The 57,671-nt window shown below is 55.5% G+C and carries 52 protein-coding genes, 1 tRNA gene and 1 pseudogene (1 of these 54 running past the window's edge); 38 read left to right on the top strand and 16 right to left on the bottom strand.

The window, feature by feature from the left end:
• The first annotated feature begins 605 nt into the window (after positions 1 to 605).
• The 12 genes from H6G52_RS05290 (at position 606) to H6G52_RS05235 (ending at position 17,290) form a co-directional block, all read left to right on the top strand.
• Entirely contained in the window at positions 606 to 2,309 is a 1,704-nt protein-coding gene (locus H6G52_RS05290; protein WP_190526903.1) for a glycosyltransferase family 61 protein, read from the top strand.
• A 236-nt stretch (positions 2,310 to 2,545) separates the two neighbouring features.
• On the top strand, positions 2,546 to 3,181 hold the full coding sequence (locus tag H6G52_RS05285; RefSeq protein ID WP_190526901.1) for an AraC family transcriptional regulator: 636 nt from the start codon (positions 2,546 to 2,548) through the stop codon (positions 3,179 to 3,181).
• A gap of 559 nt (positions 3,182 to 3,740) precedes the next feature.
• Positions 3,741 to 4,415: a MotA/TolQ/ExbB proton channel family protein gene (locus H6G52_RS05280; protein WP_190526898.1), complete on the top strand. Its 675-nt coding sequence runs from the start codon at positions 3,741 to 3,743 to the stop codon at positions 4,413 to 4,415.
• Positions 4,396 to 4,812 carry a biopolymer transporter ExbD gene (locus H6G52_RS05275; protein WP_190526896.1) on the top strand — a complete coding sequence of 139 codons (417 nt, stop codon included), beginning with the start codon at positions 4,396 to 4,398 and terminating at the stop codon, positions 4,810 to 4,812. Before H6G52_RS05280 ends, H6G52_RS05275 begins: the two co-directional genes overlap by 20 nt.
• 50 nt (positions 4,813 to 4,862) lie before the next feature.
• The gene (locus H6G52_RS18900) at positions 4,863 to 6,272 is read left to right on the top strand and encodes an energy transducer TonB (protein ID WP_190526895.1); all 1,410 of its coding nucleotides are present in this window, start codon (positions 4,863 to 4,865) and stop codon (positions 6,270 to 6,272) included.
• Between the two features lie 168 nt (positions 6,273 to 6,440).
• Entirely contained in the window at positions 6,441 to 8,963 is a 2,523-nt protein-coding gene (locus H6G52_RS05265) for a TonB-dependent siderophore receptor (protein WP_190526893.1), read from the top strand.
• A gap of 113 nt (positions 8,964 to 9,076) precedes the next feature.
• On the top strand, positions 9,077 to 11,602 hold the full coding sequence (locus H6G52_RS05260) for a TonB-dependent siderophore receptor (RefSeq protein ID WP_190526891.1): 2,526 nt from the start codon (positions 9,077 to 9,079) through the stop codon (positions 11,600 to 11,602).
• Positions 11,603 to 11,723: 121 nt separating this feature from the next.
• Positions 11,724 to 12,467 (top strand): hypothetical protein, encoded by a 744-nt coding sequence (locus H6G52_RS05255; protein ID WP_190526889.1) that lies wholly within the window; start codon positions 11,724 to 11,726, stop codon positions 12,465 to 12,467.
• A gap of 45 nt (positions 12,468 to 12,512) precedes the next feature.
• Positions 12,513 to 13,643, top strand: a complete 1,131-nt coding sequence (locus tag H6G52_RS05250) for a PepSY domain-containing protein (protein ID WP_190526887.1) — start codon at positions 12,513 to 12,515, stop codon at positions 13,641 to 13,643.
• Between the two features lie 122 nt (positions 13,644 to 13,765).
• Complete coding sequence (locus H6G52_RS05245) at positions 13,766 to 14,953, top strand: AI-2E family transporter (RefSeq protein WP_190526885.1); 1,188 nt, start codon at positions 13,766 to 13,768, stop codon at positions 14,951 to 14,953.
• Between the two features lie 179 nt (positions 14,954 to 15,132).
• A complete protein-coding gene (locus tag H6G52_RS05240) occupies positions 15,133 to 15,735 on the top strand; it encodes a cysteine hydrolase family protein (protein WP_190526883.1) in 603 nt (200 codons plus the stop codon).
• A gap of 133 nt (positions 15,736 to 15,868) precedes the next feature.
• Entirely contained in the window at positions 15,869 to 17,290 is a 1,422-nt protein-coding gene (locus H6G52_RS05235; protein ID WP_190526881.1) for an ATP-binding protein, read from the top strand.
• Between the two features lie 10 nt (positions 17,291 to 17,300).
• On the opposite strand, the gene H6G52_RS05230 is transcribed toward H6G52_RS05235, so the two are convergent.
• Positions 17,301 to 18,098, bottom strand: coding sequence for a carbonic anhydrase (locus tag H6G52_RS05230; RefSeq protein WP_190526879.1), 798 nt, complete (start codon positions 18,096 to 18,098; stop codon positions 17,301 to 17,303).
• A 137-nt stretch (positions 18,099 to 18,235) separates the two neighbouring features.
• Positions 18,236 to 20,647, bottom strand: coding sequence for a ribonuclease R family protein (locus H6G52_RS05225; protein ID WP_190526877.1), 2,412 nt, complete (start codon positions 20,645 to 20,647; stop codon positions 18,236 to 18,238).
• A gap of 491 nt (positions 20,648 to 21,138) precedes the next feature.
• Between H6G52_RS05225 and H6G52_RS18895 the strand changes: the two genes are divergently transcribed.
• From H6G52_RS18895 to H6G52_RS05190, 7 genes are all read left to right on the top strand, one after another.
• On the top strand, positions 21,139 to 21,969 hold the full coding sequence (locus tag H6G52_RS18895; RefSeq protein ID WP_190526875.1) for a hypothetical protein: 831 nt from the start codon (positions 21,139 to 21,141) through the stop codon (positions 21,967 to 21,969).
• Between the two features lie 102 nt (positions 21,970 to 22,071).
• On the top strand, positions 22,072 to 23,748 hold the full coding sequence (locus H6G52_RS05215) for a glycosyltransferase family 39 protein (protein WP_190526873.1): 1,677 nt from the start codon (positions 22,072 to 22,074) through the stop codon (positions 23,746 to 23,748).
• 185 nt (positions 23,749 to 23,933) lie between these two features.
• On the top strand, positions 23,934 to 24,398 hold the full coding sequence (locus H6G52_RS05210; RefSeq protein WP_190526871.1) for a cupin domain-containing protein: 465 nt from the start codon (positions 23,934 to 23,936) through the stop codon (positions 24,396 to 24,398).
• A gap of 143 nt (positions 24,399 to 24,541) precedes the next feature.
• A complete protein-coding gene (gene ccmA / locus H6G52_RS05205; RefSeq protein ID WP_190355889.1) occupies positions 24,542 to 25,393 on the top strand; it encodes a heme ABC exporter ATP-binding protein CcmA in 852 nt (283 codons plus the stop codon).
• Positions 25,394 to 25,508: 115 nt separating this feature from the next.
• Complete coding sequence (locus H6G52_RS05200; protein WP_370567673.1) at positions 25,509 to 26,273, top strand: carbohydrate ABC transporter permease; 765 nt, start codon at positions 25,509 to 25,511, stop codon at positions 26,271 to 26,273.
• A gap of 223 nt (positions 26,274 to 26,496) precedes the next feature.
• Positions 26,497 to 27,399, top strand: a complete 903-nt coding sequence (locus H6G52_RS05195; RefSeq protein ID WP_099531654.1) for a Tab2/Atab2 family RNA-binding protein — start codon at positions 26,497 to 26,499, stop codon at positions 27,397 to 27,399.
• A gap of 657 nt (positions 27,400 to 28,056) precedes the next feature.
• Positions 28,057 to 28,827 (top strand): response regulator transcription factor, encoded by a 771-nt coding sequence (locus H6G52_RS05190; protein WP_234406456.1) that lies wholly within the window; start codon positions 28,057 to 28,059, stop codon positions 28,825 to 28,827.
• A gap of 308 nt (positions 28,828 to 29,135) precedes the next feature.
• Here H6G52_RS05190 and H6G52_RS05185 read toward each other — a convergent pair whose 3' ends face one another.
• Entirely contained in the window at positions 29,136 to 29,588 is a 453-nt protein-coding gene (locus H6G52_RS05185) for a hypothetical protein (protein WP_099531653.1), read from the bottom strand.
• Between the two features lie 542 nt (positions 29,589 to 30,130).
• On the opposite strand from H6G52_RS05185, the gene cobS reads away from it, so the two are divergent.
• The gene (cobS, locus tag H6G52_RS05180; protein WP_190526867.1) at positions 30,131 to 31,051 is read left to right on the top strand and encodes an adenosylcobinamide-GDP ribazoletransferase; all 921 of its coding nucleotides are present in this window, start codon (positions 30,131 to 30,133) and stop codon (positions 31,049 to 31,051) included.
• A gap of 91 nt (positions 31,052 to 31,142) precedes the next feature.
• Here cobS and H6G52_RS05175 read toward each other — a convergent pair whose 3' ends face one another.
• Entirely contained in the window at positions 31,143 to 31,598 is a 456-nt protein-coding gene (locus H6G52_RS05175; protein ID WP_190526865.1) for a DUF4359 domain-containing protein, read from the bottom strand.
• 145 nt (positions 31,599 to 31,743) lie between these two features.
• Here H6G52_RS05175 and H6G52_RS05170 point away from each other — a divergent pair.
• Positions 31,744 to 31,816, top strand: a tRNA-His gene (locus H6G52_RS05170).
• Between the two features lie 184 nt (positions 31,817 to 32,000).
• On the opposite strand, the gene H6G52_RS05165 is transcribed toward H6G52_RS05170, so the two are convergent.
• Positions 32,001 to 33,059, bottom strand: coding sequence for an N-acetylmuramoyl-L-alanine amidase (locus H6G52_RS05165; RefSeq protein ID WP_242026216.1), 1,059 nt, complete (start codon positions 33,057 to 33,059; stop codon positions 32,001 to 32,003).
• A gap of 628 nt (positions 33,060 to 33,687) precedes the next feature.
• Positions 33,688 to 33,831, bottom strand: coding sequence for a chlorophyll a/b-binding protein (locus tag H6G52_RS05160; protein ID WP_099531648.1), 144 nt, complete (start codon positions 33,829 to 33,831; stop codon positions 33,688 to 33,690).
• 324 nt (positions 33,832 to 34,155) lie between these two features.
• Here H6G52_RS05160 and H6G52_RS05155 point away from each other — a divergent pair, with 324 nt between their 5' ends.
• Positions 34,156 to 34,977 (top strand): HEAT repeat domain-containing protein, encoded by an 822-nt coding sequence (locus tag H6G52_RS05155; RefSeq protein WP_190526860.1) that lies wholly within the window; start codon positions 34,156 to 34,158, stop codon positions 34,975 to 34,977.
• Positions 34,978 to 35,013: 36 nt separating this feature from the next.
• On the opposite strand, the pseudogene H6G52_RS05150 reads toward H6G52_RS05155, so the two are convergent.
• The 3 genes and pseudogenes from H6G52_RS05150 to H6G52_RS05140 all read right to left on the bottom strand — a co-directional run.
• A pseudogene (locus tag H6G52_RS05150) lies at positions 35,014 to 35,311 on the bottom strand (TSUP family transporter); the annotation flags it as partial.
• 234 nt (positions 35,312 to 35,545) lie between these two features.
• Positions 35,546 to 36,085, bottom strand: a complete 540-nt coding sequence (locus tag H6G52_RS05145) for a rhodanese-like domain-containing protein (RefSeq protein WP_099531677.1) — start codon at positions 36,083 to 36,085, stop codon at positions 35,546 to 35,548.
• Positions 36,086 to 36,292: 207 nt separating this feature from the next.
• Positions 36,293 to 36,451, bottom strand: a complete 159-nt coding sequence (locus H6G52_RS05140; protein WP_190526856.1) for a hypothetical protein — start codon at positions 36,449 to 36,451, stop codon at positions 36,293 to 36,295.
• 345 nt (positions 36,452 to 36,796) lie between these two features.
• Between H6G52_RS05140 and H6G52_RS05135 the strand changes: the two genes are divergently transcribed.
• A complete protein-coding gene (locus H6G52_RS05135; RefSeq protein WP_099531646.1) occupies positions 36,797 to 37,141 on the top strand; it encodes a metalloregulator ArsR/SmtB family transcription factor in 345 nt (114 codons plus the stop codon).
• A 152-nt stretch (positions 37,142 to 37,293) separates the two neighbouring features.
• A complete protein-coding gene (locus H6G52_RS05130) occupies positions 37,294 to 37,986 on the top strand; it encodes an HAD-IA family hydrolase (protein WP_190526854.1) in 693 nt (230 codons plus the stop codon).
• A 44-nt stretch (positions 37,987 to 38,030) separates the two neighbouring features.
• Here the strand turns inward: H6G52_RS05130 and H6G52_RS05125 are convergent, their stop codons facing one another.
• A complete protein-coding gene (locus H6G52_RS05125; RefSeq protein WP_190355867.1) occupies positions 38,031 to 38,612 on the bottom strand; it encodes a pyridoxamine 5'-phosphate oxidase family protein in 582 nt (193 codons plus the stop codon).
• 152 nt (positions 38,613 to 38,764) lie between these two features.
• On the opposite strand from H6G52_RS05125, the gene H6G52_RS05120 reads away from it, so the two are divergent.
• Together H6G52_RS05120 and H6G52_RS05115 are read left to right on the top strand one after the other, a co-directional pair.
• Positions 38,765 to 40,333: a DASH family cryptochrome gene (locus H6G52_RS05120; RefSeq protein WP_190526852.1), complete on the top strand. Its 1,569-nt coding sequence runs from the start codon at positions 38,765 to 38,767 to the stop codon at positions 40,331 to 40,333.
• A gap of 285 nt (positions 40,334 to 40,618) precedes the next feature.
• Positions 40,619 to 42,385 carry an alpha/beta hydrolase gene (locus tag H6G52_RS05115; RefSeq protein WP_190526850.1) on the top strand — a complete coding sequence of 589 codons (1,767 nt, stop codon included), beginning with the start codon at positions 40,619 to 40,621 and terminating at the stop codon, positions 42,383 to 42,385.
• Positions 42,386 to 42,479: 94 nt separating this feature from the next.
• Here the strand turns inward: H6G52_RS05115 and psbN are convergent, their stop codons facing one another.
• Entirely contained in the window at positions 42,480 to 42,620 is a 141-nt protein-coding gene (gene psbN, locus H6G52_RS05110) for a photosystem II reaction center protein PsbN (RefSeq protein ID WP_099531641.1), read from the bottom strand.
• A gap of 332 nt (positions 42,621 to 42,952) precedes the next feature.
• On the opposite strand from psbN, the gene psbH reads away from it, so the two are divergent.
• From psbH to sbcD, 5 genes are all read left to right on the top strand, one after another.
• A complete protein-coding gene (gene psbH / locus H6G52_RS05105; protein ID WP_099531676.1) occupies positions 42,953 to 43,156 on the top strand; it encodes a photosystem II reaction center phosphoprotein PsbH in 204 nt (67 codons plus the stop codon).
• Between the two features lie 490 nt (positions 43,157 to 43,646).
• Complete coding sequence (locus tag H6G52_RS05100) at positions 43,647 to 43,979, top strand: TatA/E family twin arginine-targeting protein translocase (protein ID WP_099531640.1); 333 nt, start codon at positions 43,647 to 43,649, stop codon at positions 43,977 to 43,979.
• Between the two features lie 157 nt (positions 43,980 to 44,136).
• Positions 44,137 to 44,838 (top strand): aminoacyl-tRNA hydrolase, encoded by a 702-nt coding sequence (gene pth / locus H6G52_RS05095; RefSeq protein WP_099531639.1) that lies wholly within the window; start codon positions 44,137 to 44,139, stop codon positions 44,836 to 44,838.
• Positions 44,839 to 44,944: 106 nt separating this feature from the next.
• Positions 44,945 to 45,214 (top strand): DUF3146 family protein, encoded by a 270-nt coding sequence (locus H6G52_RS05090; protein ID WP_099531638.1) that lies wholly within the window; start codon positions 44,945 to 44,947, stop codon positions 45,212 to 45,214.
• An 84-nt stretch (positions 45,215 to 45,298) separates the two neighbouring features.
• Positions 45,299 to 46,756, top strand: a complete 1,458-nt coding sequence (gene sbcD / locus H6G52_RS05085) for an exonuclease subunit SbcD (protein WP_190526848.1) — start codon at positions 45,299 to 45,301, stop codon at positions 46,754 to 46,756.
• Here sbcD and H6G52_RS05080 read toward each other — a convergent pair.
• On the bottom strand, positions 46,753 to 47,250 hold the full coding sequence (locus H6G52_RS05080) for an HNH endonuclease (RefSeq protein WP_099531636.1): 498 nt from the start codon (positions 47,248 to 47,250) through the stop codon (positions 46,753 to 46,755). The genes sbcD and H6G52_RS05080 overlap by 4 nt on opposite strands.
• 118 nt (positions 47,251 to 47,368) lie before the next feature.
• On the opposite strand from H6G52_RS05080, the gene H6G52_RS05075 reads away from it, so the two are divergent.
• The 5 genes from H6G52_RS05075 (at position 47,369) to H6G52_RS05055 (ending at position 51,352) form a co-directional block, all read left to right on the top strand.
• The gene (locus tag H6G52_RS05075; protein ID WP_190526847.1) at positions 47,369 to 48,052 is read left to right on the top strand and encodes a hypothetical protein; all 684 of its coding nucleotides are present in this window, start codon (positions 47,369 to 47,371) and stop codon (positions 48,050 to 48,052) included.
• Between the two features lie 182 nt (positions 48,053 to 48,234).
• On the top strand, positions 48,235 to 48,981 hold the full coding sequence (psb29, locus tag H6G52_RS05070; protein WP_190355871.1) for a photosystem II biogenesis protein Psp29: 747 nt from the start codon (positions 48,235 to 48,237) through the stop codon (positions 48,979 to 48,981).
• A gap of 187 nt (positions 48,982 to 49,168) precedes the next feature.
• On the top strand, positions 49,169 to 49,357 hold the full coding sequence (locus tag H6G52_RS05065; protein WP_190526845.1) for a hypothetical protein: 189 nt from the start codon (positions 49,169 to 49,171) through the stop codon (positions 49,355 to 49,357).
• Between the two features lie 121 nt (positions 49,358 to 49,478).
• Positions 49,479 to 50,303: a DUF3800 domain-containing protein gene (locus H6G52_RS05060; RefSeq protein WP_190526844.1), complete on the top strand. Its 825-nt coding sequence runs from the start codon at positions 49,479 to 49,481 to the stop codon at positions 50,301 to 50,303.
• 170 nt (positions 50,304 to 50,473) lie between these two features.
• A complete protein-coding gene (locus tag H6G52_RS05055; protein ID WP_190526842.1) occupies positions 50,474 to 51,352 on the top strand; it encodes a bifunctional 2-polyprenyl-6-hydroxyphenol methylase/3-demethylubiquinol 3-O-methyltransferase UbiG in 879 nt (292 codons plus the stop codon).
• Positions 51,353 to 51,409: 57 nt separating this feature from the next.
• On the opposite strand, the gene H6G52_RS05050 is transcribed toward H6G52_RS05055, so the two are convergent.
• From H6G52_RS05050 to H6G52_RS05035, 4 genes are all read right to left on the bottom strand, one after another.
• A complete protein-coding gene (locus H6G52_RS05050; RefSeq protein WP_190526840.1) occupies positions 51,410 to 52,048 on the bottom strand; it encodes a response regulator transcription factor in 639 nt (212 codons plus the stop codon).
• Between the two features lie 6 nt (positions 52,049 to 52,054).
• Positions 52,055 to 53,275 carry a sensor histidine kinase gene (locus H6G52_RS05045; RefSeq protein WP_190526838.1) on the bottom strand — a complete coding sequence of 407 codons (1,221 nt, stop codon included), beginning with the start codon at positions 53,273 to 53,275 and terminating at the stop codon, positions 52,055 to 52,057.
• Positions 53,276 to 53,606: 331 nt separating this feature from the next.
• Positions 53,607 to 54,812 (bottom strand): ABC transporter permease, encoded by a 1,206-nt coding sequence (locus H6G52_RS05040; protein ID WP_190526836.1) that lies wholly within the window; start codon positions 54,810 to 54,812, stop codon positions 53,607 to 53,609.
• On the bottom strand, positions 54,812 to 56,158 hold the full coding sequence (locus tag H6G52_RS05035) for an efflux RND transporter periplasmic adaptor subunit (RefSeq protein ID WP_190526834.1): 1,347 nt from the start codon (positions 56,156 to 56,158) through the stop codon (positions 54,812 to 54,814). Before H6G52_RS05035 ends, H6G52_RS05040 begins: the two co-directional genes overlap by 1 nt.
• 218 nt (positions 56,159 to 56,376) lie before the next feature.
• Between H6G52_RS05035 and fabD the strand changes: the two genes are divergently transcribed.
• The gene (gene fabD, locus H6G52_RS05030; protein ID WP_190526832.1) at positions 56,377 to 57,255 is read left to right on the top strand and encodes an ACP S-malonyltransferase; all 879 of its coding nucleotides are present in this window, start codon (positions 56,377 to 56,379) and stop codon (positions 57,253 to 57,255) included.
• A 243-nt stretch (positions 57,256 to 57,498) separates the two neighbouring features.
• Positions 57,499 to 57,671 carry the 5' portion of a hypothetical protein gene (locus H6G52_RS05025; RefSeq protein ID WP_099531626.1) on the top strand. Its footprint extends 109 nt past the window's final position, so only the first 173 of its 282 coding nucleotides appear in the window; its start codon is at positions 57,499 to 57,501; its stop codon lies off the right edge, out of view.

Genomic DNA, 57,671 nt, shown 5'->3' with positions numbered 1-57,671 from the left:
CCGGCAAAGTTGTCTAGCCTCGTAACCATTATCGCTTTCCAAACCCTATGATTCGAGGCGAGATCTCAACGCTCCCTAGTCACTTCCCAAATAATTCCCCAAAAATGGGTCAAGGAATGCTAATCACCGTGGCAGGCGCAGAATGCTAATGACGGGTGTTGATGTTCATTCTTGAGGCTCAGGGCTGATATCTGAATAGGTGCTCAGGAAATGATTAAAAAGTCAATGAGCAACAGGTTGGATATTAGGTGCGATATTGGGTGCGATATCAGACCTAGTATCCATACTGACCTGTGAACTGGAAGATGGACTGAAATGTCGTAAATTTGCAATATACAGGGCTAAAATCAGGAAATTTTTCAGGCTGATAAAAGTTGGCTGAGATTTTCGATGGACAGGTGAAATCGTCAAGATCGGCGGCTCTCAAATCATCAAGCCCCAAAAAGTGGATGGGTGCTCCATGAATCGAGATCCAAAATGGTGCTCGCGAGATCTCCCGGCGGGTATTGGTCGATGCGCCTTGGTTGAAAGACCAGCTCGACTTGTATGTTTGTTAGTATTCTTGAGCGCTTACTCGCAAAACAGTATCGAGTTTGATTTTGAGCTTGTCGCCTTCCCAACTCCCAGTTTCCTGGTCTTCGGCTGACCTTGACCCGCAGCCAGCGGCCCTGGCCAGGGTGGCTGAGTTGCGATCGGCCCTGCGCCAGCAACCGATCGGGCCAGAAGCAGCGGTGTGTTATGGCCAACTGGGAGCAGCACTGGCAATGTTGGGGCGACGAGTGCCGGCCCTTTGGGCGTTTTTGCATCAGGCCCTTTGTGCCGGTTGGGAAGACGCGGACTTGGCCTACCAGGAATATCACCTGCTGCCAACCTGCGCGATCGAGCAGCAAGCCCATGCCCATCACCAACTGGCCCTGTGGCTGCGCGATCAGGACTGTTGGTTGGGGGCCCGCCTGGCCTTGGAGGAGGCGATTGCCCTGGATCACAATTCCCTGACGGCTTGGACGGCCCTGGGCGATTGGTGGCGAGACTGTCCCGACCCAGCCTTGGAACCGGAGCGGGTCGATCGGGCCCTGGCCGCCTATCTTCAGGCCTTGTATCGCAACCCCACCTACCGCCGACCCTACGATCACCTGTTTCGGTTGCTCCAACGGGCTGGCCGTTTTGAGGATGCCCTGTCCTGTGGGCGCAAGTGGGTTCCGCGCTCCCTGGTGCTGGCCGATCGGCAGCAAGCGCCCCAGGAATTGCCCGCCGCCACCTTGGACTATTGCCCGATCGACCCGGCCGATCGGGTGCAGCTCAGGGCCTCCCGATCGCCCCTCGGAGAGCCGCCCCATCCCGACCTTTGCGCCACTGAATACGAAGTTGATCCCACCTTTGTGGTCACCCTGCCCCAGGGCCGAGCCTGGACGGATCATTACACCAGCGCCATTTTTACCGAAACGGGCGCATTGGTTCAGGAACTCTCCCTCGGGAGCGTGGAGTTGGTGGCCCTGTCGGAGCAATTGCCGCCGCCGCGCCGGGTGGCGGGAACCGTGGCCCTGTTGTCGGTGGCCGGGGGGTCAATGTTTTGTCACTGGTTGCTGAATCTCCTGTCGCGGTTGCGGCTGTTGGCCGATGCGGGCTGGACGTTGGATCAGTTTGACTATGTGGCGGTAAATGAACAGGAATATCGCTACCAAACGGAAACCCTGGAACTGTTGGGCATTCCGCCCCAAAAGCTGATTATTAGCAATCCAGACGATCGCCATATTGTGGCCGATCGGTTGGTGGTGCCCTCTCGGGTCGATCGGGCCGCGCCTTGGATTTGCGACACCCTGCGGCAACTGTTTTTGCGACCTGCCATTATCCAGTCCGTGGCCCCGCACGATCGGCTCTATATCAGTCGTGATTGGGCCAAATATCGCCGCGTCGTGGACGATCGCCAACTCAGTGATTGGCTGGTGCGTCAGCATGGATTCAAAATCGTGCTGCTGGAAAGTCTGTCCTTTGCCCAACAGGTTTCCCTTTTGGCCCAAGCCAAGGTGGTAGTTGCGCCCCACGGAGCCGGCCTCACCAATCTGGTTTTTTGCCAACCGGGCACGATCGTCCTGGAACTGTTTTCACCGCGCTATGTGCCCAGCTACTTTTGGGAAATTGCCGACCTGATTGGCCTAGCGCACTATCACCTGGTGGGTGAACCCCTAGATCACTATCCCGATCCGGAGGCGATTTTGAACTATCGCTTCTCGGATCCCGGGGCTGATGGGATTTGGATTCCGTTCGATCGCTTCCAAACGGCCGTCAATCACCTGTTGACCGAGGGTTAACCCAGAGCGCCAATCCAGCGCCAACCTAGAACTGCTCGATCGCCCCAATCTCCCGCCGTTCTGCCGCCTTTCCCATCCTTCCTCCGCAAGCCTGCCCCCCCGATCGGGTGCATCCGGTTGTTGACTGCGACACTTTTTGAAAGTCATTTGCATTTAAAATAAATGCCAACTTTTGAAACTGCTAGCAATTCCTAATAATTCCATTCCTAAATTTCACCAAAAATCACTTATCTGACATGGCTCCTGGCATCTCTGACGGTGACTGGCGGGACTTGTGGCAAGCCAGCCGCCAGATGGCCCACCCCTTCAATTCCCAAGATTCCCCCGATTTCCAAGATTCTCCCGATTCCACCGATCCATTGACCCTACTAATCACGCCTGCGATGCAAGTGGTGCTGCAACAGATGCTCCATTGCCCCCACCACGGCGCGATGAGGCAGATGTATTTGGAAAGTAAGTTTGTGGAACTGTTGACCCTGTGGTTAGCTCAAGCGGAAGACCAAGGGGGAGCCGATCGACCCATCGCCGATCGCTCCCTGCCCCTGAAGGGATCTGACCTCGATCGGATCTATCAAGCGCGGGATATTTTGCTGCAACGGTTCCAGACTCCCCCGTCCTTGACGGATTTGGCGCGACAGGTGGGGCTAAATGACTGCACCCTGAAGCGGCAGTTTAAGCAGGTGTTTGGCAAAACCGTCTTTGGCTATTTACACGATTACCGCATGGAGCAAGCCCGCCGTTGGTTGCTTGATCGCCAGTGGTCTGTGACGGAAGTGGCCCGGCGAGTGGGCTACACCAACCTTTGCGCTTTCAGTACGGCATTTCGCAAAAAATTTGGCCTCAGTCCCCGATCGTTCCAGCGACAAGGCTGAAACTGATGGCCGGCCGAGGGTCAAGGGGCGAGCAAGGGACTGCCGCGCGATCGCCCCTTGACCCCAATTTCACTAAAAATTCCGTTTCGCCAAAGAAAAATTCCGTTTCAGCAAACTTTAGTCCCCCGTTCTGAGGTCGCAGCACCGTAAGATCATCTCGCCAATTAATTGAAAGTAGTTCTCAACTGAGAGGTTCGGCGGTGGCGCTCCACCGTCACGCTGGCTGGCGCGAGGGAATTGGTGCGGCTCGTGGACTGAAATTTGATGACTGGCAAACCCATGACCAAGGGCGCTTGAACAGTGGAAACGTCAGCTCAGAATAAAAAACGTCTGAAACATCAAGCTTGATCCATTTGCCTCCAGCCGCCGTAACCAGTAAGAAACTTGAACCCTTTGTTTTCATTGCTGTTTCGGTTTGACAAGCATCTCAGAATAAATTTTTGAAAAATCTCCTTGAAAATCAAAAATGAACCATTCATTGATGAGCATTAAGTGAGCATTTATTGGCATTTTTTGCAAAATTTGCAAGCAATTCGTTAATCAGGTGGGTGAAGGAACGATGCAAAAATTGGGTGAAATTTTGGTGGCGGCGGGAGCAGTTGCGGTTCCCCTCACATTGTTTTCAGTATTAGCGATCGCTCTGATCGTGGAGCGTGTAGTGTTTTGGTTTCGGGTGAATCGCCGACAAACCAAAGCGATTCGGGAAGTGCTGGATCTCTATGAATTTGATCCACTGTTGGCGGTAGAAAAACTCAAGCGAAATTTGGATTTACCCCTGGGGCGCATTTTCCTGGCGGCGGCTTCCTTGGATGAGGCGGAACCCGATGAAATTGCTCTGGCGATCGATGGGGCAACCCAAGCGGAAATTCCGGTTTTAAAGCGCTTTAACAACATTTTTGACACGATCATTACCCTGTCACCGTTGTTGGGATTGTTGGGGACGGTGTTGGGCTTGATTCAATCCTTCAGCTCCCTGAATTTGGGTGATGTGGGCGGTGCAAAAACCACCGCAGTCACCTCGGGAATCAGCGAAGCCTTGGTTTCTACGGCGTTTGGTTTGGTGGTGGCGCTGTTTACCCTGTTTTTTGCCAATACGTTCCGAGGCTTTTATCTGCGACAGATTGCCCTGATTCAGGAATATTCAGCGGAACTGGAATTGCGGCATCGGCGCTACTTGAAAAAGATGCAAACCAAACAGACGGGAGGAGCAACCTATGCGCAGGCGAACCATTGATGAACCGGACTTGCCGCCTCGGATTGAAATTGTGCCGATGATCGATGTGATCTTTGCAATTTTGACCTTTTTTATTATGTCTACGCTCTTTTTGGGGCGGTTTGAAGGGTTGGCGGTGAATTTACCGAAAGCCCAATCAGCCAAGCCCCAAAAGGTAATTCGGGCCACAGTTACCCTCGATCCGCAGGGCGGTTTATTTCTGAACAAAAATCCCGTGGCGATCGAGTCTTTAAGCACAGCCATTCGAGGGCTTCAGCAGTCGGGACAGGATTTAACGATCGTTCTGAATGCGGATGGTTCTGTGACGCACGATCGCGTGGTGGCGGTCATGGATCAAGTGCGCCAAGTGGAGGGGGCCAAACTGGCGATTGCCACCCAAAAACCCACCCAGCCCTAAGGAATTGCTCACCTGTTTTTGCCCGATAGCTTGATGGTTTAAATCTGCCTATGGACAGCTTGCAACTGATTGGTCAGCAGCGCCAAAAGGAATCTCGGTGGCTGAAACGGTTTCTGTTTGGCAGCGTTTGCGGGTCGATCGCCCTGCATGGGTTGGCCTGGGGGTGGCAGGTGCGGGATTGGTGGAGCGATCGCCCGGCAACCACCGATAGCGAAATGGAAGTGACCATTTCCAACGTCACGCCCGATCGCCCGTCGGAACCCCTGGCCACGCCTCCTCCGACTGACCCCGTGACCAAGCCGCAGCGCGATCGGGTTCCGTTGGCTCCCCAGAGTCAGGCTCCCTTGAAAGCGGGCGAAGACGCGCCCACCCGCAACCCCAATCCCACGGGCGATCGCGACCCGATCGCCCCGGGCACCAGCCCCACGGGAGATGCGCCGGCCATGGCCACAGGTACTGGCCCGATTAGCGATCCCAACGGCACAGGGGACGGGTTCGGCAATGCCAGCCAAGCCACCGGATTCACCTCGGGCGCACCGGATGGCGATCCCGAGGGCACGGGATCGAGCGATGGGGAACCGGCCGGCACGCTGGAGGGGCCGCCCGTGACCAGCCCGCCGCCGAGTCCGTCGCCCGCCCCCGCGCGATCGCCCGGCCAGCCCCAATGCGTGAGTTGTCCCCTACCGCGCTATCGGGGCACGGAAGCCAGCCCCCGTGTGGATCTGCGGATTCGTCCCGATGGCAGCGTGGAGGTGCGGTTGCGCCAATCCAGCGGCAACCCAGCGGTCGATCGCGAAACCCTAGAAGCGATGCGGCAATGGCGCTTTGACCCGCAAACCGTGCCGGAAGGTGGCCTGCGCCGCCCCATGCGCGTCACCTACGAAGAGGAGGGATCGCGGTTCCAGCGGGCCAACGAAGCCCGTCGCCGCGAAGAAGTGGAGCGTCGTCAGGCTGCGGAACAGGCGGAACGGCAACGGGCCGCCGATCGCCCCACAGAACAGCCTGCATCCACGGCCGATCGCCCCACGGAGCGGCCTACCGAACGGGCTCCAGAACGTACGGCGGAACAACCGGCCAGCCCCGCACCCGCAGCCTCTTCCCCAGCAGCAGTCCCCGCTGCCCCGGCTCCCACCGATCGGGAACCGCGCCCCAGCCGCTCCACTGCGCCCAGCAGCACCAGCGATCCGAGTCCTAGCCGGCCGGTGGCTCCGGAACCGGCCCGCCCCGCAGTGGTGGCCCCCGCCCGATCGCCCGTGGCCCCAGCGGAGCCGCCGGCCCGCAGTCCCGCCGCCGAGGCCCCGGCCGCGCCGGCCCGCCGCAGTCCGCGCCCGACCCGATCGCCCCGGCCCCGGCGATCGCCCCGGCCCACACAGGCGGCCCCAGCTCCTCAGCCTGCTCCGGCCGCCCCGGTTGCTCCCATTGCTCCGGAGCCTGCCCCCGCCAGTAGCCCCGCCGATTAGCGCGATCGAATACTGCTGATTTCCCGTCCCGGATCCACCGTTGCCTTGGCGTGATCCCCGATCGCGCTGGGCAGAATTCGGGTGCGATCGTGCTGGCTCAAGGGTTTGCCCGTTTTGAGTTTGTTGATTTTTGAACTTGCTGTTTTGAGTTTGTTTTAGGAAACCCCCATGAACTCCGCATCTCCCCTCTCCCTGTCGGTTTTGTTGGTGGCGATCGGGGCGCTGGCTGCTCCCGCCGGGGCTGAGTCAGTGCCGCTGGAGCCGCTCGATCGATTCCGCAGCAACGCCCCCGCCACGTCGGTGGAGTCCTGGCTGGCCCAAGTCGATCGCCCGGCCACCGTCACCCGCGTGGTAGTCACGCCCCTACCCGACGAGTTGGAAATTGCCCTGGAAACCCCAGCCGGTCAGTCGTTGCTGATTGATGCGAATCAGTTTCGGGCCGAGGGTAACCAACTGATCGCCGAGATCAGCAACGCCACTCTGGCGCTACCGGAGGGGGCAGAGTTCACCCAAGCCGACCCCACCGCTGAAGTGGCTTCAGTGCGGGTTTGGCAGATTGCGCCCGATCGAATCCAAGTGGTGGTGACGGGTCGTAACGGCTTGCCCACCCAGGACGTGACCTTGGCCACGGGTGACCTGGCCTACAGCCTGAACGTGGATGCTGATGTGCCCGAAGAAGAATTGGTGGTGACGGGGCAGGGATTGCCCAGTTACCGAGTTCCCAACGCCTCCAGCGCCACCGGCACAGACACCCCAATTTTGGAAACGCCTTTCTCGGTGCAGGTGATTCCCCAAGCGGTTCTGCGCGATCAGCAAGTGATCAACATCGAAGACGCGTTGAACAATGTGAGTGGCGTGGCTTTTGCCGGGAGTAATGGCAGCCGGGAAGCCAGTTTCAGCATTCGCGGATTCGGCAATCAATTTTCCACTGGGGCCCCGGTGTTGCGAGATGGGTATCGCATGTATGGGGGCTTTCAAGCCATTCCGGAAGTTGCCAACCTGGAACAAATTGAAGTGTTGAAGGGACCGTCTTCAATTCTGTATGGACAAATTGAACCGGGCGGCATCATTAACCTGGTTTCCAAGCAACCGCTTGATCAACCTTTTTATGAAGCAGAATTCCAGGCTGGTAGTGATGCTTTAGTGCGCCCCCGCATTGATTTCAGCGGACCCTTAACCAGTGATGGCAGTCTGCGCTATCGACTGAATGCTCTTTATCAACATCAATCACCTTTTCGGGACTTTGACACTGATATTAATCGATTCGCGATCGCGCCGGTTTTAGCTTGGCGAATCAGCGATCAGACTGACTTATCTTTCAATCTGGAATATATCCACCAAAAGGGGCCAGCAGACTTTGGCATTAGCCGCTTTGGGGATGGTGTTGCTCCCGTTTCTCGGGAATTTGTGATCAACAACCCCGATGATTCAATTACTACTGAATACTTGAATACCGGTTATCAATTTGAGCACCGCTTTAGTGACAATTGGAAAATTCGCAATGGTTTCCGCTACATCAACTACACCTATGACTACAGTGTTATCGCCTTGCCGATCATCGTGAATGATGCGGAGATCACTCGCTTTTATGCTGATCAAGATGGGGATGACCGCTCTTATACCGCGCAAACTAGTGTTATTGGGAACTTCAAAACTGGTTCCCTAGAACACCAAGCAACAATCGGTCTCGATCTCAACTATAGCGAGTTCGCGATCGAGACTTTGTTTGATACGGCTAATCCGAGCACGATCAACATTTTCAATCCGGAATATGAGCAAGTGCCCAAGCCCGATCGCTCGGATTTGCCGCTCTTTCAAGATGATGTCACAACCACCACTCGCCTAGGAATTTACCTGCAAGATCAGATCAAGCTAACCAATAACTTGATGATTATTGCCGGGTTGCGCTACGACACGATCGATAGCAAAACCGATCAAAAATTGACCGATGAAAGCAGCAGTTTCAACGCGGATGCTTGGACACCACGCTTCGGGATTTTATATCAGCCAATTCCTGAATTAGCCCTCTTTGCTAGCTATTCCCAGTCCTTTCGTCCCACGACGGCCACCAGTTCCAGTGGTGCAATTTTGCCCCCGGAAGAGGGCGAAGGATTTGAAGTGGGTGTGAAGGCCGAATTGTTCGATCGCCGCCTGCTTGCTACCCTCACTTACTTCGACATTGCCAAGCAAAACGTTGCGGTTTCAGATCCCGAAAATCCCCTCTTTTCTGTTGCTTCCGGTGAACAACGCAACCGAGGAATTGAGCTGGATCTGATCGGGGAACCATTACCCGGCTGGAAAATTTTGGGTTCCTATGCCTACATTGATGGCGAAGTTACTGAAGATACCAATGAGTCCTTAATTGGTAATCGGCCGGCTGGTTTGGCAAAGCATAAAGCTACTCTCTGGACAAGCTATGAAATTCAGTCCGGTTCCTTCAAAGGATTGGGCTTTGGGGTGGGCTTTGAATATGCGAGCGATCGCTATGGAAACCTAGCTAATGACTATCGATTGGGTGACTACCTGATTGGCAATGCAGCCATTTTTTACCAAAGAGATAACTATCGCTTTGCTTTGAATTTCCGAAACTTCACCGACGAAAACTATATCAAAGGAGCCACTGGAAATGAGGGTGGTATTGAAGTGGGCTCACCCTTCACAGTCACAGGATCAGCTTCAATTCGGTTCTAAATTATGTGGGGAATTATTTCAATCATTGTGTTGAAATAACTCTCTGCTTGATTGAGGTCAATTTGCAAACAATCACCCTTAATTGCTAATTGGATTCCTTTAGGAAACGTCCCATGAACCCCGCATCTCCTCTGTCTTTGTCGGTTTTGTTGGTAGCGATCGGGGCGCTGGCTGCTCCCGCTGGGGCTGAATCAGTGCCACCGGAGCCACTCGATCGATTCCGCAGCAACGCTCCCGCCACTTCGGTGGAGTCCTGGCTGGCCCAAGCCGATCGCCCGGCCACCGTCACCCGGGTGGTAGTCACGCCCCTGCCCGACGAGCTGGAAATTGCCTTGGAAACCCCGGCCGGTCAGTCCTTGTTGATTGATGCGAACCAGTTCCGGGCTGAGGGCAACCAACTGATCGCCGAGATCAGCAACGCCAGCTTGGCGCTACCGGCGGGCGCGGAGTTCAACCAAGCTGACCCCACCGCTGAAGTGTCTGCGGTGCGGGTTTGGCAGATTGCGCCCGATCGAATCCAAGTGGTGGTGACGGGTCGTAATGGTTTGCCCACCCAGGACGTGACCTTGGCTACGGGTGATTTGGCCTACAGCCTGAACGTGGATGCCAATGCACCCGAAGAAGAATTGGTGGTGACGGGGCAGCGATCGCCCAGTTACCGGGTTCCCAATGCCTCCAGCGCCACCGGCACAGACACCCCCATTCTGGAAACGCCTTTCTCAGTGCAGGTAATTCCCCAAGCCGTCCTGCGCGATCAGCAGGTGATCAACATCGAAGACGCGCTCACCAATGTCAGTGGCGTGTCCTATGCCGGGAGCAACAGCAGCCGGGAAGCGACGGTTAGCATTCGCGGATTTGGTAACCAATATCCCGCCACCGTATCGGTTTTGCGCGACGGCTATCGGCTTTATGGTTCTTTTCAAGCCATTCCGGAAGTGGCCAACCTTGAGCAAATTGAAGTGTTGAAGGGACCCGCTTCGATTTTGTATGGGCAAATTGAGCCGGGCGGCATTATCAACCTGGTTTCTAAGCAACCTTTAGCTGAGCCTTTTTACGAAGTTGAACTGCAAGGCGGTACTAATGAGTTGGTGCGTCCTCGGATCGACTTTGGGGGGCCTCTGACTGCTGATGGCAGCTTGCGCTATCGGCTCAACAGTTCCTATCTCCATCAAGCGCCTTTCCGCGACTTTGAAACCGACACCAATCGCTTTTCGATCGCGCCCGCTCTGGCTTGGAAAATTAGTGACCAAACAGACTTATCGCTCAACCTGGAATACATTCACCAAAAAGCACCGTCTGATTTTGGTCTGAGCCGATTTGAAGATGGGGTTGCGCCAGTCGATCGCGAGTTGATTATTACGGATCCTGAGGACTCGATTACAACAGACTACTTCAGTACCGGTTATCAATTCGAGCATCGCTTTAGCGATAACTGGAAAATTCGCAATGGCTTCCGCTATATCAGCTATGACTATGACTACAGCGTGGTGGCGCTGCCGCTGACTGCTAGCGGCCCTAGGGTCACTCGTTTCTATGCTGATCAAGATGGTGAGGATAAATCCTACACCTTGCAAACCAGTCTTGTGGGTAATTTCAAAACAGGATCGATCGCCCACCAAGCCACCATTGGTCTTGATCTGAATCGGAGTGAATCGCGAATTGTCACGCTGTTTGATCGCTCAAAACCGTCAATTATCAACATTTTTGACCGCAATTATGATGCGGTGGTTCGTCCCGATCGCTCCTCATTGCCACCGTTTAATGATGACCTGACCACGGCCAATCGTCTCGGATTTTATCTTCAAGACCAGATTAACCTCACCGATAATCTGATCGTGGTGGCTGGTCTGCGCTATGACACGATCGGCATTGAAACAGAAGATCAATTGGGTCGCCGAGAGGGCAACAATACCGAACTCAACTCTTGGACACCTCGCCTCGGAATTCTGTATCGTCCCATTCCCGAACTATCACTATTTGCCAACTATTCCCAGTCATTTCGCCCCACAACTTCGACTGGCGCGGATGGTTCAATCTTGAAGCCCGAAGAAGGTGAAGGATTTGAAGTGGGCGTGAAGACTGAATTGTTCGATCGCCGCCTCCTGGCCACCCTCACATACTTCGATATCACCAAGCAAAATGTGCCGGTGACTGATCCAGATAATCTCCTGTTTTCGATTTCTTCAGGAGAGCAACGCAATCGCGGCATTGAGTTTGACTTGATTGGTGAACTGTTGCCCGGTTGGAAGATTTTGGGATCCTACGCCTATATCGACAGCGAAGTGACTGAGGATACGAATGAGTCTCTGATTGGGAATCGACTGTATGGCATTCCTGAGCACAAAGCCACCCTTTGGACAACCTATGAAATTCAGTCTGGTTCTCTCAAGGGATTGGGCTTTGGGGTGGGTTTTGAATATGCGAGCGATCGCTACGGCAACCTCGCCAACGACTACAAAATTGGGGACTATTTCATCGGCAATGCTGCCATTTTCTATCAGCGAGATAACTACCGTTTCGCCTTGAACTTCCGGAATTTCACCGATGAAACCTACATCAAATCCACAGTAGGAAGCAACACCGGTCTAGAAGTGGGCACACCTTTCACGGTCACTGGATCGGCTTCCATCCGGTTCTAGTTTTGGGTCTCAACTTTGGGGTTGATTGCCATTGTGCAATCTCCCCTTGTTCTGTCTCAACCCATGCTTGAACCCACAGTTCAACCACAACACAAACCATTCTTCAAACCCAACCAGGATCATGCATAAAACCTACGCGATCGCCCTGCTGAGTCTGAGTTTGATCACCGCTTGCCAATCGGGATCAGCCAACCAATCCACAGCCAGCAATAACGCACCAGTAACCACCCCCAGCAGCAGCCCGATCGCCCCGGCTGATCCGAGTGCCAAGCATTTTGATGAAGCCCTTTATGCTTTGGCTTATCCCGAAGTGAACGAGCAAGTAAAAGCTGGCAAGTTTGCATCCCCACTCGCCCACTATCAAGCGGTTGGACAGTCTGGAAAAGATGCCAATGGCGAGGCGATCGCGGGCTTTTTTATGGGCACAGGCGGCAACGATACCATTTCCGGATTTGGGCATCACCCTCATATCTCAGGGGTGGCATTTGAGATTGTGGCTGACAAGGGCGGTGAGTTGCCGATTCGCCCCAAAACTTTGGGCCAAGGGGAGGTCGATCGCCTGGTCGGTCAACCCGGTTCTGAAGATGAATTTATTGTGGGCAGTTTGATCACCCCGGCTAATCCCAAGTCTGCGCCTTTTTATGTGGGTAAGGGTGATGCAGACTATGCCCAAATTGATAATTTCAAACCCGGCGAGGACACAATTTTACTTGCAGGGAAGCCAGAAGATTACAGCCTGCAACCCCAGGATAAAACCCTGCGAATTTCAACTAAAAGCGGTGATTTGGTGGCGATCGTGCAAGGGGTCGATCGCCTCACGGTAGGCGATGTCGTGGCCGATTACGGCATTTTCATCCTCAAGTAGATTTTCAAAATTGGTTTTTCAACTGGATTGGAATCCGAGAGGACTATGCAAGCTCGCCAGATTCGATCGATCCTGTTTCCGCTGCATCGCTACTTGGGCTTAGTTGTTGGGTTGATTCTGATCGTTGTGGGGGTGACGGGGAGCCTGTTGGTGTTTTCCCATGAGTTGCAAGATCGGCTGGTCGTTGAAAAATTCGGCGCGATCGCCCCCCAATCAACCCTCGTCAGCATTGACCAAGTGTCCAACGCTGCCCAAGCCTTTGCCCAACAGTTACCGGGCTCCAGCATTAATGGCATTTTGTTTCCCCAACATCCCGGTCAACCTTACCAAGTTCGTCTCTGGAAAGGTGATCAACTGATCCAGCTTTTTATCCATCCTCATAGCGGAAAGGTGCTAGGAACCCTCTCAGAGCAAGATAGCTGGATGAACTGGATTTTGCGACTGCATTATCAGTTGCTGTCCGGCACAACGGGGCTAATTATTGTTGGTATTTCAGGGTTTTTCATGACCATTTTGGGGATTACTGGCATTGCACTTTGGCCCGGTTGGCGACGGTTGGCAGCGGGTTTCAAAATTAAGTGGGATGCGCACCCGAAGCGACTGAATTTTGATCTTCACAAGGTTGTGGGTATCATTGCTGCTGTTTTTTTAGTGCTGACCGGATTCACGGGGTTTTGCTGGAATTTCTATGCCCAATCAACGGCGGTGATCAAAGCGATTACCTTCACCCCTGCGGAGCCGGTTTGGCAATCCAAGGTGTTGCCCAATCAAAAATCCTTGCCTTTGTCGGAACTGTTGGCGCGATCGAACCAAGCATTACCCGGAGCTGCCACAACGTTTATCGCACTGCCCAGAACGCCGGATGGGGTGGTGCGGATTGGCAAGCGTCAAGCCCACGAACCCAGTTCCTACGGCCAAAGCAATGTGATTCTGGATGCCTACAGCGGTCAGGTGCTGCGGGTGAATGACAGTCGGCAGGCGGCCTTGGGCGATCGAATCTTGAACAGCTTCGGGCCGCTGCACTTTGGTACGTTTGGTGGTTTGTGGACGCGCTGGCTCTATGTGCTGGTGGGCCTGTCCCCGATCGCCCTGTTTTGGACGGGCGTGAAGATGTGGCAACATCGCAAGCGATCGCCCGCTATGGCAATCCTCCCAAGCGATCGCCCTAGCCCTTGACCCCCATCCACCGCCCCGATCGCCTCCTTTGCAAAAGTTTTGTCCCAAAGAAGGGTTGCTTCCCGCCCAAGTTGGCGATAATGGGAAAACCATTGCTAACTCAGCGCAGGAGCCGCGCCCGCATGAGCAACACTGAGCCACTTCCCGCAAGCAAGCTGGTTCAATGGTGGGAATCGCTCTCGCCGCTATCACGGTTTCTATTCTTTGCCCTGGCTGCTCCCCTGACCGTGCTCAATGCCTGGGCCTTGGCCACGATTTTTGGCTACTTCCAATCATTGCTGGGGGTGTTGTTGGTCACGGCTTTGCTGGCCTTTTTGCTGAACTATCCCGTCAACTGGCTCGCGGCCAAAGGGGTGAAGCGAGGGCTGGCCGCCGTAGTGGTGTTTTTGGTGGCCCTGTCGATCGTCATTGGCGTGGGCGTGACCCTGGTTCCGCTGGTGGTGGCCCAGGCGCAACAATTGGTGGCGCGGCTGCCGGAATGGATTGACTCGGGCCAGCGCCAACTCATGATGCTGAATGAGCGAGCCGACTTGTTTGGTTTGCCCATCAGCTTAGATGGGGTGATTTCCCAGCTCAACGATCGCCTCAAAACCGAACTCCAAAGCATTGCCGGCCGCACCCTCAACTTGGCCCTAAATGTCACGGTGGTGACGGTGGTTCGGTTGTTGGATGTGGTGCTAACCATCGTCCTCACCTTCTATTTGCTGCAACACAGCGAAGAAATTTGGGAGAGCTTGATTGCTTGGCTACCCGATCGGGTTCAGCAGCCCTTTTCCCGCACCCTGCGATCGAGCTTCCAAAACTACTTCATTGGGCAAATCCTCACGGCCACCTGCTTGGGCCTGGGGCTAACCACCATGTTTGTGTTGCTCAAAATTCCCTTTGGCCTGCTCTTTGGCCTAACCATTGGGTTGATGGCCCTGGTTCCCTTTGGCGGCTCCGTGGGCATTGGCACGGTCATCTCCCTGATTGCCCTCCAAGATATTGGCCTGGCCCTGCAAGCCTTGGCCGCGGCCCTGATTGTGCAGCAAGTGGTGGAAAACCTGGTGGCTCCTCGGGTGTTGGGCAGTGTGACGGGCCTGAACCCCTTTTGGGTGTTTGTGGCCATCCTAACTGGCGTGCGTGTGGGCGGCCTGTTGGGCGTGGTGGTGGCCGTGCCCATGGCTGTGTTGCTCAAGGAAGCCTTGGCGAATTTGCGGGCCCAAGATCCAACCCCCGGGGCTGTGAAATCTCTGCCTGAAGTGGAACCGGAATCCCCATCTGTGGGTATTGCGGCGGCGGCTCCTTCCCCGGTTACGGAATGCGATTGATGCTTTTGATGAATTCATCATTTCTCATATCAAAAACATCAATTTCAGTTGCTTTTAAATCAATGATTTTGAGTGCCATTCAATGGTATCGATCGTGAAGAAGTCGGGTAGGCTAATTTGCTTGCTCTCTTAAGATTGAGATCGTAAAACTGAACAGAAGACCAATAGCCAAGCTTGTTATGTCCTGTTCAGTTGCCCTGATCTTGATTGGGTTCCAAAACGACTATTTTGCTGCTGATGGGATCCTGCGGTCTGTGATTGACCAGGCTGTTCCAGTCGATCGCATCCTGGACAGTACGGTACAAGTGGTGCGCGGGGCGATCGCCCATGGGGTTCCCACCATTGCGACCCCCATTTTTTTCACCCCCACCTATGAGGAATTGCTGGATCCCGTTGGTATCCTTAAAACCGTCCGCGACGTGGGAGCCTTCCAAGCAGGGCAAAAAGGTGCAGAAATGGTTGAGGCCCTCCTGCCCTTTCACGATCAAATTTGGGTTGTGCCCGGAAAGCGGGGTTTAAATGCCTTCACGGGAACCTCGTTGCATGAGCTGCTCCAAAAAAATCAAATCACCCATATTGTGCTGGCCGGTGCGGTCACTTCCGTTTGCATTGACTCCACCGGTCGGGCGGCCCACGAAAAGGGCTATCGCGTGTCAGTTTTGGCCGATTGCACCTGTGCCAGAACCCAATTTGAGCAGGAATTTTACTTAGAAAATGTGTTTCCCCTCTATGCCAATGTAATTTCTGCTGAGTCTTTTCTTGAGTCTTTGGCGGATGTCTGAAAAGTGTTTTGAGATACCGAGCTAGGGGCTAGCAGTTGGCAAAGGAGCTTGCGCATTCTGTGTTTGCTGGTGACTGGAGCTTGCAGAGTATCCATTTGGGCTTTTCAGACATCCTCTTAGGTAAAACAGGATAATGACTGATTTTAATAAAAGTGATGAGCTAAACACCCAAATTCAATACCGACTCATTGAAAGACTCGCGGAATCAGAGCGCCGCTATCGAACCCTAGTGGAAAACCTGAGTGAAATTGTTTTTAAGGTTGATCATTTGGGTCAAATTACCTTTTTAAATCCAGCTTGGACGAAGATTCTCGGCTTTCCGATTGATTTGTGCTTAGGCAAATCCCTGGCCCAGTTTATGGATGAAACTGAGCAAGCGGGCTGGCAAACGATGATGGCTAACTTAGATCATTCCGCCACTTTGCGACAGGAGCTTCACTTTCGAGATCATACTCAGAAGACAGTTTGGTTAGAAATTACGATTCAGCCCCGTGGCGCTGATGGTGAATTTTCAGGATCTTTAACGGATGTGACCGATCGCCACCAGGCTGAGCAATTGCTGCAACGGATGAACACAGAACTCGAAAAACGGGTTGCCCAACGAACGCAAGCTCTGAATGCAGCTAATCAAAAGTTACAAGCCACGATCGAGCGGCTTCAGCAAACCCAATGCGATCTGGTGCAGTCTGAAAAAATGTCGGGTTTGGTGCAGCTTGTGGCTGGGGTTGCCCATGAAATTAATAATCCCGTGAACTTTATCCATGGAAATTTGGAGTATTTAGAAGAATATTTGCAAACACTAATTCAAGCCTTAGAGATTCATCAACCCCATGACTTGAAAACGGCTGCGGTGATTCCATCACTCACCGAAACCATTGATTTAGAATTTTTGAAAGAGGACTCTCAAAAAATCATCAATTCGATGCGCACGGGGACTCATCGCATTCGGCAAATCGTTTTAGATTTACGAAATTTCTCGCGAATTGATGAATCTGAGCTAAAAACCATCAGTGTACATGAGGATATTGATGGAATTCTCAAAATCTTAAATTACCAACTAAAAGCCAAGCTGCAATCAATTTCTATTTCCAAAAATTATGGTCAATTGCCTTTAGTTGAATGTTATCCTCGATATCTAAATCAAGCGTTAATGAGTATTTTAGAAAATGCGATCGATGCGATCGGGGAAGCTGTTAAAAAAGCAGACTCAAAAATTATTATGCCTAGCAGTTCCACCTATTTTGGGACAATTGAAATTAGTACCTTTGTTCTGGATAGCCAATGGATTGCGATTGAAATTGCTGATAATGGGATCGGAATTCCGCTACTGATTCAGGGCAAAATTTTCAATCCTTTCTTCACTACTAAGGATGTAGGTAAAGGAACTGGAATGGGACTGGCCATTAGCTATCAAATCATTACGGAAAAACATCGAGGGAAACTCAGTTTCCGATCGCAATACGGCCAGGGCACAACTTTCACGATCCAAATTCCAATTCAGCAAATCAATTTGGCGGATTCACCCGCGCAGGAGTCGGCGAATTCCCAACGCTAGAACGTTCGGCCTAGGCTTTGGGGGTGGCAAGCTGGGCCTGGAGGGGGCGGGCGTTGGTTCCCAATCGGGTTTGCAACTCGGTGAGCAGGGCGGGGGCGATCGCCTGGGGTTCTGGAAACAGCAACCAAGTCACCCCTTCGGAACAGGGGGGCGTGGTGAGGGAGCCTTGGTAGTGGTAGAGCGATCGGGGGATGGGGGGCAACAGGTTGGCGGGGTTCCCTTGCCAAGCACGATCGAGGCTGGTTCCGAGGGCGATCGGCGCGCGGGCTAATAAGTCTTGCAACAGTTGGGGGGCGGCTCGATCGAGCTGGGAAGCGGTGGACTGGGTTGGCGCGGCCGTTAACCAAAGGCCCAACACCAATAGGGATCCGGCCCGATCTCGGTGGACAAAATGCACTTCTGCGGGAAAGGTGCGACCGGCGCGGTGATGCTCGCTGGGGTGGTGAAAGTGGAATTGCAAGAGGTCATGGGGTCGATCGCCCAGATGCAAGGTGCAAGTGCCGGGCGGGCAGTCCACAAAGATCGATCGCCCCGTGTTGCGAGCCGTCAGGGGTACGGATTGGTAATCTAGCCGCAAATCCACGGGCCCAAGCTGTTTCTGGGCAGCCAGATCGATCGGGGATTGGCGCTGACCGAGGCCACAGGTCGCAAAGGCAGGATCCAGCTCGCTCCAGTGGTTGGGGCCGGTGGGGCCGTCATAGCTCCAACGGGTGGCGGCCCGAACGGGGTGATCGCCAAATCCAGCCCAACCCCCAAGGGCCCCGCCCAGCGCGAGGGATCCTTGCCACAACCACTGACGACGTTTCATGGCTTGCTCTTGACTTCTGAATGGCCCGATTTCTAGTTCCCGATTCCCAATGTTCAGGAACCAACGTTCAGGAACCAGTTCCCAAGCAAAAGGAGCGATCACCGGGGCGATCGCTCCCTCTAGGATAGGCAGCGGATCTAGTCGTCGTCGAACTCGTCGAGGGGCGCTTCCAAATCGTCCGGCTCGCGGAGATCCACAAGATCCGATTCTTCCGGCTCCTCAGCCCCGTAGCTAAAGGTCAGATCCGAATCATCGGCTTCGTCCTCATCGTCCACCAGCGCATCAAAGTTGGACTCGGCCCCGCCACTGACGGCCACCAAGTCAATCTGTTGGCGGTAGTAGTCCACGCCGCGCACTTCCACTTCCACACGGCCCCCGAGGGCGTATTGGCGGCGGCTCTTGCGACCAATCAACATTTGCTGGCGCGATCGATACTCGTACCAGTCGTCCTTGAGGGAGGACACATGCACCAGCCCTTCAATGCCCAAGGCCTCTAGTTCCACAAAGAAGCCGTAGGACTGCACGCCCACGATCGGTCCGCTGAAGGTTTCGCCAATTCGGGCCCGCATGGCGGCGGTTTTGCGGAGGCCGTGGCTGTCGGCGGCGGCTTCTTGGATCAATCGTTCCCGATCGCTCAGCAGCCAGGCCGCACTGGTGATCGAGGCTTCCAACTCCTGTTGATCTTCCGTGGGCAACAGGTTCCAGCCGATCGCCCCATGGCAAGAACTGTGGTGCAAATTCACGCCTTCTTTGCTGCGGGCCGTGCGTCGATCGCGCCCCTTGGCAAAGAGGGTGTTCAAGCTCCGTTGCACCAACAGGTCTCCGTAATGGCGGGTGGGCGCATTGAGGGTGGTGTAAACCGGCAGGGCCAAACCAAAGTGGGAGCGGGGTTCGTGGCTGTAAGCGGCTGGCTTCAGGGCTTCCACCAACAGACGATTCAGGATTTTGCGGGTGTCGCCGTCGGTGGCCTGTTGCAGCCACTGTTGCACATCGCGGGGGGTCACTTGATCCGGCTGCTCTAGGGTCAGCTCCAAGCCCAGGTTGCCGGCCAACCGCAGGGTTTCCTGCACATCCCCGGGACTGGGGGCCGCTTGCACTCGGTAGAGCGTGGGCACTTGCAGGGCTTGCAGATGGCTGGCCACCACGGCATTGGCGGCGATCGTCACTTCCGCTAACAGGACACGGGCTGTGGGGGCAATCCCGATCGGGGCGATCGGCGCACCGGGCACATCCTCGCGATCAAACGAGGTTAGCCCTCGGTAACCGCTCAGATCAAACCCGCCTCGGCTGAGCCGCTGTCCCCGCAGGGCCGCCGCCAGGGTTTTCAGTTGGGTCAACAAATCCCCGATCGCGGGGGCTTGGGGCAACTCCGGATCCGCCTGGTTGCCGTCCAAGAACGCATCGAGCTGGGCTTCCGTCAGGGTGGCATCGGCCCGCACCACACTGGGATGAATTTCAAACTCCAGTAATTCACCCTGATCATTAAAGGTCAGCAGCACGGAAGTGGCCAGGCGATCGCACCCTAGACCCAAGGAACCATGGCGTGCGTAAAGATCTGCCGGGAACAGCGGCAACCATTGGGCCCCCAAGTCGGCCGCCACACCCCGCCGCCGGGCTTCGCGATCGAGCGGTGAATCCGGTTCCACATAGTGAGCCACATCGGGCACATGCAGCCCCAACCGCATATGGCCCGCCGGGTTGGTTTCCAAGGTAATGGCCCGATCGATCACCGGGGGCAGCTCTCCGGCCGTGGCGGTCACCGTTGCCACCGTCAGCAGCGATCGCAAATCCAACCGTCCTTGAATGGCGCTCGCCTTCAAGCTGTCCGCCGGAGCTGGTAACGCCGCCGCCGCCGCCAAAACCTCCTCCGGGAAGCTTTCATGTAGCCCATACTTACAGACCACAATGTCGGCCGGAGCCGCCGCGTCCGCATCGGCCCCCAACACCTTGATCACGCGGCCCAAGGGCGGCAACTGCCCGATCGGGTAACGAACAATTTCCACGCTCACCAGGTAGTTGACGATCGCGTCCAAGTCCACCCCGCTGGTGTCCAGTTCCACCCGGAACAGCAATCGATCGTCCAAAGGAGCTGCCCGAAAAATCCCGTCCTCGCCCTTTTCCACCCGGGCCAACAGGGACGAATTGGCCCGATCGAGCACCAGCTCCACATGGCCCTCGGGACTGCGCCGCCGACTGCGACCGCCGCCCTCTTTGATCACCTTCACCAACACCCGATCGCCATTCCAGGCATGATTCAGGTGACATTCCCGCACATAGACATCTTCCGCGTCGTCGTCATCCTGAATGGCAAAGCAAAACCCCTTGCTAGAGCAACGCAGCTTGGCCTCAAACATGCCCTCCTGTTCCAACCGGCGATAGCGACCGCGCTCCTTATTCAAAATCCCCAACTTTTCCAGTGCGTCCAGGGCAATCTGAAGCTGGCGATTGCCGCGTCCTTCGCGAGTGCCCAACTTTTGTTCAAGAACCTTTGGCGTGAGCGACTTTTCTGAGGTAAAGCTCGCGAGTAGGGAAGCGATCGAAAATTCCATGAAGCGCGTCAACCTCCGGGCACAGAGAATGGGATGGGGCGAATGAGGCGCGAGCGACAGCCATCACAGTGCTGCGAACAGCATTGTTGAATGCCATGAACATTAACCGTACTGACGACGATCCCTATGCCTCTGGAGCGTTGCTGGTCGGGGCCCGTCGCATCGATCGGGCGGGAAATCCACAAGCGTCACTCGAGCTAGGGCCGGAAGGGTTCCGCATTGGGTGCTGCAAGATCTTGAACCGGCAAGATCGAAGTTGCAGCGTTGTGGCATTGGGAGGGGGTGGTCGATGGGAACCCTCGTCCAAAGACACTCCAAACACCAAATCAATGCAGGAACACACTGGAGGGAGCGGCTGCGCTCGGGCCCATCTACGCTAGAGCGTGGCGTGCACCTTGTCAATCATTGACACGCGGGTTACCCTAGCCGCACGATCGCCGCCATCCCCCCGTTTGCTCAGCCCGCCCACCTAACCGAGATCGGTTTGTGCCATGTTTGCCGAATTCCGTGCCCGTTATCCCAACGGCAGCCTCACATCCGAAATCATTGAAGTGAATCAGGGAAAGTTTATTGTGCGGGCGGCCGTCACCCTGGAAGGCACGGTGTTGGCCACGGGGTTTGGCGCTTCGGAGCAACTGGAGGAAGCCGAGGATCGGGCCCGGTTGCGGGCCCTGGAAGCGGTGGGTTTGTTTTTGGAACCAGCCGATCGGGGGCAGGCCCAACTGATCAGCAGCACCCCTGCTTATCAGCTTCCGGCCGCCTTGTCGGTGGTGACCCCAATTGCAGCCCCCATCTCGACCCCGATTCCGGCTCCCCTGGCCGCGCCGATGGTTGATGTGGTCAGTGACCGATTTGATGATCGATCGCCCGATCGATTTGACGGTCGATCGGGCATGGATCCAACCCTGGATCCAACCCTGGAATCCACATCGCCCGGCTATGAGGATCTCTACGAGGTTGAGCATGGGGCGAGCGACCCCTTGCCGACCATGGAACCAGAATGGCCCCCAGAGCCGGAACCAGAGCCAGCCCCGGCTCCTGCCCCCAAGCGATCGCGCCGTGTCGCCAGCCCGCCTGCGCCCACCCCTATCCCTGTGCCCACGCCGGCCCCTGCGCCCGCGCCCGCGCCCGCACCCACGGACTTATCCGACGCGATCGCCCAAACAGACGTGTTGATGAAGCGTTTGGGCTGGAACAAGCAACAGGGCGTGGAATATTTACAAATGGCCTTTGGTAAGCGCACCCGGGCCCAACTGACCGATCGGGAACTGTTGCAGTTCTTGCAGCACCTGCAAACCCTAGCCGATGACCCGGACTTTTAGGGCCCGACTGGCAAGGCTTGGGGCCCAAAGGCCATGAGCTATAACCAGGAAACTGGCGAGACATCGACAACGCCATGACCCAGAAACCATGACCCAGAAACCATGACCGATCGAGCAATGCGAGCACCACGTTGGTTGGTTTGGGGATCGATTGGGCTAATCACCATTGGCTGCCTGCTGCGATTTTCCGGTTTAGGCCAGTTCCTGCCTTGGTATGACGAACTGGCGACATTGCAGCACATCGCCGTCCAATCGGAATTGGATCTCACCCAACTGTGGCAGGGGCGCGAACAGGTTTTGGCCGACCTATGGCACAGCCTATCGACAAAACCCCAAAAGACCACCTGGGATATGGTCACATCCCTCGCCAATCACGATGCCCATCACCCGCCCCTGTATTACCTGTTTGTGCGCGTCTGGGCCGACTGGTTTGGCAACACGATCGTCAGCCTCCGCACCGCCACGGCGATCATGGGGGTGATCCTGCTGGCCAGTGTTTTTTGGCTCCTGCGGCAACTGAGCCAGCGTCCCAGCCTGCCTTGGGTGGGCACGGTGTTGGTAGCCCTGTCTCCCTTGCAAATTCTCTATGCCCAGGAGGCGAGGGAATATGTGATCTGGCTGATTTTTTTTGTGCTGTCCAGCGGATTTTTAGCCCGATCGCTGCGTCATTCCACCTGGCCCCACTGGTTGCTGTATGGAATAACCCTCACCCTGAATTGGTATAGCCATTTGCTGGGGGGGTTTGTGCTGCTGGGCCATGGCCTTTGGGTTGGGGTTTGGCTGTGGCGATCGGGCGATCGGAACTGGCGACGGGCAATCCCTTGGGCGATCGCCGCCGTTGGAACCCTGCTGGCCATTTCTCCTTGGATTTGGGTGCTCTATCGAGTCCAAACCCAATCAGCCGCCTCCCTGGCCTGGCTCAGTCAGGCGGGCCCCCCAGGAATTCACCGTTGGGCAGCCCTGCGGGCCTTTGCCGCCACCCTGTGGGATAACCAACCGAATCTTTGGGCTTCCTTCCCAACGGCGACCGATGTTCCCTGCCTGCTGGTGACCCTGTGGATGATTGTGGCCTTGGTGGGATGTTGGCGATCGGGAGAACCCTTGCTCAAGGGGTTTGTTCTCAGTGCAGTGGCCCCGTTCCTCTTGCTGGTCTGGCTGCCTGCGATTGTGATGGATCGAACGATGGCTTCCATCATTCGCTACCAGTTCCCCTTGCTCTTGGGGATGCAAGTGGTGTTGGCCAACTGGATTGTCACGACCTGCGAGCAAATTACCCCAAAGCCTGTCCAAGAATGGCCCCAGCCCCTATCGTTCTATCTATTTCGCTGGCGCTGGATGCCCCACTGTTTTGCGGCGCTGTTGGCGATTTTGCTGCTGGTTGCTAACCTGAACGCCGCCAGAGCACGCTCCTGGCAATTGTCCTGGTGGAGCAAGGGGGGAACCGTTTCTGTCGAAATTGCCAAAGCCCTGAAAGAAATTGATCGCCCCCTGTTGGTGATGACCGATATCCCTGGGTATTCCCTTTCCGCTTTGGCCTTGAGCCACGCCAGCGATCGCCTGAAATCTCGCGGTGTTACTGTTTGGCTGGCTCCCAGTTTTCAAGGCTTGAACTGGCCCGATCGCCCCAACACCTTTTTGTTTAGTCCATCCCCCGATCTCCGCCAGGCGATCGAGCAGCGGGGTCAGCGGTTGGTTCCCTTTGGGGCCAGTTGGTGGAATCTGTGGCGTTTGGAATCCTCCACCCCCGATCGCCCCGCGCCCGATCGTCCCTCAACTTAGCCACTAGCCACTGTCGATCGCGCTGAATTTGCTGGACTGGTCTCGCTCAACCCGCTCAAATTCAACCCGTTCAAATTCAACCCGCTCAAACTCAACCCGTTCAAACCGGCCGAGCCGGCTTCGGAACCATGGATCAATCAGGGATGCCCGTTACTGCCTCGATCGAGTCGTCACCATCGGCCCCTATGCCCGATCAACGCGATTCGGTGGCTCAGCCCACTCAACCGAAACCGGTCGATCAAGCCATTGACGGTGAAATTGTGACCGTTCGCCCCGACGCGGAAACCCTCACGCGCCAGCGATTGCCCTACTTTGTGGGCATTTCAGAAGCCACCGCAGGATCCCGGGGCATTTCCCTGAACCTGGTGATTATTCCGCCCGGGGGGGCAGCCGAACCCCACTTCCATCGGGACTATGAAACAGCGATTTATCTGCTCCAAGGACGGGTTGAAACTCGCTATGGCAAAGGGCTGAAACAATCGATCATCCACGAGGCGGGCGACTTCATTTTCATTCCCGCTGGCGTTCCCCACCAGCCCCACAACCTCAGCACCAGCGAACCGGCCCAAGCGTTGGTGGCCCGCAATGACCCCAACGAACAGGAAAACGTGGTGCTCTATGACCCGGCGGCGGATCAGGATACGGATTAATTGGCGTTAGTTGGCGCGTTAATTGGCGTTAATGGGAGCCGCCGCCTGTGGAATTCGGAAACCGTTGTTTAACCCAAACAGGTACAGTAGAAGCCAGTGTTACAAAGCTGTTACAGGCTGGGCAATTCACAGGCAAGAAAACAATGGGCGCGGCGGTTTCCCTGCAAAACGTACAAAAAATCTATGGCGATCGCCCCGTGGTGAACGATCTCAGCTTTGAGATTCAAGCGGGAGAAATGTTTGGGCTGCTGGGCCCCAACGGCGCGGGCAAGTCCACCACCATTCGGATGATCACCACCCTCACTCGCCCCACGGCTGGACAAATTCAGGTGGCGGGGTTTGATGTGGCTCGCCAAATGCAGCAGGTGCGGCAACAAATTGGCGTGGTATTGCAACAAACCAGCGTGGATGGCGATTTAACCGTTTGGGAAAATTTGGAATTTCACGGCCGGCTGCACCACATTCCCGCCAAAGAGCGCCAAGGGCGGATCGATCGCTGGTTGGACTATGTGGAACTGGGCGATCGCCGCGATAGTCTCGTGAAAACCCTGTCGGGCGGGATGAAGCGTCGGTTGCAAATTGCCCGCGCCCTGTTGCATGAGCCGGAAATTTTATTTTTGGATGAGCCAACGGTGGGGTTGGATCCGCAAACGCGCCGCCGTCTGTGGGAAATTATTCGCGACCTCAATCGCGGTGGTATGACGATGCTGCTGACGACGCACTACATGGACGAAGTGGAGTATCTGTGCGATCGCATCGGCATTATGGACGCGGGCCAACTGATTGAGCTGGGAACGCTGCAAGATTTGCGCACCAAACATGGGGAAGGATTGGTCATGAAACAAACGGCCGATCGCTGGGATTACAAATTCTTCCCCACCCTTTTGGAAGCGAATCAATATTTAGATTCCCAGGCAGTGAAAACCGGGTTGATGGTGCGTCCATCGAACCTAGAGGATATCTTTGTGGAGCTGACAGGCCGCCAACTGGATTAACTGGGGGCAACCGCGCATGGAAATTGATCAAACCACTCCCCAGACTTTCGGTTCCAAAGCATCGCCCTGGAAAACCCTGGCTCAATATGTGCTTTTGGGGGCGATCGCCCTGGTGATGTTGTTGCCCTTGCTCTGGCTGATGGGCACATCTTTGAAGTCGCCCACGGAAGATATTTTTTCCTTTCCGCCTCGGCTGATTCCCGCCGCGCCGACCTTGGAAAATTTTGTCAAAGCCTGGACGAGCGCCCCCTTTGCGCAATATTTGCTCAACAGCACCCTGGTGGCAGGGTTAACCGTGGCGTTGAACTTATTGATCTGTTCCTTGGCGGCCTATCCCTTGGCGCGGTTGTCGTTTAAGGGACGGGAATGGATTTTTAGCGCGATCGTGGCCACCATTGCCATTCCCTTCCAAATTGTGATGATTCCGCTCTATATTTTGGCGGTGAATTTAGGGCTACGAAATAGTTTTATTGGCTTAATTTTCCCGGCGATCGCCTCGGCCTTTGGCATTTTTTTGATGCGCCAGGCCTTCATGGGCGTGCCGAAGGATTTGGAAGAAGCGGCCCGAATTGATGGCTGTTCTGAGTTGGGAATTTGGTGGCATGTGATGTTGCCATCGGTGCGGCCGGCGCTGATTACCCTGGCAATTTTTGTGTTTATTGGGGCTTGGAGCGATTTTCTCTGGCCGCTGCTGATTTTGGATGACCCGAATTACTACACATTGCCACTGGGGGTGGCGCGGTTGTCGGGCACGTTTTCCCTCGACTGGCGCTTGATTGCGGCGGGTTCAGTCATTTCGATCGCCCCAATTTTGGCTTTCTTTTTGGTGATGCAAAACTACATTGTGCCCAGCGAAACGGGCAGTGGCGTGAAGGGTTAGTCAACGGTTAGGGCTGTTGCCTTGGGTTCAGCCCATGCCGCAAGGGATGATTTCACCGGTTTTTGAGCGATCGCCCGTTTCAACGGAACGGTACAGTTGAGACGGTTTGGAATTTTAGTGTCCTGGGGTTTGGCATGGGGCCGATCGCCCGATCGCCCAGCTTCTGCCCGGGTCGCTGACCAACCGCAAGCCTCAACTTAGCCGTCCGGCAAATTTTTTAGCAATGGCCGTTATCTGGGAACTGGATTTTTACTCGCGTCCGATTTTAGATGCAGACCAAAAAAAGGTTTGGGAAATCTTGATTTGTGAGAGTCCCACTGACTCGCGGGCCGATTGGCAATCCCTGTTTCGCTACAGCAAATATTGCTCCAACAGCGAGGTCAATTCCGTGACCCTGATGCAGGCGATCGAAGAGGCGATCGTCAAGGCAGGCCAGGCCCCCAGCCGGATTCGCTTTTTCCGGCAGGCCATGAAGAACATGATCGTCAAAGCCTGCCAGGATGCGGAGTTGCCCTGCGCCCTCAGCCACCGCACCCACGCCATCAAGGATTGGATTGCCGATCGGCTCGAAACGGTCTATCCCCAAGAACCGGGCTACCAAGCCACCGCTCAAACGGCAGGCGTGTTCATGCCGCCACCGGCCGCCCAGCCCTTGCCCGATGCGCTGTTGGGGCAAAAGTGGGCCTTTGTTTCCCTGGAAGCGTCGGCCTTTGGCGAGCTGCATGAATGGGCGATCGACTTTGGCGAGGCGTTTCCCTTGTCCATGGTCAACCTAGCGCCCGATACGCCAATTCCCGGGTTGCTGATTTTTTCGCCTCGGGCCATGGCCATCTCCGCTTGGATGTCGGGTTTGGAAATGGGTTTTGTGCGGATTGAACAACAGGTGAAGCCTTCCAGCCTGTCGAGTGATCGGGAGGAATTTCCCGATCGGGTGATTTTGGAAACCGGCATTGGTGATGCTTGGGTGCTCTCGACCTTGCCCAATGCGGCCCAAAAAGCCGAGGGACAAACCTTTGAAGCCCAAAAGCAAGGGGCCCAAGGAGTGCATTTTCTGGCGGTGCAAACGAACCCCGATGAGGAGCGCTTTGCGGGCTTTTGGCTCATGCGCGATCGCCGCGACAGCTAAACCCCAAACGCTAAACCTCAAACGCTCAACTTCAAACTAAATCTCAAGCTCAACCTCAACAACGCAAGAATCCAAGGCAACTGGGAATCCGCCCAGCGCGATCGCACCGCAGCCCTCCATCAAAACACGCTCAAAAAAACACGCTCAAACCCCCAAAAACTATCCGCTCCTACCCGAAACAACGGATAGGAGCGGTCTAGCGGGTTATCAACTTGAAACTCAACTGCCGGGTATTGCGAAAGCTTTAACCGCCCCGTCGAGTGACGTGACCCTTTTTGAAGAGGGAGGGCTTACCTAGGCAACCAGCCCGGTACACAGCCAGTATCCTCCAACTTGAAAACCCTGAGACATACTACTGCTACTACCCATGGGCATCACCTCCTGCTTTATTCAAAGAGCCTCAATCACCTTGAGCCAACTGCTAAAACTTGGACATTGCCCGAAGGCTGAATGCCCGCTGTTTCGCGTTAAATGGCGGACTAGGCCTGATTGCCATTCAAGCTAGCACGTTTTTCAGGAAGGCAGCAACCTGGCAGAGCCGATTAACCTAGCAAGCGTTGGCCACTGGCCTTCTTCAGGCAGTGATTTTCAACTGGCAAGTATTAATCGAGCATTAACTGGCAAGTATCAACTGGCAAGCATTAACTGGCAACAACCATGGAACGCATCACCCCCATGCCCCCAACCAGCGATCCGAAGGCGGAAATTGCCACAATTTTGCTGGTGGACGATGAGCAAGCGTTGGCCGATCCGCTCAGTCGGCTTTTGACCCGCGAGGGCTACAGCGTTGATGTGGCCAGTGATGGGCAAGCGGGCTATCAACTGGCCAGCCAAAACACCTACGATTTGCTGATTTTGGATTGGATGTTGCCAGAAATCAGCGGGGTGGAAATTTGCCAACGCCTGCGCCAAATGGGTCAGGGTGTGCCGGTGTTGTTTTTGACGGCGAAGGACACGATCGACGATCGGGTGGCGGGGTTGGATGCCGGAGCCGATGACTACCTGGTGAAACCCTTTGAGTTGCGGGAGTTGCTGGCGCGGGTGCGGGCCCTGTTGCGACGGCCCCGAACCACCCCGGACGAGGCCCCAGAAACCCCACCGGGAACCGATCGCCCCGGCCGATTGCAGTGGCAGGATCTCGGCCTCGATTGCGATAACCAGTTGGCCTATCGGGGAGATCGGCTCATTGAACTCTCTGACAAGGAAACCTGTCTATTGGAATACCTGATGCGCCATCCGGGGCAAGTGCTGACCCATGACCAGATCTATGGCCATTTGTGGCCCACGGGCGATCGCCCCAGCAGCAATGCCCTGGCGGCCCAAATTCGCCTGCTGCGACGCAAGATCGAAGCCGTGGGCGAACCCCCAGTGATTCACAGTGTCTATGGCAAGGGCTATCGATTCGGCCTCACGACCGGCGACCCCTAGAACCCAGCCAGCCCATTTTGCGGCCAGCTCGTTACCAGTCCATTTTGTGGGCAGGCTACCAATCCCGGGACAAAAGCCCCCCTCGTCCCGGGGATTGGTGCTCTGATTCAACAATTGAGCGGCTCAACTCGGAGACGTTGGTCGTGAAGCGATTGACGCTCCGAGGCCATGGCTCGCACACTAACTCAATGGGTCAGTGGGTTGGAGGCTCATCAATTATGAAGACATGATGAAGACGTAGTTCGAAAAAAATCGACAATCGGTGCAAAGGCGTTTACTGAAAGGCTGATCTTCTTGATGGATCAACCTTACAGATAAAACCGCTCTTCATCGTCATCAACCGCTTCAAAGTTTCGCAGCAAGACTCGATCGAATACGGCATCAAGGGCCGCATCGTCAAAGTCCGTTGATCGCTGCTCTTGCAACGGATTCGATAGGGGATAGAGCTGTAGTTGTCTACGGTCTTGAACTAAATAGAAATAGGGTTCCAAATCCGTTGTTTGGCCAATTTCTAAATAATCAAAGCTACAAACATTCAGGTAGAGCGTTCGGTTCGCAACCAACGTTGCCTGATGCTCATCGGCAAAGACATCAAGGACGAGACCTTCTCCAGTGCTCGTGGTTGTGCCGTCCTGGATATGCGTGTAGCGCACCCGATTCAGCCCAGCGAGCAGTTTTTGCATATCCTGCTTGTTGGCAATGATGCCACGATCGACAATGCAGGGAGCCGGTAATTGCGTTGTAGATGGACGTTTGTTCATGACAACCCAAGCTGAGGCGCACGCCTAAAGATATCTTGCTCGATCTTATCGGAAGGTCTTCACTTGTGCGCTGAGAAAATTACTGAAGTTGTTGGCTTGAGATTAACTCAGATCGAGAGCGATCGCCAACTGGCAAAAAATCAGGATGATTGAACCGATCGATGGGCCGATCTCCGTATTGCTTCCCCGCGAGAAGCAGCAGCAAAATTGATGCCCAAGAATGATTCGTTTTGCACTGATCGAAAGCCCATCGAAAGCGATCGGAACCGCTCAAACCCAATCTCAAACCAAATCGGAATGATGATTCATCTATTTCGATAGTTTTAATCGAAATGGAACCGTAGTTCTACGGAGAGAGAAAGAAGCAAAAACGCTCAGTAATTTCCAGGGTAACAACTACCAACGGGCCCTTACCACTCACCGAGCGCGTAACCTGATGGACGAGCAGGGGAAATGGCCCATCGTCCCCAGTTTGACTGTCGATTGCTCAAAGCTGGCTCCCAAAGCCGCAGCGGAGTTGAAATGAATGGAGATTGCTCCCTATGACGGAACCCCGACGATCGGCTAACTCGGCAGCTAATTCTTCGTCTAACCCTGTGCCTAACCCTGCGCCTAACCCTGCGCCCAAGTCTTCATCTAAACCCTCACCGCGCCGATCGCCCCGATCGCCCCGTGACCCTTGGTGGCAACCCTGGCGATCGGCAGGGTTGCACTTGCTGGCGGGGTTGGCGTTTTATACGGTGTTGCCTGTTCCCTGGCAAGGATCCTTGGACTTTCGGGGCATTGCTCGCCTTGCGCCGTTGATTGGGGCGTTTTTGGGTCTGTTGGTGGGTTTGGGGGATGGCGTGTTGGGCTGGGTTGGGGTACCAATCCTGACGCGCAGTGCGATCGCGGTGTTGGGTTGGCTGGCTTTGACGGGAGGGTTGCATCTCGATGGGGCGATCGACACGGCCGACGGGCTGGCGGTGCAAGATCCCCAACGCCGTTTGACCGTGATGGCCGACAGCACCACCGGAGCCTTTGGGGCCATGGCTGCGGCCGCAATTCTGTTGTTAAAAACGGTGGCTCTGGCGGATTTGGCGCAGGCTCGCTGGCTGGTGATTGCGGCGGTGGCGGCCTGGGCCCGTTGGGGGCAGGTGGTGGCCATTTTGTCTTATCCCTACCTACGACCCAAGGGGAAGGGGCGAATGCACAAGGATGCGATTCGATCGCCCTGGAATTTGTTGCCCGGTTGGGCGCTGGCCCTCAGTTTCAGTGCGCTTTATGGGGTGTTGTTTCCGGGCAGTTGGCTGCCAGCGGTGGGGCTGGCCTTGGGAGGCGGGGCGATCGCCCTGCTGACGGGTGCTTGGTTTAACCGACAATTGGGCGGCCAAACGGGCGATACCTACGGGGCGATCGTGGAGTGGACTGAAGCGCTGCTGCTGTGTTTGATGGCCACACTGCAACAGTCTCCCAATGGCTGATGCCCAATGGCTGATAGATATCCAGCGACTGATGCCCAATGGCTAATGGTTCAAAGTTTCAATAGGTTCAAAGTTTCAATGATCGATGCGGTCAAGGTTTGCGGGTTTCGGTGCGATAGGGCAAAATACGCGTCCCGATCGCCAAGCTTTCAGCCTCGTAGCTGGGGAGCTTGTCGCCAAAGGGGGCAGGAACTAACTCCTGAAGGCTCAACTCGGTGCGGTACAGACTGAAGAGCCAAAAATTCTGGCGATCGGTGTTTTGCAAAACTACCTGGCGAATGGCAGGACGCAGTTGGCCCACGGTTCCTTGGCAAGCCGTCTGCAAAAAGCCGGGAGCTTCCTGGCAAGTGCCCTCCTGCACCTCTTGACTGATGTAGTCCGCAGCAAAATCCGCATAGCGATCGGGGTTGGGATTGGTGACGGCCAGACCCGCCCCGATTGCCACAATCACACCGCTAACCACCACAATCGCTTTCACATCCGCCACCTTAAAGAACAATTCAACGGCCGCCGATCCTGAATTCCGTTTTTGAATTCGATCCGTCAATCTGGATGATCTTGGCCCTTGGACTCCATCCTATCGAGCGGCCGTTGCCGGTGCGATCGCCCCCGCCAAAATCAGGCTCCCAAGAAATTTGTCTATAGCGGGTATGCTTTTCAGCGCAAAGTTGTTATAATGACCCACTACAGTGGCGAGCGTAGCCAAGGGGTTAAGGCAGCGGATTGTGGTTCCGCCATTCGTGGGTTCAAGTCCCATCGTTCGCCCTCTTGAAAACTCAATATCCAATGTCTCAAACTCTCAAATTCCCGGAAAGCCGGATCCTGAGAGTCTGGAAACATTGAAGACAAAGGGGTACATTCCACTCTGTACCCCTTTTTGATTGCCTTTGAATCGGTTGTTGTTGAGCGGTTTGTTTCCCTAAGCTCGTCTGCCCAAGGTTGAGGCTGGCTACTGGGTTGGGCTATTCGGCTCAAAGTCAGAATCCAGGAACAAGCGCGGCGTGAGATCTAGCAGGGGCGGCGGTTCCGGCGTGGGCTTGGGCGGTTCGCTGGCGGTTCCGGTTAGCTCGCGTGCCAGTCGGGTTGCTTCCGCGATCGCCGTTTGGGGCCCGATCGGGGAAATGGGCATGTTGGAATCCTGTTTCCAGGTGGTTTCCATTTCAAAAGTTAAGCGCTGCCCCGCGATCGTCCGCTGTTGAAGTTGGGTTGCCAGTTGTCTCAAGCCGCCTGCTTGTTCGATCGCGCTGGCCAATCGGGGCGAAATTTCAGCCGCACTGTTCAGCAAAATCAAGAAATTGGGCGCAACTTGGGCATTCGGCATCAAAAACAGATAAGTTGGCTCGCTTAGGGCCCGGCTGCGCCCTCCTTCCGAAAAGCTTTGGATCCCATGGCCAACGATTCGCGCCACGTCCAAATCGGGATAGGCATTCAGCAGGGCCCCAATTAAGCGCCCACCGGCCACAATTTGCTCACGACTGGGGCGCTCGCTGTCTGGGTCGTAGTGAAACTCAATCCCGATCGATCGCATATTGATCCAATTCACCGGGCGGTTGGTTTGCGGATCGGGATAGGCTGCCTGCTTCAGGATATGAAAGGCCGTTTTGCTGGGTGGCACAGTCATCAAAATGTCGCCGCGCATCCCCACAATAAAATGGGCGCTGACTTCAGCCGGGTCGTTTTGCCACGATCGCGCCACTTGGGCGATCGAGAGCCGTCGCCCACTCAGGGCCGTGTGGTGAATCACAATCGTATCCACGGGGCGATCGGTCGGGCGATCTTCATAGTCCCGCCGCGACAGGGATCCCGTGGCTAAATAATTAGAAATTGCAAACCCGGGTAACCCAATTTGCTGAGTTGGATCAGCGGTCTTGGCGTATTTCAGGGCCGCTTCGGCCCGGCCATCAGGCGGCAAAACTCCATCGGAAGTAGATGCACCCACCGCAATCAAGAGTGCCGCCGCTAACACCAGCAAACAGTAACGCAGTACCTTGCGCGGATTCGACAGCATAATCACGGGATCTCTAGCGATCGCTGATGTGGAAACAAAATTGGGGTTGGTGGCGGAGCGATCGAGCAAGCTGCCCAAAATCAGCCAAAAGGGTCAAATTTCAAGCAGCAGCCTGGAAGTTTGGCGCAATCTTAGCATCTTGCTTTTGCGAGGGACTGTGGCCAGGCGATCGAAACTGATATTGAAAGCTAAGCGGATGTCCGAGCAGCCAAGATTGTTACCCTGCCGGCCTCATCGATCGTCACAGACAAGGGGCTTAAGCCCCTTGCCCCATAGCTCTTAATGCTTGGCCCTGGCCAAAAGATACTTTTCAGACCTTTGCTGAATACCCACAGCAATGAATACCAAAAACTCATACTGAGAATATAAAGGCTCCAGAAATGCCCAAGACCTTATAAAGAAATTCCAGATCGGCAGCTCAGGGCTGAAATGGCAAAAACCGCAGCGGCTTGTGGAAACCGTGCGGTTTTTGATTGCTGAATCAAACCCAATCAAAGGTTTGCGGACGCTTGCCGTTGACTATCGATGACGATCGCCCAAGCGGCTAGATCATGATATCGGTGGTGCGTCGGCGGTCTTGAACCAAGAATCTTGCCGAGGGAACCAGGCTGAGACTCGATCGAGCCAATTACAGCAGGCCCAGTTGCGACAGGATGCCTTGGCCGGTGATGAATTCCGTAGCGATACCGATCACGAAGCCCAGCATTGCCAGACGACCGTTCCAGGTTTCGGCGAAGGCAGTGAAGCCGTATTTAGCCTTTTGCTCAGTCATGGTTGAAGACCTCCAAAAAGGGGTTTCGAGCGAATAGATAGAAGTCGAGTTGGGCGAGCGTCCTGGTGTCAAGTTGCTCTATAGAAAATTTAACGCAATTTTTTGTTTACTGCAACGTTTCGTTACGAATCCATGAGTAAAAACTCTTATTGCTTCCCCCATGACTTCGCTGGCCTGCCGTAATTTCTCCCGAATCGCCCTTGTCCCATGGAGCCTCAACGTTTGCTCAATCCTTTGTGGGACAATGGTTCGCGGGAATTCATTCCCAAAGATTTGCCCGGAAAGTAGCCCCTTGGGGGCTGGATTTCGCTGCTGTTGAGTTGGGTGGGGATTGTGGCTGTGGATGGGGAAATTTCGGCAAAGTCGTTGACCTTGGAAGAGGCGATCGCCAATTTGCGTAGTGAAGATGCCAGCTTGCGTTACTACGCGGCTTGGTGGGTGGGGCGGTTTCGGGTTTCGCAGCCGGATGTGATTGAGGCGCTGATTGAAGCCTTGGATTACGAGGGCGATCGCACGGAAGCGGGAGGCTTGCCGCTTCAGCGCAACGCGGCGCGGGCTTTGGGGAAATTGGCCGATCGCTCGGCGGTTCCGGCCCTGATTCGATCGCTCACTTCGCCCGATTATTACGTGCGGGAGGCGGCGGCCCAATCCCTCGGGCAGTTAGCGGATGATCGCGCGGTTCCCGGTTTGTTGGCCCTGTTGGATGGCGGCGTGGCGGCGGCAGTGGTTGCGCCGGGTCAGCCCCACTTGGTGCAGCCCTACGATGCGGTGCTGGAAGCCTTGGGGAATTTGCAGGCTCAGGGGGCGATCGACGTGATTCGCCCCTTCACGGAACATTCCGTGCCCAAAGTGCAATACGCGGCCGTGCGGGCCCTGTATCAGCTCACGGGGGATGACCAATGGGGCGAGCGACTGGTGGCCGCCCTGCGGGGGCCCGATTTACAGTTGCGGCGGGCCCTGATGGGGGATGTGGGGGCGATCGGCTATTTGGCTGGGGCGGAGGCGATCGCCCAAACGGAGGCGGAAAATAGCTTGAAACTGATTGCGCTCAAAGGGTTGGCAGAACATCCCAACGCCACCCCCGACGGCCAAACCCTGACGGATGAGGGCCGCCGGATTTTGGTTTTGATGGATGGGTTGTTGTAGGGCCAATCAACAGCACTGGAATGGGGGCGTAATCTAAGGTTGGGTAGCCAACTTAGCGCCCCCAAAGGCCCCGATCGCCGTGGACAGCCCAAAAATTGCCGCCACCCGCCAGCGCACCCGCCCCGCCCGCCCGTGGGGAATGACTCCCAACAGGCTCACGGTTCCCACAATGGCCAACGTCATGAATGGCCAACGTCATGGCGATCGCGGGTTTCACCGGCACGCCTATCACCGAGGTCAAAATTGGCAGGGCCAACACCGAGCCGCCCCCGCCCAACGGCCCTAGGGCAATGCCAATTACCACCGCCAAGCCATGGCCGATCGCCCAGATCAGACTATCCATAAACCGTTGATTAACCCTTAAGAAGTGACCCTTAATTGGTTGATTGCGATCTCAATCAATCGCGATCAATCGATCGACTAGGAATCTTGGAAAGCCAGTGCAAAGCCGGCCAATTGCATGGGCGATCGGAGTTGATCCATTTCGCTTGGCAATTGGCAGATTCTGAAGCTTGTTTTTGAAGCTTGTTTTTGAGGTCTGTTGTCGTGCAGTTTCGCTGCTTGTTGCCTAGGCAGAACGCTGGTTATAGGGCAACTTCGCCAGCAGCATGGCCAAAGCGCAGGTGTTGGTGATGCCCGCGAACATCAGCCCAGCGCCTACGAACCCGCTCAACAGCAAGAACCAGGGGGAAACCAACGCACCCAGCACCGTGCCCGTGAACACCAAGGAACCGGCCACGATTTGCACCTGTCGCATCAAACTGATCGGGGCCCGGCGATCGACCAAAACTTCTAAGCCTGCTGCCTTCCAAGCCTGAAGACCGCCGATCAGGTCGATCGCTGGCGTGCGGCCCGCTTGCACCAATTGATGGGCCACTTCGGTCGATCGATTTCCCGTTTGGCAATAGAGCACCACCCAGCGATCGGGCTGAGAAACCGGCACTGCCTGCAAATCCAACTTGCTCATGGGCATTGACAGCGCCCCGGGAATGCGTTCCCCAGCAAATTCTCCCGGCTCGCGCACATCCACCACGATCGCCCGATTGGTGGCCAACCAAGCCTGAAGCTCAGTGACGGAAACCCGTTGGCGCACTGGCCCCACAGGCATCGGCTCAGTTGTCCGGACAAAATCATCGACCGTCATCGGTTGAGGTTGGGTTGCGGGCGGTTGAGTAGACGGGGAATTCACTTCAGGTTGAACAGGGGTCATTGATCTAAATCCTGGGAAGATTTTGAGAACAGGGAGAAAAAGGAGGGAAACTCAGGGCCTCCAAGGCGGACAGCGCGTTCAGACCGTCGCCAGTTGTCCACATTGTTAATTGACGGGCACGGCTTCCGCCATCTTTTGGGGATTCGGCAGCTCCAAATTTTCCATTCCTAAGTTAAGGGTGTTGGGCAAACTAGGAGGCAAATTGAAGGAGTAAGCGACGGAAGATAACCCAAGATGACCCAAGAGTGGTTCTGGAGTTTTCATGCTCGCTAATTAATATAACTATATACTCATGTTTTGAATTAACCACCCGATCGCCCCTATTTTTTCACCGGCTCCGTTAGCCTGGGGGGCCAGTCGTCACCTAGCTTCACTGGAATCGGGTTACCACCAGAATGCTCGATCGCCTTGATTTTGCCCAATACTTTCCTTCAGGGACAATTGAGCCATCCAATGGGGTAGAGTTGCCTTCTCAAGGGGATCAGCATCATTACATCCTGCGGAGATCTCTCCTGCCCTGTCCGCTGCTGCCCTCGGCCAAGCCCTGATTCTGCATCCATGGCACCCCTCTGCAACTCTCCTTTTCCCTTCGCTTGGACATCGAGTTCTATGGCTAATACCCTTGACCATGAGTTAGACGCACTGGCATTCGTCGCGGACTATCTCAAGGTTTTGTCGGAACGCAATCGATTGCGAGTGCTGTGCTGCTTGCGGGAGGGGCCCCGAAATGTGGCGGAAATTGTGGAAGCAACGGGCCTGACCCAGGCTAATACTTCCAAGCATCTAAAAGTTTTGTCTCAGGCGGGCATGGTTGCTCGACAATCCCAAGGCACCAGCGCCTATTACCGAATTGTGGATCCGCTGATTTTTGATCTTTGTGAATTAATTTGGCGGCGACTGAGCGATCGCTTGGAACAGCAACAACAGGTGATCGCCAGTTTTCGGGTGCAGTAATCGGCCGATCGAATTGCTATGCCAACTCGCCATTAACTCGCCATTAGCTCACCATGGATTCTTCGTAAAAGTGGGTTGCAATCACCGGGGATTGTGCAATTTTTGCTACCGTTCAGACAGTCCCTCGAAATCGCGCCCCTCGAAATTTCGCCATGGTAGCTCGCCCTCGCATCACCCACGTTATCTACGATCTCGACGGTTTGTTGCTGGATACGGAATCAATTAATGAAGCGGTGAACCGGGCGATCGCCGATCGCTACGGTTGTGCTTACGATCCAGCGGTGCGAGGACGCATCGCCGGGCGCGATGCCCACACGTCATCGGCGATTTTGGTGGAATGGTTGGGGTTGCCCATCAGTCCCGAGGAAATGTTGCAACAGCGGCGATCGCTGGTGGCCCAGTGGCAACCGGTGGCTAAACCGATGCCGGGCGCGGTGGAGTTGACCTATCACCTGCACCGATCGGGCGTTCCCCAGGCGATCGCCACTAGTTCCAGCCGTGGCCCCTTTGGTTGGAAGGCCGCGCCTCACCGGGATTGGTTTCGCCTGTTTCACTGCACGGTGCTGAGTGATGATCCGGGAGTCCGTCAGGCCAAGCCCGCGCCGGATCTGTTTCGGGAAGCGGCTCGACGATTGGGAGCTGACCCGCGCCACTGTTTGGTGTTTGAGGATGCGCCAGCGGGCATTGAGGCGGCCCGGGCGGCGGGAATGTCGGTGATTGCGATTCCGGATCCGGCCTTGGAGCGATCGAGTGTGGCCCAGGCCGATGCCATTTTGCCCTCCTTACAGGCCTTTGAGCCAGCCGATTGGGGATTGCCCGCTCGGGTTCCGGCGGCGGTTTGCTAGCGGTTTGCTCAAGGGGCGGGGCGATCGATCGGGCGCGTTGCGGTTCAACTGTTTGCTTCGTTTGCTGGATCACTGGTTACTTGATCACTGAGCAGGTAGGTGGGGAGCCGATCGATGCTGGTTTGGTTCTTTGCTTGCCAATAGGCTTGCAGACCGTCGGGGCCTTTGCGCTCCGCCCATTCCACCAACTGAGTGCGATCGCCCTGATAGTCAAACAACGGAACCCCAAACCCACAGGAGGTTTGCACCGACTCCACCGACAGCAACATGATTTGGCGTGTGCCGGGCAGGGCCTCGAATCGATCGAGCCAGGATTGCCAATCGGGATCCCGTGGCCGAATCACGCGCCCCTGGCCATACAGCCGCAAAATCAACGGCGCACCCACAAAGCTGCAAAACATGAGGGTTAACCGGCCGTTTTCCGTCACGTGGGCTGCGGTTTCGTTGCCACTGCCGGTCACGTCCAAATAACCCACCAAATTGGGTTCAAAACAGCGAAAAGTGTCCATCCCCTTGGGCGACACATTCACTCGGCCCTCTTGGGGAGCGGATGCCGTGAAAAACAGCTTCTGTTGTTCAATAAAAGCGGCCAGTTCCGGTGTGATTTGCTCGTAAAATTTTGCCATTTTGTTATCTCTAAACTTCTCTAGGGTTTTCTGAGTTTTTCTGAAGTTCTCTGAAATTCTCTAGAATTTAAGCATTTGGAATTTGCAGGCTGGTGTGAATTCTCCAGCACCTTCCCCCATCCCTCGATTTTAGGTTATCCCTAGGTGATTCAATGGCTGCTGCTCCTCCATCTGCTAGCTGCGCGATCGTTTGGTTTCGTACTGATTTGCGTCTCCATGATCATGAACCGCTCTTGGCTGCTGCCGAAAATCATCAGGCATTGATTCCGGTCTATTGTTTTGACCCGCGACAGTTTGCGGAAACTGCCTTTGGTTTTCCCAAAACGGGCCCCTTCCGCGCTCAATTTTTGCTGGAATCCGTTGCGGATCTACGAGCTGCCTTGAGAGCAAAGGGCAGTGATTTAATCGTGCGATTGGGGCTGCCAGAAGTGGTGTTACCGGCCTTGGCAGCGGAATATGGAGCACAGGCTATTTATTATCACGAAGAGGTGGGAACCGAAGAACAAGCGGTTGAATTGGCCCTCGAAGCAGCCCTGAAAGCCCCAGAAGCGCCCAGACCGGTTCAGGGAAACATTCAAAGCAAGGTTTATTGGGGCCACACGCTCTATCACCCGGATAATTTGCCCTTTGAAATTGGTCAAATTCCAGAGCTGTTTACGGAATTTCGGAAAACCGTTGAAGCGCGATCGACCATTGATCCTCCCTTGCCCCCGCCCGATCGCCTGCCACCAGTGCCGCCGGGCCTGAACCCCGGTGAGCTGCCCCATTTGGCCGATTGGGGGTTGGTGGAACCGGAACCCAGCCCCTTGGCGCTGATTTCGTTTACGGGTGGTGAACAGGCCGGTTTCCAGCGGCTTCAGGAATACATTTGGGATGGCGATCATTTGCGGGTTTATAAGCAAACGCGCAACGGCATGTTGCGGCCCAATGATGCATCGAAATTTTCGCCTTGGTTGGCGCTGGGCTGTCTTTCGCCTCGGAAAATTTGGGCCGAAGTGCAAGCCTATGAACAGAAAGTGATTCGTAATGAATCCACCTATTGGCTCATTTTTGAATTGCTGTGGCGCGACTATTTCCGCTGGATTGTGGCCAAACATCGCCATCGAGTTTTTCGGGTAACGGGTTTGCAAGGAATTGCCATTCCTTGGCGACGGGATGCGGCGGCCTTTGCCGCTTGGTGTGATGGACAAACGGGCTATCCCTTGGTGGATGCCAACATGCGAGAACTCCGCGCCACAGGGTTCATGTCGAATCGGGGTCGTCAAAATGTGGCGAGCTTTTTAACCAAGAATTTGGGAATTGATTGGCGAATGGGGGCCGAGTGGTTTGAATCTTGGTTGATTGATTATGATGTGTGCAGCAATTGGGGGAATTGGAACTACACGGCCGGGGTGGGAAATGATGCAAGAGGGTTTCGCTTTTTCAATATTTTGAAGCAAGCCAAGGATTACGATCCACAAGGAGAATACGTGAAACATTGGCTCCCGGAATTGCGTCAATTGCCCGCCGGTAAAGTGCATCATCCCTGGACTTTGTTGCCCGTGGAACAGGAGCGATTTGGTGTACAAATTGGCCGTGATTATCCAGGGGCGATCGTGGATTTGTTTGAGTCGGCGGCGGAGAATGAAGCCCTTTATAACCGAGCGATCGGGAAGGGTGTTGCGGGTCGATCGAAGCCGGCCCATCGGGGTTCCCGGCGCGATCGCCCCCGACGACCTTAGGAGGCTGTTTCAAAGACCCAAATTGCGAGCTTGCAGGTCTCATCGATCGAGGCAAACAAGATGCTCAAGCCCCTTGCCCCATGATGATTGATGCTTGGATTTGTTGATGCTTGGCCCTGCTCAAAAGACACGTTTCAGACATGCGCTGAGACAGCAAGGGGGTCATGGATGTTCGGGAGCAGTAATGTGGGGCCAGGGACTTGGGAGAGATATGGCGGCGCAAGTAATTCTGGGCAAGTAATTCTGGGCGAGTAATTCTGGGCAAGATTTGGAGGTGAGAGGGTGATGGAGCGATCGATGACAACGGTAGTAACCCAAGTAACCCCGCAAGATCGGGTCAGTCCTGCCGGTTACGGACTGCGACGGCGGTTGGGGCGATCGCTGGTGGCCTTGGGGGCTAGTTTGCTGGCCGGTGGTTTCACGCCCGCCTTGGCCCAGGCCGCCGAGCGGATTGAGCTGACCTTTGGGGCCTTGGGCCTGTCAATCGAAATGAAGTCCCTGGAAGACTTTGTGGCGACCGGCGAAATTTCCGATGAGCTGGAGTTCTACACCCGGTTTCTGACTCCCGATCAATTGGCTCAGGTGCGATCGGCCCTGACCGATCGCCTGGATATCAATTTGTTGGCCGTGTCGCAATTTTTCAATGCGCCTCAAGGGGAAACTATTCTGCGGCGCTTGGCCCAAGTGATCCGCACCGGGCGCAATTTACAAAGCGTGCCGGCCCTGCGTGCTGCGATCGTCCGTTCCGCTGCCGACCCGGAAGGGCTAACCCCCCTAAATTTGCTGCGCTACTATCCCACTCCCAGTATGCGAGTGGACTTGGCCCAAGCCCTGAGCCTGTGGCGACAAATTGAGGAAACCACCATTCACCAAGACCAAGCCACCACCGCCGTGGAAACGGCCTTTGCGGCCCAAGCTGGCTCTCCCATTACGCCGCCCCCCTTTGAGTTGCGACAACCGGGCCCCTATGCGACCGCCAAAACCAACCGCGTGATTCAGCCGCGCGATCGTCGTCCCTTTGCGGCCGATCTTTACTGGCCCTTGGCCGCGACGGGCGATCGCCCCGTGGTAGTCATTTCCCACGGTCTCGGATCTGATCGGCGCACCTATGGTTACCTGGGCGAACACTTGGCCTCCCATGGTTTTATTGCCATCCTGCTGGAGCACCCCGGCAGCGACAGCCGCTACATCCAAGCCCTAATTAACGGCGAGGCCAGCGAAGCCGCCGACCCCAGGGAGTTCATTTCGCGGCCAGCCGATGTGCGCGACATTCTCAACGAACTGGAAACCAATCCCCAAGCCCCTGGGGGATTCACCGGGGCCATTGACCTCGATCGCACGGCCGTGGTGGGGCAGTCCTTTGGCGGATACACCGCCCTGGCCAGTGCCGGGGCCCCGCTGAATTTCAAGCGGCTGAAAACCGACTGCGCCTCCGACGACTTGTTTTGGAATACGTCGCTGCTGTTGCAATGTCGGGCTTTGGTGGTGCGCCCCACGCCCGACACGGACTATCTATCCCTGCAAGATGCCAGGGTGAAGGCCGTGGTGGCCATTAGCCCAATTACTTCCAGCCTGTTTGGGCGCGAAGGGATTGCCCAACTGCAAGTGCCCACGGCGATTCTGTCGGCCAGTAATGACCCGATCGCCCTGCCCTTGTCGGAACAGTTGCGCCCCTTTGCCCAAATGTCGATCGCGGATAAGTATCTTTTGGTGCTGCGAGGCGGCACGCATTTTTCAACGCTGGGGGCCACGGGCGATGAAACCGTGCAGCTCCCGGCTAGCTTGGTGGGGCCCCGGCCGGACTTGGCTCGCGACTACACGAAAGCCTTCATCACGGCTTTTTTGAAGCGATATTTGGGGAACGATCACACCATGGCGAACCATCTCACCCCCCAATGGGCCAATTCCGTTTCTCAGCCAGAGTTGCCGCTGTATTTGCTGAGTCAACTCTCGATCGAGCAGTTGCCGCGCCCCGTGGCCCACAAGCCAACCAAAAATTCCCGATGGATCGCTAATCGCCACCGGCCCGATCAACCCATCCAGGCCCCCTGAAGAAATGGGGGCCATGGCGAGTGAATTGGGGCGATCGTCAGGGAAATGGGACGAGCAAGCTTTAGCCTCTAGCTCAATCCTCTGGCCTCTGGGCCTAATCTTCGTGATCTTCAAAGGGATCCGACAAATTCTCAGATGGCGGGCCAAAAGCCACATAAATCGAGTACCCCGTGATGGCAACCAAAATTGTGCCGAGGGCAATTCCCAATGTTAAAGCAGAGTTGTCTTCCAGCATGGTTTAAGGGTCTCGATGGCCGGGCCGCTAGCCCATTTCTCGCAAATTGTAACAATTAGTTAAGTAAAATCGCAAACTTCTCAGGGAGTCCACCCGATCGCCCACTGCCCGCTAGCCCTAGTTCCCGGGCCACCGCTAGCCCATCCCCACGGAACTCCCCAAACAGCAGGCACAGCCGTTTGATAGAATACCCAATCAAATAGCATTGGCGGCGTGCTGCATTCGTGCGGCAATTGCTGCACTATTTAATAAAAAGCAACATCAACGGCAACGCCCAGTTGCTTCAACGGCTGCAAGACTCCATTGTTGCGAAACACTACGGTAGGGATAAGATGGCTCAACGGACTCGCCTGGGCGACATTTTGCGCCCGTTAAATGCGGAATACGGTAAGGTGGCTCCCGGCTGGGGGACGACCCCGCTGATGGCTGTTTTCATGGGGTTGTTTTTTGTGTTCCTGCTGATCATCTTGCAGGTGTACAACACCTCGATCTTGATTGAAGGCGTTAATGTCGATTGGAAGTCGCTGGGTCAATAGATTTGGGTGAATTGATTGGGGTGATGAGTCTGCATCAACAGATTTCAGATTTCCACCCCAAGAATGGCCCGCCCGATCGACTGGTTTGAGGGACTAACGGCTAGAGAATTGCTGAGTTCTGAGCGTTGGATTCTACAAATCTTTGAGAGTTAAGTCATCAACTGGTCGATCGCCCAGTCCCACAGCCCCGGTGTATCCGGGCTTTTTTATGGGCAACATTTCCCATCCCATGGGCCCCAATCTTGGCTTGTTCCTGAGTCAGGCCGATCCGATGCCTACGCGACGGGGCCTTGGGATGGAATAATCTGAACGTGCAAATTTGCAAATTACTGTTCGATGATTGGTGTTGACCAGTGGCTAGCCAGCTATTCGTTCTCGTTCGCTAGCTCCTGCTTGTGGATTGGGTCTGTTTGATTGGTTCTGTTTCAGTGTTGTTGCTTGATCGTTTGCTTGCGATCGCCCCGGTCATTTCCATTGCAAGGATCGCCCCATGAACATTTTTGGCATTGGCCCAGCAGAGTTGTTTTTGATTGGCGTTGTCGCTTTGTTGGTCTTTGGCCCGAAAAAGTTGCCGGAAATTGGCCGCAGCCTGGGCAAGACTCTGAAATCCTTCCAGGAAGCTTCGCGGGAATTTGAATCGGAACTGAAGCGAGAAATGGATCGGGCCGAATCTCCCGCTTCCACCAGCATGACCGCCACGATCGAGCCGCCTGTGCAACCCGCCCTGACCAGTTCGGAGCCGGCCACCCCCGTCACCCCCGCCGAAGCGGAACCGGCCCCAGCCGCCAAAACCAATGCGGTGGATTCGGTCGATCCGGTTTAAGTGCTCCCGGTTGGATCGCTTCCGGCCGGATTGTTTCCGCCTGGATTGTTTCCGGTTGGGGTGTTTCCGGTTGGACTATTTCCGGTTGGACTATTTCCGGTTGGCGTTCTGTTGATTAACCCTTGAAGTCGTCTGCGCTTAAGTCGATTCCAAAGCCATGCCCAAAGGCCAATCCGCATCGTCATCAGAACCCCTAATTCCGAAGCTGATTGTGGGGCTGGGCAACCCAGAACCCAAGTACGATCGCACCCGCCACAACATTGGCTTTGAAGTTCTTGATGAGCTGGCGAAGGTGTGGGGCATTCCCCTGAGCGAAAATCGCCGGTTCAATGCCCTTGCGGGAGAGGGGCGATCGCCCTTTGGCAAGATTTATTTGCTGAAACCCCTGACCTATATGAACCGATCGGGCCAGGCCATCCGCGCCGCGATCGATTGGTATAAGCTGCCACCGGAATCAGTCCTCACGATCTACGACGATATGGATCTGCCCTTGGGGCGGTTGCGGCTGCGGGAAACCGGCTCGGCCGGCGGTCACAATGGCATGAAGTCCACGATCGCCCATCTGGGAACTCAGGATTTTCCGCGTTTGCGGTTGGGCATTGGGCGGCCCCGGGTGGTCAGCGGCGAAACGGTGTCCCATGTGTTGGGCAAGTTTGCGCCCGATGAACAACCCACGGTGCAAGCCCTGTTGCGGTTGAGCGTGGAGACGATCGAGCGATCGCTCCGAGATGGCGTGGCCAAAGCCGCCAGCTTGTATAACAATCGCGATGTGGCTCCACCCAAGCCCAAACCGGCCCCCGCGCCCGCAACACCGGAAACGCCCGATCGGACTCCGCAGGATCCGCAACCGGTTTCCTAGCCGAGTGTCCAGCGGTCTAGCCTCATCCTGTGGATCCTGTTGACCCTGTTGATCCTGCCCGCCTGTCCACGGTTCATCTACTAATTCCGCACTGTCGGCCTGTGCCGTGAGTCGTCGAGAAAATCCGTTGCCCCAAACGATCGCCCTTGTGCGCATTACCCGCCAGTCCTGGAATGAGGGCAAACTAGAAGGCGAAGTCAGCGCCGGGGAATTCACCTGGGAATTTGTTTGGCACTTTCGCCAAGGCGGGTTGCGGGTTCAGCCGTCCATGGGGCGGGCCCTGATTCGGGAACCACTGGCCCGATTTCTGGAAACCCACGACTACCAACTAGAAGCGGGCGGCGATTATTCCTTCCCCATCCGGGCCCGGCTCTAGGCACTGCCTCAGGATTTTCAGGATTTTCGGAAGTGTGCCCGCAGAATTCCTTTCCGCGATTGTTCAACAACGGAGCAACGAACCATGGTCAAAATTCTGCACCTGTCTGACATTCACATGGGCAGCGGGTTCAGCCATGGGCGCATTGATCCGCAAACGGGTTTAAACACTCGGCTGCTGGACTTTACGGCGGCCCTGGAGCGTTGCATCGATCGGGCAATTTCGGAACCGGTGGATCTGGTGCTGTTTGGGGGCGATGCCTTTCCCGATGCTACGCCGCTGCCCATGGTGCAAGAAGCCTTTGCACAACAGTTTCGGCGGCTGGCTGATGCGCAAATTCCGACGGTGCTGTTGGTGGGAAACCATGACCAACATGCCCAAGGCCGCGGAGGAGCTAGCCTTTGCATTTACCGCACGCTGGGGGTTCCGGGCTTTGTGGTGGGAGACACGTTGGCGCTGCATCGACTGGAAACCAGCCAGGGGCCAGTGCAGGTGCTGACCTTGCCTTGGTTAACCCGATCGACCCTGCTTACCAAGCGGCAAACGGAGGGCCTGTCGTTGGCGGAAGTGGGGGCGCTGCTGCTCGATCGGCTCCAAGCGGCCCTGGAAGGGGAAATTCGGAAGCTCGATCCCGACCAACCCACCATTTTGTTGGCCCACCTGATGAGCGATCGGGCGCAATTGGGAGCCGAGCGGATGTTGGGCGTGGGCAAAGGCTTCTCGATTCCCCTCAGCACCATCACGCGCCCTGAGTTTGACTATGTGGCCCTGGGCCATGTCCACAAACACCAAAACCTGAACCCCAACAATCAGCCTCCGGTGGTCTATCCCGGCAGCATTGAGCGGGTGGACTTCAGCGAGGAAAACGAAGAAAAGGGCTATGTATTGGTAACGATCGAGCCAGGAGAGCGGGGACAGCGCCAAACACAATGGGAATTTTGCCCCCTGCCGGCCCGACCGTTTCGGACATTGCGGGTGGATTTGGCTGACTGTGACAATCCGTTGGCGGAACTGCTCGGGGCGATCGACCCGGCGGCCATTGAAGGGGCCGTCGTTCGGTTGGTCTATCGTGTGCGGGCAGAACAGCTTCACCAAATCGAGTTGGCGGCCGTGCGCGATCGACTAGCCGCCGCTCACACCTACAGCCTGCAAGCGGAGTTGATTAGCCAACTGGCACGCCCGCGCCTGCCCAACTTGGATGCCACCACCCTGGATCCGCTGTTAGCCCTAGAGGCCTATTTGGGAGAGCGATCGGACTTAAAAAACCTGGCCGACGACATGATTGAGGCCGCCCGAGATCTCTTGGGCTATGCCAGTCCGGCCATCGTGGTGAATCTGCCGGAGCCAGCCACGGCCCAGACTGCTAATCCAGATTGCCCAGATCCAGAATCCAGCCCAGGCCAAAACCCAGCAGCGACATCCACCGCCGAGCTGGCCACCGATGCTGACGATGGCGAGCCGACCTCACCCAGCACCAATGGCCCCGATCGAGCCGCTCAGTCTCCAGCCATTGACCGATCGGGTCAACTCAGACTGCTTTAGAGGCCAATCACGTACTTGCGCCATTCCTGGTGTACGCCGCTCTTCACATGCTTCGTCACTTCAAAGTAGAGACTGCTGTGGGGACGGCGGGGCGGCTGGCGCAAAGGCATGTTGGCTTCCTTGGGGGTGCGATTGCCCTTGCGGATGTTGCAGCGCACGCAGGCCGTGACCATATTTTCCCAATGCTCACCGCCCCCGCGCGATCGGGGAACAACGTGATCCAGCGTCAAATCATCGCCCGTGTAGCCACAGTATTGACAGGAGTGGCTATCTCGGTGCAATATGTTTTTCCGCGTTAAGGGAATCTCTTTGTAGGGAACCTTGATGTAGTGGCGCAAACGGATCACGGTGGGCAACGGAATGTTGCGGTAAACCACTCGGCCATTATGCTCGACTTGCTCCGCCTTGCCTTTTAGCAATAAAACGACTGCCCGCCGCCAACTGGTAATATTGAGCGGCTCATAAGAAGCGTTGAGCACAAGTACTTTGCCCATCGGACAAAACCGCAATTAATTGCAAATTATTAAGAATTGCAAACAAAGCTTGCGAAGCGTCGGAGCCAATTGGGACTGATAGTAGCACAACTGACTCGGGGTGTGGTTTGCTGATCCCATGGATTACCCATCGTTCTGTGGCGGCGGATTCCGGACAAAAACCGCTGATCGCGTAACGGCGGCCCGCAAACCAGGATGGCCGATCGCCACCACTGAGCGATCGCCCCGGGGACGAGGTTTGCTCTCGGGATTTCTGAGTTTGAGCTTCAGTTTGGTCTTGAGTTTGCTTTTGGGCGGTTGCGGAATGCTGCCCTGGGACGGGCCACCAACGGCCGTGGTGCAACGGGCGGTGGCGTTGCAGTTGCTGCAAACCCAGACCGATCTATTGCAAGAGTTGGGCGATTCCCCGCTGGCCGCCGGTCGCCACCTTGATCCACAGATGTTGGCCGATCGCCCGGTGATCACCCTAGATGACTTGGCGGCGGAACCAGGATTACGAGTCGATCGCCTGCGCATCCAAACCCAACAGGCCGTGACCATCAACGACAAACCCGGTTGGCAACTGAGCGGCACTTACGATTGGAGCCAAACGGGGAGCCAAGATTCGAGCCATGCTTGGGAAAACCAGGGCGATCGATCCCCCGCCTCCCGACAACCGCAACCCAAGGCCCAAAAGCACCGATCGCAGCCCTTTTCGGTTTACTTGCAACGCCAAGCCCGCGGCCAAACCTGGCGACTGGCGCGGCCTGACCTGACCCAATCCACACCCGATCGGGTGGCTTGGCTCACCTACCGTCTTTAAGGGCCGTCTCTAGGGGCCATCTCTAGGGATGTTGGGCGAATTCAAGATCAGTTCAGGATCAATCCAAAAGCAATTCAGCGTTACGACAACAGGCCATCGGGGATCGCGAAAGGGTTGCCCGTTGGCAAAGGCCCGGCCCGGCCTGAAAATAGACAAGCCGATCGCCATAGAACGCGCCTCCCGTGAACGAAATCCGCACCGTTTCAGAAACCAAACGCACCTTCTATTCGCTCCACCAACGGCCGATCAACGCGATCTACCGACGAGTGGTTGAGGAATTGATGGTGGAAATGCACCTGCTCTCCGTCAGCGTCGATTTCCGCTTCGAGTCCATCTATGCCCTCGGGGTGGTGACGGCGTTTGATCGCTTCATGGCAGGCTACCAGCCCGATCGGGACTTGGGTTCCATCTTCAACGCGCTCTGTCAGTCCGTGAGCGGCAACGTGGACGACTATCGCCACCGGGCCGATCGCCTGTTGGAAGCGGCCAAGGTTGCCAGTGCCGACGACCTGGCCGCCGCGCTCAACCGGGCCGAGGGCAGTGGCGGGGCCTTGCGCGAAGCCGCCGACGTGCTCGCCAATGGTCAACCCTTCAAATACAGCCGCCTGTTTGGGATTGGGCTATATACCCTGCTGGAGTCCACCACCTCTGACCTGGCTGGTAATGCCGAGCAGATCAAAGCGTGGATCGATCGCCTAGGGACAACCCTCAACCTCCCGATCGAGAAGCTGCAAAAGGATCTGGAACTCTATCGCGGCAACCTGGAGAAAATCGCCCAGGCTCGGATCACCTACGAAGACATGCTGGAGGCCGAACGCCGCAAGCGCGAACAACGGGCCCTGGAAAAAGCCGCCGCCGCCGAAGCCAAAGCGGCCAGCGAAGCCGCCAGTGAGTCGAATGCTGCTTCTTCGCCTGCCGACCCCAGCTAAGTTCCTCAGCATTGCCCAACTTCCCGCTCATCCAATGGAGGGGCCTAGACCACGCATGGTTTCTGGGCCCCTTCCGGGTTTTCAAGGGCCAGCCTGATGGCATCGGTTGCGAGTGACGGTTGGCAATCCAGGCGATCGGTTCAGATCGGTAAGATAAGCGATAGGTATTTTCGGCCCTGACTCCCCAATGACCCCGGACGATCGCGCCGCCGAAGAATGCAACGGTCACATTCAAATCGCCGCCCAATTCAAAGGCAAAATCACCGATAAACGCAGACAAGTTATTCGCGAAAACCTCGATCGCCTCGAATGGTTCGGCCTCGCCATCCAACAGGAAAATACCTGGCACTACGCCGCCCCCAGCCCGATCGCCTAGAACGACCGTGATCGATCAATATGTTGAGATATAGCTTCTTGGTAACATCAGACATGGCTAGTCATTGAGCTTTTCATCATCCAAGCTCTTTGAAGTGAGTCAATCTTCAAGCGTTTTTTTCATGACTATCGATTCGGAAACACACCACTACTTTGTTGATGAAGCAGGCGATTTAACGTTCTTTAATAAAAAAGGGCGAGTGATCATTGGTCAGCCAGGAGCTTCTCGGTTTTTCATGGTAGGCATTGCCCAGATTGCTGACCCTGAAGTCGTTGCTAGGGAGTTGGAGAGCTTGCGGTTGGCATTAATGAATAATCCGCGCTACAAAGACATTCCCTCCATGCAACCACAAGCCCAAAAAACAGTAGTCACCTTTCACGCAAAAGATGACTATGCAGAAATTCGAGAGCAAGTTTTTGAATTAATGCAGTCCTTCGATGTCAAAATCTATGTTGCAATTCGCAGCAAGATTGAAATTGCCAAACGAGCGCAAGATAATTTCAAGAATCTGAATAAAAAATTGCAACAAAATTCGATTTACGATGACTTGATTAAGCGCCTATTTAAAGATCGACTGCACAAAGCGAATTTCATTAACATCACCATTGCACGACGCGGCAAAGAAGCCCGTGAAGAAGCGCTAGGGCAAGCAATTAACCAAGCTCGCAAAAACTTTGAATCCAGGTGGAATATTAGCGCTAACGGGTTAATTTCAAGCGAGTCAACATACCCGTCTCAGAGTCCAGGCTTGCAAATTATTGATTACTATTTGTGGGCGCTGCAACGCTTCTATGAGCGCAAAGAAGATCGATTTTTTAAACCGCTTGCCCCTAAATATCGGCTGATTATGGATCTAGACGATAAACGCCATAAACCTTACGGAGAGTGGTACAGCGATGGAAATCCGTTAACGGCTGAAAAAATGAGAGAGGCTAGGTCTAGGTAAAACCTAAACACACGGCATGGAGCCGACGTTCGCCTCTCGCTCTCTATTTTACCGCGCTGACCTGGGATGTGACGACGGAAAACCGTTGCAACTGCCCAAGTTGGCACATGCGCACCAAACCCCTAGCCGCGATGCCGATATTCTGAGGGCGATGTTGCTATGTCTTGTCCATGACCGTGAGTAGCCCCGACGCGATCGCCGCCCTCGAAGCCGCCAGAGCCAAAGTCATTGCGGAGTTTGGTGACTGGACGAACCACAACATGCGCCTGGCTGACGGGTGCTACACGATCGCCCCGACCCCGACCCCCTCGGAACCAAAGCTGCGCCGCATGACCCAAATCGTCATGGACTGGTGCGGCGGTTCTGTGGAAGGGTTGCGGATTCTGGATTTGGCTTGTTTGGAGGGGATGTATGGCCTGGAGTTGGCCATGCAGGGCGCACAGGTGGTGGGCATTGAAGGGCGCGAGGCTAACTTGGCCAAGGCGCGCTTTGTGAAAGAAAGCCTGGGCCTGAGCAACATCGACTTTTATTGCGACGACGTGCGCAACCTGTCCGTGGAGCGCTACGGCCAGTTTGATGTGGTGCTGTGCTTGGGGATTTATTACCATCTGGACGCGCCGGACGTGTTTCGGTTCATGGAGCAAATCGGCTCCGTTTGCACCAAGCTGGCGATCGTCGATACCCACGTCAGCCGCACCGCCGAAGAGCAGCATGACTACGCCGGGTTGACCCTGGCCGGTTGTCGCTATGTGGAACACGCGCCGGAAGCTTCCACGGACGATCGCCTGAAAATTCTTTGGGCTTCTTTGGACAACGACTACAGCTTTTGGTTAACACGCCCGTCGCTGTTTAACCTGATGCAGCACTGCGGCTTCACGTCGATTTACGAATGTCATTCGCCGCTGGTCGAGAAATTCGAGCAATTGCGGCGATCGGGGACGGGCGATCGGGCCACCTTTGTGGCCTTCAAGGGTCGCCCCGTGGCCCTGCGATCGTCCGATCTCAGCAACGACAGCCGCCCCCTGCCCTGGCCGGAAATCCCCCGCTAAAGGCCCAAGAGAGGAGGAGTCTGGCCCGCTCAGTCGGCGGGCTAAGGGGCTAGGTATTCAGCGCCGGTAGTGCTGTTGGGCCCAGAGGGCCGCTTGGGTGCGATCGGTCACCTGTAGTTCACTCAAAATGCGACTGATGTGGTTTTTGACAGTGCCGTGGGCTAGATACAAAATCTGGGCGATTTCCTGATTGGTTTTGCCCTCGCCCAGCAGCCTAAGCACCGCCAATTCGCGATCGCTAAAACGCTGGGTTAGATCAGTCGGGGTGATCGGTGGATGGGTTGTTAAATGCGCGAAAACTTTAGGGGCGATCGTCGGGCCCAGTTGACTATAGCCACGATGGACGCTGCGAATTGCATCGGCCACTTGTTTGGAGGGGGCGTTTTTGAGGATATAGCCCAAGGCACCTGCCTGGAGTGATTGCCAAATATAATCCTCGCGATCGAACGTGGTCAGCACCAAAATGCGAATCCAAGGAAATCGCTGATGAATTTCCTGCGTTGCCCGAATTCCATTACAAATGGGCATTTCAATATCCATCAAAATAATGTCGGGTTGTTGTTGCTCGGCCAGGGCGATCGCCGTCTGGCCATTGTCCGCTTGACCCACAATTTCGAGATCCGTTTCTAGGGCTAGCAACGTGGCTAATCCCTGCCGAAAGAGATCTTGATCATCAACCAATAACAGCCGAATCATAGCGGCTCAATCCTCAGGGGTTAATCCCCATGATCGGGGAATTGTGATGCGCAGGGTGGTGCCTTTTCCCGGTGCGCTGGCGATCGCAAACTGCCCGCCCAGAAGTTGCACTCGTTCTCGTATGCCACGCAATCCATAACCAGTTGTGGCCGCGCCTAGATCAAAGCCTTGGCCATTGTCCATAATTTCCAAATTGAGCGTGGATGCTGTGTAGTGACTCAGCAAATCTACCCTCGAAGCCCGCGCATGTTTTTGCACGTTGGTTAAGGCTTCTTGAATGATGCAATAAACCTGATGGCTAGTTTGGATATCGATCGCCGGTAGGTTCAGTCTTGAGGTAATCACCAGGGATTGGGTGTTGTGAATTTGATTGATTAACCGCTGCAAGGCCACATCGAGCTGAAAGGAGGGATCGCGGGTGGTTTGAACCGCTTGGTGTACCGCCTCTAAGCATTGACTGGCTAAGGTTTGTGCATGGTTGAGGGCGGTAGCCGCTTGATCGCGATCGCGCCCTTGCATCACTTGCACTAACTCGAGTTGCAGGCGAAGGGTGGTCAGCGAATGGCCCAAGGAGTCGTGAATTTCGCGGGCAATGCGCGATCGCTCCAAATCCGCCGCTAGGGTTTCGATCGCTTGGGCTAGGGCTTCCGATCGTTGGCGGCTGCGACGCTCCGCCATGATCAAAAAGCCAATCACCATCACCAGCGCACTGATGCTGATATATTCCACTGAACTCGACAAAATAATCGCCTGTGGTTTGTAAATCTCCTCCCACTGTTGCGATCGGGTGGTTTCAATGAACAATTTTTCAATAACAGGAATCGTCCACCAGATACAGAGCAAATAGCTAATTCCTGCACCTGTTACTAGATAGACAATGGCTTTGCGATTAAACAAAAAACAACTTTTGATTAAGATCAAATATAAGAGCAGATGCAAATCGACTAGTAACAATTGTGCCACTAGAACCAGCGAAATTTCTAGTCCAATATAGACGTATCGCACCCAGTGAGGTTGCTTGATTGGAAAAAACCAACTCAGCAGCCAAAAGATGGTGACAAACACCAAAACCTTGCTGAATAAATCGGGCAAGGTCGGCAATTTATAAAAATACCAATCAATGCCATAGGCCAAGCCATACATTAAGAGCAAGACCCATTCCGCATAGCGCATCATGGGCCGTAACTTAAAGAAAGAGGAACCAAAGTAGCTGCGTAGAGCTTTCATCCTGAAATACAGTGGGCAATTCCCACTGGAGAACGATTCAAAGGGTTTCAAAGGGATTTAAAGTGATGTCAATTTGGGATAACGATGCATAAGCAAACTTGCCAATTTCCCCCCTTGGTAAGGGGGCAGGGGGGATCGTGGCCTGTCGGTCCCACCCCAGAATGGTTGCTCCGATCTGCCGTTGATCGAGGATCCCCCCTCAATCCCCCCTTAGGAAGGGGGGAAGTCAATTACCATCAGAATTTTTGAGGATTTGAAGGCGCTGGCTTAACCCGAACTGATGTTAAAGCGATTAAAAAATGGGGCGATCGCATCATTTACCGATATTTCCCTAGGACATTCTTAAGGCTGTAATCGGGTCGAGCTGGGCCGCTTGACGAGCCGGAACCACGCCAAAAACCAGACCAATACTTCCAGAAATGACCGTGACCACCACCATGGCCTGCACAGGGACGGTGGGCTTGAAAGGAGTCAAAGTGCCGATCAGGGCCATGCCGCCCGCACCTAGGGAAATGCCCACAACGCCACCGGCCACGGCCAAGATCGTGGCTTCGATTAAAAACTGCTGCAAGATCGCCTGGGGGGGAGCGCCGATCGCCTTGCGGAGACCAATTTCCTGGGTGCGCTCGGCGACGGAAACCAGCATGATGTTCATGATGCCAATGCCGCCTACCAGCAAGGAAATCCCCGCAATCAAGGTGAGCATTGTCCCCAACGCGCTGGTAATTTGCCCCAACAAATCCTGAATGGATTTATTCGCCACCACTAAGAAATCCTGTTTGCCATGCAAGCGCGTCAACAGATTCGTGACTTGGAAGGCAGCCGATCGAATCTGGGCTTGGTCGCGGGCGGTGATCTCAATTTCATCAATCAGCAGTCCTTGGGGTACCCGTCGCCCCACGACTTGATGGGCCATGGTTGTGATGGGAATGAAGGCATTGGCATCGGGATTCACACCGAGAAATGCGCCTTTTCTTTGGATGATGCCAATGATCTGAAAGCTCTGATTGTTAATTTGAATTTCTTGGCCGATCGGGTTGGTGCGATCGAACAGTTTCCGGGCCAGCTCCCCACCCAACACCGCCACCTTGCGATCCTGACGTTGGGCGGCCTCGTCCCAAAAAATCCCCTGGGCCATGCGAATATTCCGCACCTTCAGAAAGTCGGGCGTGACTCCCTGCACCGTTGCCGTCACGGTGCGACTGCGATGGCCGATCGCCAAGGAACTCGAAATCGTAGGTGACACCCATTGGACAGCTGGTGCTTGGGCGGCAATCAAGTCCGCTTCGGACAGCAGCAAGCGCGGCACTTCACCGGTCAGTTCCTTGCTTTGTTGCTCACTCAAAAAAACGTACAGGGAGTTTGCACCCAAGGATTCCACCTGAGTTGCGGTGAAATGTTGGGCCCCTTCACCCAGCCCCACGGTGGCCACCACTGAAGCATTGCCAATCACGATGCCCAGCATGGTCAGCAGGCTCCGCATTCGATGGCTGACCAAGGTGCCGATCGCCATGTTGAGCGTATCTAGAGGGTTCATTAGAAGCCGCTTCCTTCGGGATTATCAACACCCGGAATCACTTGGTTGATCGGGGGACTCAGCAAAATGCGATCGCCCGCTTGCAGGCCCGATCGCACCTGGGCTTGGCTGCCACTTTCTGCACCGATTTCCACGGTTTGAAAGCGTGCTTCCTGGTTCGGCACCACCCGCCATACGCCCTTGCGGCCGTCCTTTTGGGTGACAAGGGCCGCGAGCGGTATCACCAGCGCATTCCGAATCGGCTGGCCCAAAAACGCTAATTTGACGTTCATGCCGGCTTTTAAGATGTCCAGTCCCGTTTGCAGGGAAACTTTGATGCGAAAGGTGGTGACGTTGTTTTCTGGCACAGCTCGGGGGGCAATGCGCTTGACCCGCCCCTGAAACGTGCGATCGGGATAGCTGTCGCTGCGAATTTCGACGGCCTGGCCCTGGCGAATTTGACCGATCGCGGTTTCGGGAATTTTGGCTTCGACTTCTAAGCCACTGAAGAGTTCGGCAATGGCCGCAGAGGTGGCCCCATCACTGCTGGATGCGGTGGTGGTGGGTGCAACAAAATCCCCCACATCGGCAAATCGGCGGGTGATGACTCCTCCAAAGGGCGATCGAATCAGCGTGTTTTGTAGCTGGATTCGCACGACTTGCAGTTGCGATCGCGCTTCTGCGACTTGGGCCCGGGCTTGGGCAACTTCCTCGGCGCGAAACCCCTGGCGCTGTTTATGGAATTCCTGTTCGGCGGTGGCCAAGCTGGCTTTGGCTTGCTCGACGGTGGCGCTGGCGTTGCGGGCTTCGGTCAAGGTCTCATCCAAAGCGTCTTGACTCAGTACGCCTTCGCTGGCCAAAAGCTGGCGGCGCTGGAGTTTTTGGGTGGCTAATTGCCACTTTCCTTCGGCCTCTTGCAACTGGGCTTGCTGCCGTTGCACCTCGGCTTGGGCCTTGGTGATGTCTTCAGGGCGGTTCCCCGCGAGTTTCAGTTGCAATTCCGCCTGCGATCGCGCCAGGCCCGCTTGAGATTGTTTGACCTGCGCTTGCAGTTGTTCGCCGTCCATTTGGGCCACCACTTGCCCAGGCTGCACTCGATCGCCCTCGCGCACAAACAAGGCCGCCACCTTGCCGGCCTCCTTGGGGGCCAAGTTGACCTTACGCAGGGGCTGCACCACCCCATTGGCCTGCACTTGCACCACCAAATCTTGCCGCTGAACCAGGGTTGTGTCCTGGGCAAGATCCACCTTGGGGGCAGGCGCTGGGCGAGGGATCACCAGGGCGATCGTGCCCAACAGGCCCAGGGCCCCGAGGCCCCCGGCCCACAGCTGCCATTGCTGAAACTTGAACCGAATCGCAGGTTGCATGGACGTTGCCCAAACCGGGATCAAATGCCACCTCATCACTCTAAAAAGATCGCCCCCATCGCGACGACTGCCGCCGGTCATCAGTGCCCATGACTAGAGTCACGATTTCCCAGCGGCCGCCATCAGGGGCGGATTGCCGGAAATTCCCCGCTAGCGCAACGGGCCGGCCGCTTGGTATAAGCACCTTGTCTATATCGATGCGAAGCACAACAAACACAATGGCAAAAACCCTCTGGATGTTCCCGGGCCAAGGCTCCCAAGCCGTTGGCATGACTGCTGACTTGCTCGACTCGCCAGCCGCCCAAGCGAAGTTGGCGATCGCGGATGAAATTTTGGGTTGGTCGGTGGCGGAGGTTTGCAACGGCGACGAAGCGCAACTCTCCCAAACCCAATACACCCAGCCTTGCCTATACGCGATCGAGGCGATCTTGGTTGATGCGCTGAAAGCCGCCGGTCAATTGCCTGATTTGGTGGCGGGTCACAGCCTGGGGGAATATGTGGCCCTCTACGCGGCCGGGGCTTTCAGCTTTGAAGCGGGTCTGAAGTTGGTGAAGCGGCGGGCGGAGTTGATGCAAGCGGCTTCCGGCGGCAAGATGGCGGCCATGATTGGCTTCAACCGCCCGGCCCTAACCGAGGCGATCGCCGCTACCGAGGGTGTGGTGCTGGCCAACGACAACAGCGATGCCCAAGTGGTAATTTCCGGAACGCCCGAGGCGGTGGATGCGATCCTGGGCAGCGTCAAAGCCAAGCGGGCTGTGCCCTTGGCCGTGTCCGGCGCGTTCCACTCGCCCTACATGGCGGAAGCATCGGCGGAATTTAACGAAATTTTGGCGGCCACGGATTTTGCGGACACGGCGATCGGGGTGCTCTCCAACACTGACCCCACCCCGGAAACCAGCGGCGCAGCTTTGAAAGAACGGCTCTCGAAGCAAATGACCGGCTCGGTGCGCTGGCGGGAAACGATGGTGATGTTGAACCAGGTGGCCTGCATGGAGGCGATCGAGGTGGGGCCGGGCAAGGTGCTGACGGGTTTGCTGAAGCGTGCCTGCCCCAACACCGCCCTGGTCAACATTGCCGCCCTCGCCGACATCGCTTAAATCTGCTTGCTGGTGACGTGATGGAGTGATCGCTAGTTATTCATAACAATCAATGGCAACTGGCGATCGATTCCATCAAAATGGGTATTAATCCAGTGAAAAAGTTCATCATCAACGCTTTATTTAAAAGAAGTTCTACAACAGCCTGTAGGGTGGGCACTGTCCACCTAATAATTGCTTCATAGCATCTGCAATACGGCGTACTAACCGTTTTAGATAAAAACTGTAAAAGCTCTACAACTGATGAAAGTAATTTATCTAACCCATGTTATTCAGTTTCTTCTGAATCTCTTTGCCCAAGCTCAAGATGATGTTCTGCTTTTGAAGCTGCCCGATGGTCGCGAATTTGTGTTGACCTCCGTTGAGCGATTGCAAAATTCGGCCGAGGATTTGACCACGGAGGTTCAGCAAATTAC

The organism is Limnothrix sp. FACHB-881 (assembly GCF_014698135.1).
Lineage (GTDB): Bacteria > Cyanobacteriota > Cyanobacteriia > CACIAM-69d > CACIAM-69d > CACIAM-69d.
The sequence above is the reverse complement of the archived record's forward strand: the minus strand, read 5'-3'. Positions and strand labels throughout refer to the sequence as shown.

Bases quoted from the DNA above. Each gene is read 5' to 3' on its own strand.
- H6G52_RS05285 (WP_190526901.1), top strand. From the start codon at position 2,546: ATGGCTCCTGGCATCTCTGACGGTGACTGGCGGGACTTGTGGCAAGCC.
- H6G52_RS05280 (WP_190526898.1), top strand. From the start codon at position 3,741: ATGCAAAAATTGGGTGAAATTTTGGTGGCGGCGGGAGCAGTTGCGGTT.
- H6G52_RS05275 (WP_190526896.1), top strand. From the start codon at position 4,396: ATGCGCAGGCGAACCATTGATGAACCGGACTTGCCGCCTCGGATTGAA.
- H6G52_RS18900 (WP_190526895.1), top strand. From the start codon at position 4,863: ATGGACAGCTTGCAACTGATTGGTCAGCAGCGCCAAAAGGAATCTCGG.
- H6G52_RS05265 (WP_190526893.1), top strand. From the start codon at position 6,441: ATGAACTCCGCATCTCCCCTCTCCCTGTCGGTTTTGTTGGTGGCGATC.
- H6G52_RS05260 (WP_190526891.1), top strand. From the start codon at position 9,077: ATGAACCCCGCATCTCCTCTGTCTTTGTCGGTTTTGTTGGTAGCGATC.
- H6G52_RS05255 (WP_190526889.1), top strand. From the start codon at position 11,724: ATGCATAAAACCTACGCGATCGCCCTGCTGAGTCTGAGTTTGATCACC.
- H6G52_RS05250 (WP_190526887.1), top strand. From the start codon at position 12,513: ATGCAAGCTCGCCAGATTCGATCGATCCTGTTTCCGCTGCATCGCTAC.
- H6G52_RS05245 (WP_190526885.1), top strand. From the start codon at position 13,766: ATGAGCAACACTGAGCCACTTCCCGCAAGCAAGCTGGTTCAATGGTGG.
- H6G52_RS05240 (WP_190526883.1), top strand. From the start codon at position 15,133: ATGTCCTGTTCAGTTGCCCTGATCTTGATTGGGTTCCAAAACGACTAT.
- H6G52_RS05235 (WP_190526881.1), top strand. From the start codon at position 15,869: ATGACTGATTTTAATAAAAGTGATGAGCTAAACACCCAAATTCAATAC.
- H6G52_RS05230 (WP_190526879.1), bottom strand. From the start codon at position 18,098: ATGAAACGTCGTCAGTGGTTGTGGCAAGGATCCCTCGCGCTGGGCGGG.
- H6G52_RS05225 (WP_190526877.1), bottom strand. From the start codon at position 20,647: ATGGAATTTTCGATCGCTTCCCTACTCGCGAGCTTTACCTCAGAAAAG.
- H6G52_RS18895 (WP_190526875.1), top strand. From the start codon at position 21,139: ATGTTTGCCGAATTCCGTGCCCGTTATCCCAACGGCAGCCTCACATCC.
- H6G52_RS05215 (WP_190526873.1), top strand. From the start codon at position 22,072: ATGACCGATCGAGCAATGCGAGCACCACGTTGGTTGGTTTGGGGATCG.
- H6G52_RS05210 (WP_190526871.1), top strand. From the start codon at position 23,934: ATGCCCGATCAACGCGATTCGGTGGCTCAGCCCACTCAACCGAAACCG.
- ccmA (WP_190355889.1), top strand. From the start codon at position 24,542: ATGGGCGCGGCGGTTTCCCTGCAAAACGTACAAAAAATCTATGGCGAT.
- H6G52_RS05200 (WP_370567673.1), top strand. From the start codon at position 25,509: ATGTTGTTGCCCTTGCTCTGGCTGATGGGCACATCTTTGAAGTCGCCC.
- H6G52_RS05195 (WP_099531654.1), top strand. From the start codon at position 26,497: ATGGCCGTTATCTGGGAACTGGATTTTTACTCGCGTCCGATTTTAGAT.
- H6G52_RS05190 (WP_234406456.1), top strand. From the start codon at position 28,057: ATGGAACGCATCACCCCCATGCCCCCAACCAGCGATCCGAAGGCGGAA.
- H6G52_RS05185 (WP_099531653.1), bottom strand. From the start codon at position 29,588: ATGAACAAACGTCCATCTACAACGCAATTACCGGCTCCCTGCATTGTC.
- cobS (WP_190526867.1), top strand. From the start codon at position 30,131: ATGACGGAACCCCGACGATCGGCTAACTCGGCAGCTAATTCTTCGTCT.
- H6G52_RS05165 (WP_242026216.1), bottom strand. From the start codon at position 33,059: ATGCTGTCGAATCCGCGCAAGGTACTGCGTTACTGTTTGCTGGTGTTA.
- H6G52_RS05160 (WP_099531648.1), bottom strand. From the start codon at position 33,831: ATGACTGAGCAAAAGGCTAAATACGGCTTCACTGCCTTCGCCGAAACC.
- H6G52_RS05145 (WP_099531677.1), bottom strand. From the start codon at position 36,085: ATGCCTGTGGGGCCAGTGCGCCAACGGGTTTCCGTCACTGAGCTTCAG.
- H6G52_RS05140 (WP_190526856.1), bottom strand. From the start codon at position 36,451: ATGAAAACTCCAGAACCACTCTTGGGTCATCTTGGGTTATCTTCCGTC.
- H6G52_RS05135 (WP_099531646.1), top strand. From the start codon at position 36,797: ATGGCTAATACCCTTGACCATGAGTTAGACGCACTGGCATTCGTCGCG.
- H6G52_RS05130 (WP_190526854.1), top strand. From the start codon at position 37,294: ATGGTAGCTCGCCCTCGCATCACCCACGTTATCTACGATCTCGACGGT.
- H6G52_RS05125 (WP_190355867.1), bottom strand. From the start codon at position 38,612: ATGGCAAAATTTTACGAGCAAATCACACCGGAACTGGCCGCTTTTATT.
- H6G52_RS05120 (WP_190526852.1), top strand. From the start codon at position 38,765: ATGGCTGCTGCTCCTCCATCTGCTAGCTGCGCGATCGTTTGGTTTCGT.
- H6G52_RS05115 (WP_190526850.1), top strand. From the start codon at position 40,619: ATGGAGCGATCGATGACAACGGTAGTAACCCAAGTAACCCCGCAAGAT.
- psbN (WP_099531641.1), bottom strand. From the start codon at position 42,620: ATGCTGGAAGACAACTCTGCTTTAACATTGGGAATTGCCCTCGGCACA.
- psbH (WP_099531676.1), top strand. From the start codon at position 42,953: ATGGCTCAACGGACTCGCCTGGGCGACATTTTGCGCCCGTTAAATGCG.
- H6G52_RS05100 (WP_099531640.1), top strand. From the start codon at position 43,647: ATGAACATTTTTGGCATTGGCCCAGCAGAGTTGTTTTTGATTGGCGTT.
- pth (WP_099531639.1), top strand. From the start codon at position 44,137: ATGCCCAAAGGCCAATCCGCATCGTCATCAGAACCCCTAATTCCGAAG.
- sbcD (WP_190526848.1), top strand. From the start codon at position 45,299: ATGGTCAAAATTCTGCACCTGTCTGACATTCACATGGGCAGCGGGTTC.
- H6G52_RS05080 (WP_099531636.1), bottom strand. From the start codon at position 47,250: ATGGGCAAAGTACTTGTGCTCAACGCTTCTTATGAGCCGCTCAATATT.
- H6G52_RS05075 (WP_190526847.1), top strand. From the start codon at position 47,369: ATGGATTACCCATCGTTCTGTGGCGGCGGATTCCGGACAAAAACCGCT.
- H6G52_RS05065 (WP_190526845.1), top strand. From the start codon at position 49,169: ATGACCCCGGACGATCGCGCCGCCGAAGAATGCAACGGTCACATTCAA.
- H6G52_RS05060 (WP_190526844.1), top strand. From the start codon at position 49,479: ATGACTATCGATTCGGAAACACACCACTACTTTGTTGATGAAGCAGGC.
- H6G52_RS05055 (WP_190526842.1), top strand. From the start codon at position 50,474: ATGACCGTGAGTAGCCCCGACGCGATCGCCGCCCTCGAAGCCGCCAGA.
- H6G52_RS05050 (WP_190526840.1), bottom strand. From the start codon at position 52,048: ATGATTCGGCTGTTATTGGTTGATGATCAAGATCTCTTTCGGCAGGGA.
- H6G52_RS05045 (WP_190526838.1), bottom strand. From the start codon at position 53,275: ATGAAAGCTCTACGCAGCTACTTTGGTTCCTCTTTCTTTAAGTTACGG.
- H6G52_RS05040 (WP_190526836.1), bottom strand. From the start codon at position 54,812: ATGAACCCTCTAGATACGCTCAACATGGCGATCGGCACCTTGGTCAGC.
- H6G52_RS05035 (WP_190526834.1), bottom strand. From the start codon at position 56,158: ATGCAACCTGCGATTCGGTTCAAGTTTCAGCAATGGCAGCTGTGGGCC.
- fabD (WP_190526832.1), top strand. From the start codon at position 56,377: ATGGCAAAAACCCTCTGGATGTTCCCGGGCCAAGGCTCCCAAGCCGTT.